The organism is Streptomyces sp. WMMB 322 (assembly GCF_900090145.1).
In the GTDB taxonomy this organism is placed as follows: Bacteria; Actinomycetota; Actinomycetes; order Streptomycetales; family Streptomycetaceae; genus Streptomyces.
The window spans coordinates 424349-482019 of the sequence record NZ_FMHI01000003.1; the positions used below are offsets into that span (position 1 = coordinate 424349).

The window sequence follows — 57671 nt, forward strand, 5'->3', positions numbered from 1 at the left end:
GCGGCGGCGATGTCCCCGCTGCGCTGACGCCCCACAGGCTTGTGTCTGCCGCAACCCTAGAGGGGGCGTCGTGACCCTGCACCTCGCGACGCGCCGTGCCGCCACGGGGTGAGCACCGTCACCCCGGACCGCTTACGGTCCGAGCTCACCAGCCGCGCGTACCCTCCGGGGGCCCGTCGAACCGCCGGGGCACGTGTGAGGTGGACCGGTGTCCGCAGCCGCGTGCCGGGTGTGCTCAGACCACGGGGCCCTCCGCCGCGGTGGCGGCGGTCGCCGTCGTCGTCGCCGGCGCGTGTGTGACAGTCGCCTCACCTGCGGCGCGGGCGGCGTCCCGCACCGCACCCGCCACGGCTCCGGAGACCTTCTCGTTGAAGACGCTGGGGATGATGTAGTTCGGGTTCAGCTCGTCCTCGAGCACCACGTCGGCGAGCGCGCGCGCCGCCGCGATCATCATCTCGTCGTTGACGGTCCGCGACTGCGCGTCCAGCAGGCCGCGGAAGACGCCGGGGAAGACCAGCACGTTGTTGATCTGGTTCGGGAAGTCGGAGCGCCCCGTGGCGACGACGGCGGCCGTCTCGCGCGCCACCGCCGGGTCGACCTCGGGGTCGGGGTTGGCGAGAGCGAACACGATCGCGCCGTCCGCCATGCGCGCCACGTCCTCGCCGCCCAGCACGTTGGGGGCGGAGACGCCGATGAAGACGTCCGTGCCGACCACGGCGTCCTTCAACGTGCCCGTGAAGCCTTCGGAGTTGGTGTTCTCCCCGATCCAGCGCAGAGGCGAGCCCTCGGCCGCGTTCACCAGGTCCTCGCGGCCGTCGTGCACCACACCGTGGATGTCGGCGACGATCGCGTGCTTGACGCCCGCCTCCAGCAGCAGCTTCAGGATGGCCGTCCCGGCCGCTCCGGCACCCGACATCACCACGCGGATGTCCTCGATGCGCTTGTCCACGACGCGCAAAGCGTTGTAGAGGGCGGCGAGGACGACGATGGCCGTGCCGTGCTGGTCGTCGTGGAAGACGGGGATGTCGACGAGCTCGCGCAGCCGCGCCTCGATCTCGAAGCAGCGGGGCGCGGAGATGTCCTCCAGGTTGATTCCGGCGAAGCCCGGGGCCAGCGCCCGCACGATCTCGACGATCGAGTCGGTGTCCTGCGTGTCGAGGCAGATCGGCCAGGCGTCGATCCCAGCGAAGCGCTTGAAGAGTGCGGCCTTGCCCTCCATCACCGGCAGGGCGGCCTGCGGGCCGATGTTGCCCAGGCCCAGGACCGCCGAGCCGTCCGTGACGACGGCGACGCTGTTCCGCTTGATCGTCAACCGCCGTGCGTCCTCGGGATGTTCCGCGATCTGTGTGCACACACGGGCCACGCCCGGGGTGTAGACCATGGAGAGATCGTCGCGATTGCGAATGGGGTGCTTCGACGACATCTCGATCTTGCCGCCGAGGTGCATCAGGAACGTACGGTCGGAGACCTTGCCGAGGGCGACACCCTCGATGCCCCGCAGCTCGGCGACGATCTCGTCGGCGTGAGCCGTGGACGAGGCGGCGATCGTGACGTCGATACGCAGCCGCTCGTGGCCCGAGGCGGTGACGTCGAGGCCGGTGACCGAACCGCCCGACGACTCCACGACCGTGGTGATCTGGCTGACCGCGGTCCCCCCGGCGGGGACCTCCAACCGGACAGTCATCGAGTAGGAGACGCTGGGCGCGCTCATTGCCGACTTCCCTCTGCTTTCCCTTGACGCGTTGGTGCCGCACCGAACCGCAGCGCCGAAGTATCGGCTCCCAGGTGTGGGGCACGTCAACAGATCGTCCCACCTACCACCCGGTACGGGGTAACCCGTGGACCACCCCGGCTTTGGGCGCGGAAAGAGCCTTCCACAGTACGAGATGCCCGTGATCGTCTTCCTTCGGGCCCCTTCTTTCGGCACCGGCGCGAAACTCTGTGTCTACGCCCCAAATCACTTCAAAGCGCCCCATCTCAGCCTAGGATCGGCCCGCAAACCCCATATGCATACAGGGAGACCAGGAATGGCTCAGGGCACCGTCAAGTGGTTCAACGCCGAGAAGGGCTACGGCTTCATCGCCCAGGAGGACGGCGGACCGGACGTATTCGTCCACTACAGCTCGATCCACGGAGAGGGCTACCGCAGTCTGCAGGACACCCAGCGGGTCGAATTCGAGATCGCGGAGGGCCGCAAGGGCCCGCAGGCGGAAGGGGTCCGCATCATCGGCTGAAGGCCGAGGACACGAACCCCAACGGAGAGCTTCACCGAAGCGGAAGCTCGAGAAGTCTTTGGTGACACCGACCCGCCAGCTCGCCTCGCGGCAAGTGGTCGCTCGAAGCGACAATGGTTGGGCCCGGGGGCATGGATCGGGCCGGTGCCACATCCAGGCTAACAAACAGCCCCCACCGGGCGATTCCCTTCCCGGGGGCGATTTCCTTCAGTCTCTGAGCAGTTCCGGTACACCGGCCGCATCGGGCCGGTCCGCCTCCGCCGACAGCACCGTCAGCCGCTGCGTCGCCCTCGTGAGCGCCACGTAGAGCACCCGCAGCCCGGCCGTGCCGGCACCGCCCTCCCCGTCCCGGGTGGTGCCGGCGATCCCGGCGGGCGAGACCACGAGCGTCGCGTCGTACTCAAGTCCCTTGGCCTCGAGGCTTCCCAGCGCCACCACCCGGTCACCGAGCCCCGCCAGCCACTCGCGGGCCTCGCCCCTGCGGCCCATCGGGACGACGACCCCCACCGTGCCGTCGACCTCCGCCAGCGCACGCTCCGCCTCCTCACGCACCGCCGCACCCAACTCGCCCCGCACGGCGGCGAACCGGGGGCGCAGACCCGTGGAACGGACCGCCTTCGGGGGCGCCGTGCCGGGCATCGCGAGCGCCAGCACGCGGTCCGCGAGCTCCGCGACCTCGGAGGGGTTGCGGTAGTTGACGGTCAGTTCGAAGCGGCTGCGGGGCCGCGAGCCGAGGGCTTCCGCGCGTGCCGCGTCCGCCTCCTCGGTGTCGGGCCAGGAGCTCTGCGCCGGGTCGCCGACGACCGTCCAGGTGGCGTGCCGGCCGCGGCGGCCGACCATCCGCCACTGCATGGGCGTCAGGTCCTGGGCCTCGTCGACGATGATGTGCGCGTAGTCGGTCCGCTCCTCCGCCTGCCGCTCCGCGCGCTCACGCCGGGCCGTGGGGTCGCGGTCGGCAAACGTCGTCAACTCGTCCAGCCCGGTGAGCTGTTCCAGGGGGTGCGCCCAGGCGGAGCCGTCCCCGTACGGGGAATCCGTCTCACGCCTGCGGGGCTTCGCAGGTGTGCCGAGCACGACGCGCAGCTCGTCCAGGAGCGCCACGTCGTGCACCGAGAGCGGGCCCTGGCCGTCGGCGTCGAGGCGGCGCAACGAGGCGGCGACGGCCCTGGCCTCGTCCGCGTTCAGCAGGCGGCGGCCGCGGCCCCGGCCCGCCGGTCCGCCGCTGCTGCGCCCCCGGGCCGACCGGGTGGAGGTGCCCGCGGCGCGCGCGAGCGTCTCCTCGTCCGCGAGCGAGGCCAGCACCCGGCGGGGCGTCAGCTCCGGCCACCAGGCGTCGAGGAAGGCGATGAAGCCGTCCTCGGAGGAGATGTCCTCGTCGAACCCCTCGCGCGCCTCGGCCGCCAGCTCCGGATCGGTGTACCGGCGTCCGGCACCCGACTTCTCCCACAGCGCGTCCAGGAGGAACTTGCGGGCACGGGGACGCATGAGGTTGACGGGCGCGGTGCCGCTGAGGACCTGCTGCCGAACGTGGCGCAGTTCGGCGGCGTCCAGTTCGACGCGGTCACGGAAGGCCACCACCCGCAGCACCTCAGGTGCGTCGCCGGTCTCCAGCGCACCGCGCGCCGCCCTGTGGAGGACCTTCGCCATGCGCGCCGAGCCCTTGACGCGGGCCACGTGCTGCTCGTCGTACGTCCCTGCCTCGGCGCCCTCGACGAGACTCCCCAGCGCGCGGACGGCGACCTGGCCCTCCTCGCCGAGCGAGGGCAGCACGCCCTCCGTGTAGGAGACGAGGAGCGGCGTCGGGCTGACGACGAGGATGCCGCCCGCGTACCGCCGCCGGTCCTGGTAGAGGAGGTAGGCGGCGCGGTGCAGCGCCACGGCGGTCTTGCCGGTGCCAGGGCCGCCCTCGACCTCCGTGACGGAGGCGGCGGGCGCACGGATGACGAGATCCTGCTCGGCCTGGATGGAGGAGACGATGTCCCGCATCGCGTGGCCGCGGGCCCGCCCGAGCGCGGCCATCAGCGCGCCGTCGCCGGTGACGGACAGCTCCCGGCCGCCGAGGCGGGCAGTGATCCCGGGGCGCAGCAGGTCGTCCTCGACGCCGAGGACCTGCCGGCCCTTGCTGCGGATGACCCGGCGCCGTACCACGCGGCCGGGCGCGACCGGCGTCGCACGGTAGAACGGCGCGGCGGCGGGTGCCCGCCAGTCGATGACGAGGGGGGTGTAGTCGGCGTCGAGCACGCCCATCCGTCCGACGTGCAGCGTCTCCGCGATGTCGGCGGTTCCGTCGGGGCGCACGGCGCCCTCGGCGGGTTCGACGGAGGTGTACGCGCCGTCCGGGCCCCTCTGGGCGTCCGCTCCGGGGAGCAGGTCGATGCGTCCGAAGAGGAAGTCCTCGAACTCGCGGTTCAGCCGGTTGAGGTGCACGCCGGCACGGAAGACCTGCGCGTCACGCTCCGCCAGCGCTCCCGGGGTGCCGACCTGCGCCCTCTTCGAGGCGTCGTCCATCAGGAACTCGGCCTCGTGGATCTTCTCCTCGAGCCGGCGGTACACCCCGTCCAGGTGCTCCTGCTCCTCGCGGATCTCCCGCTCCCGGACGGAGTCGTGCTGCGCTGCCAACGACGCGGCCCCCTTCTGCTGATTCAGGCCCGTGCGGGGCCCGGGGCGAGGACGGATGCCGCGCCTGGCCGCGGCTTGCTTCGTCTTCTCGGGCTCGCCCAAGGGCAGCCGTCAACCGTACGCGAACGGCCACCGGGACGCACCTGCGGCGGCGCCCGGCGGGGAGTAACGGGGCCTGAGCCGGGCAGAACCGTGGCTACCCGGGATCCCGAACGCACCGTAAGGACTCACACCATGACTTCACCGCAAAGCTGGGGACAGGCCCATCAGGGGCACGGTGGCGCAGGCCCCGGTTACGGGGAGGAGATGTGGGAGCCCGCCCGGCCGCCGCGCAACGGCATGGGCACGGCGGCTCTCACGCTCGGGCTGATCGGGGCGCTGTTGTTCTGGACGATCCTGGGCGGGATCGCCCTGGGACTGCTCGCGCTGATCTTCGGCATAGTCGGCTTCCGGCGCGGCAAGCGGGGCGAGGCCACGAACGGCACCCTCGCCATGGTGGGCGCGGTCATCGGTGGCCTCGCACTCGTCGGCTCGTCGGTCATCCTGGTCTTCGCGGTGTCTTGGTGGGCTCCGGGGACTACCAGGAATTCCAGGACTGCACGGAGAAGGCGGCCACGACGGCCGAACAGCAGCAGTGCCAGGAGAACTTCATCGACAGCTTCAGCCAGTAGCGACCCCTTGGGCTTCCGGGGCTCAGGCCTCCGTGGCGGGAGGCTGTCCGTCGTACTTGCCGCTGTCCGAGGCGGCGTCGAGGGCGAGCCGGTAGCCCCGCTTGACGACGGTCTGGATCAGCTTCGGGGCGCCCAGCGCGACGCGCAGCCGCGCCATGGCTGTCTCCACCGCGTGCTCGTCCGTTCCGGAGCCGGGCAGGGCCCGCAGCAGCTCGGCCCGCGGGACGACCCATCCCGGGCGGCGGGCCAGCGACCGCAGCAGCGCCATCCCCGCGGGCTGCACCGTCCGCAGCTCGCCGTCGACGACGACACCCCGCCCGCGGATCTCGACCCGGTGCCCGGCCACGGGCAACGCCCGCTGCCGGCCCGGCAGTTCGGTGCACAGCAACTGGACGAGGGGGCCCAGCCGGAAGCGTTCCGGCTGCACCGTCGGCACGTCGTGGGCCTCCAGCGGCGCCGCCGTCACAGGCCCCACGCACGCGGCGAGCACATCCGTACGCATCGCCTCCAGCAGCGCCTCCCGTACGCCGCGGCGCCCGGCACGCTCCAGCAGTGACGCCGCGGCGGGCGCGCTGGTGAAGGCCAGGGCGTCGACGCCGCGGGCCAGGATCGCGTCGATGAGACGGTCGACGGGGGCGATGTCCTCCGGCGGCATCCAGCGGTAGACGGGCACGCCGACGACCTCAGCGCCCGCCGCCCGCAGCGATTCGACGAAGCCGGGAAGCGGCTCGCCGTGCAGCTGGAGCGCGATGAGCCGTCCGTCCACGCCCTGTGCGAGCAGCCGGTCGAGCACTTCGGCCATCGACTCCGACTCCGGCGACCACGTCTCCTTCAGACCCGCCGCGCGGATGGCGCCGCGCACCTTCGGGCCGCGGGCGAGCACCTCCACCTCTCCCAGGGACTTGAGCAGGTCCGTGCCGAAGCCCCAGCCCTCGGCCGCCTCGATCCAGCCGCGGAAGCCGATCGCCGTCGTCGCGATCACAATGTCCGGGGTGCGCTCGACGAGGGCCCTGGTGGCGTCGAGGAGTTCGGTGTCGTCCGCGAGGGGCACGATGCGCAGCGCCGGTGCGTGCAGCACGTCCGCGCCGCGGCGCTCCAGCAGTGCGCCCAGTTCCTCGGCGCGGCGGGCCGCGGTGACGCCGACGGTGAACCCGGCGAGCGGCTGCGGCTTCGCGTGCGGCCCGGGCCGTGCGCCGGATGTTCCGGGTGGCCGGGGCGCCCGTGGGTCACGGGTGTCCGGCCCGGGCGGTGTTCGCGGCCCGGGTGCGTCCCCTGCCGCGCCCCGCTCTGTCTGCTCGCGCATGTCCTTCTCGCTCCGCCCCTGCTCGTACGGAGCACCGAGCCTGTCAACAGCGGATGACCGGCCCGGTACTCCGGGGTTTCCCGGGTGTTACGCCGGGAGCTCACGCCCCTCACACCTCGGCGTGGGCGACGGGCCGGCTCTCCCGCCCGCCCTGCGGTGCGGCCGGGCCGTCGCCGTCCTGTCCGTCGTCCGGCACGGTCCGGCCCCGCAGATAGACGGCCCAGGTGACAGCGCAGCACACACCGTAGAACCCGAGGAAGGTGAGGTATGCCGCCGTTCCCGTCCCCACCGTCTCAAACGACTGCCGGAAGGCCAGGTTGATGCCCAGCCCGCCAAGGGCGCCGACCGCGCCGATCAGGCCCATCGCCGCGCCCGACAGCCGACGGGCGGCGGTGGCGGCGGCCGCACCGCTCCTGCCGTCCGCCAGCGCCTTCGCGTGGAAGATCGCCGGGATCATCTTGTACGTCGAGCCGTTGCCGATGCCGCTCAGCACGAACAGCGCGGTGAAGCCGGCGAGGAAGGCGGGCAGCGACTCGCGCAGTGAGGCCGCCACGACCACGAGCGTCGCCGCGCCCATCGCGGCGAAGTTCCACAGCGTGATCCGGGCCCCGCCGAAGCGGTCGGCGAGCTGCCCGCCCAGCGGACGCACGAGCGAGCCCAGCAGCGGTCCGAGGAAGGTGAGCGAGGCGGCCTGGAGCGGCGTGCGCTCGAACTGCGTCTGCAGCACGAGCCCGAAGGCGAAGCTGTAGCCGATGAAGGAGCCGAAGGTCCCGATGTACAGGAAGGACATGATCCAGGTGTGGGCGTCCCGCACCGCTTCCCTGGCGGCCCCGGCGTCGTTGCGCACGGGCGCCAGGTTGTCCATCCAGCGTGCGGAGCAGACGGCGGCGACCACGATCAGCGGGATGTAGATGCCCAGCAGGACCCGCGGATGGCCGGCTCCGGCCGCGGCGATCACCCCGAGGCCCGCAAGCTGCACGACGGGCACGCCGATGTTGCCGCCGCCGGCGTTGACGCCGAGGGCCCAGCCCTTGCGGCGCAGCGGGAAGAAGGAGTTGATGTTCGTCATGGAGGAGGCGAAGTTGCCTCCGCCCACGCCGGTGAGCAGGGCGACCACCAGGAACGTCGTGTAGGACGTGCCGGGCTCCATCACGATCAGCGCCGCCACCGACGGCACCAGCAGCATCGTCGCGCTGACCACCGTCCAGTTGCGGCCGCCGAAGCGGGCGACGGCGAAGGTGTAGGGCACGCGGACCACCGCGCCGACGAGCGTCGCCATGGAGATGAGCAGGAACTTCCCCGCCGGGTCGACTCCGTACTCGGGGCCCATGAACAGCACGAGCACCGACCACAGCGTCCACACGGAGAAGCCGATGTGCTCGGAGAAGACGGACAGCAGCAGGTTGCGGTGCGCGACGCGCTCGCCGCTCTCCCTCCAGAACGTCTCGTCCTCCGGGTCCCAGCGCTCGATCCAGCGGCCGCTCCTGCGCGGGGTGTCTGGTGTGCTGCCGGGCGGTGCGGTCGCAGCGGTCATGGCGCCTCCACAGGTTCCGGGTCGCGGACCGGCGGTGTCGGGGCCGGCGTCGCTGCCGGGCGTCACTGCCGGATGCTGCAACCGAAGCTAGGAGGGGCACGTTTCGGGGCCGTGCCGCGAGGTGTCGTCCAGGAAACCTTGCGCTCACCTGCGGGAGCCGCTGCCGGTGAGAGGGGCCATGCGTCGCCCCGGGGGCGGACCCGTAAGCGGACCGGGTGCGGGTCCCGCAGCAGCGCCGGGGCCCGGGCCGGGGCCCCGTCGCCGGCCGGGTACGCCGGGCGTCCTCGTGCGCGGCCACAGCCGTGGCCGGCGCCGCGCGGCCACGTCCTCCGCCCATCCGAACGCCGCGATCAGCAGCGCCGCCAGCGGCCACACGGTCAGGAACATCAGCGCCCCGGACCAGCTCTCCAGCGCGGCCGACAGCGCTTCCGAATCGCCGACCGCCGGAATGCGCCACAGCAGGTCCAGCAGCGGCACCGTCGCGACCAGCGCCGGCTGATGCCACAGATAGAGCGTGACGGCACGGGAGTTGGCCAGGGTCACCGGCCGCTCCAGGCGGCCCAGCGGCCCCGGCAGGCGGTGCCAGGAGGGGCTGACGCGAAGCAGCAGCAGGCAGAAGCCGAACGACCACAGGGCTTGGCCGAGCGGGATGCCGTTCAGGTCCCAGCCGTCCTCGCCCGGGTGGGCGCCCGCCCACCACGCGCCTGCCGCCATCGCCGCGGGAGCCACGAGTGCCACGCCGTACAGGGGAACGCGCCGGAGCAGCCCGTCGTGGTGGGCGAAGCCCAGCATCCAGCAGGAGCCGTAGACGGCGAAGTCCGTGACGGCCTCGCCGGTCTCGCCGGGAACCGCCACCACGCCGGTGCCGACGAAGGCGGTGAGCGCGAGCGGCGTCAGCAGCGTCGGCCACGGCAGTCGCCGGAAGGCGCGCAGCAGCAGCGGCGAGGCCAGCACGAACCACAGATAGGCCCGCAGATACCACAGCGGGCCCGCCGTCTCCACTGCCCAAGTGGCCTCCAGCAGGCCGCCGTCGCCGCCGATCTCCTCGGGGTGGGGCGGGCTGCCCAGCGGCACGAGCCAGCACAGCATGCGCAGCCAGGTCCCCGCGCTGTGGCCGGGCCGCCACCCCTGCGCGAAGAGCACCGTGAGCAGCACGGCTCCGTACAGCCAGAGCGGCAGCAGCAGCCGGCGCGCCCTGCTGCGTACGACGGCTGCCGCGGGCCGACCCAGCGACCGCGCCGTCAGCGAACCCGCGAGGGCGAACATCACGCCCATGGACGGGAAGAGGAACGTCAGCCAGGCCCAGTTGAAGGTGTGGTAGACGACGACGCGCACCAGCGCGACCGCCCGCAGCAGATCCAGGTAGCGGTCCCGTACGGGCGGTCCGGCCGCGGAGGCGCCCGGCTCGGCGGCGGTGGCGGAGACGGAGGTGGAGGAGAAGGAGGAGGAAGCGGCAGCCGGGGACAACCCCGTGGCGGTGGCAGACCCCATGACGGTGGCAGGCCCCGTGGCAGTGGCGGGCCGCGTGGCAGCGGCAGGCGAGCCGTCAGCGGAGAGGGCCCCCGTGTCCGGGGGCGGCTCCGTGTCCGGGCGGCCGGTCATCCGACGGTGCTCTTCTCTCTGGTCCCCGTGGCGCCGCCGCCGGCCCGCGGGCCGCCCCCGTAAGCGGCCTTCGCTCCGGGAGCGGCGTTCAGCAGGCCAGTACGGCGCAGCTTCTGCCAGCCCAGCCGCCCGCCCGTCAGCGCGGTGATCCACGACTGCATCAGCACCACGTACATCAACTGCCGGTAGAGCAGCTGCTGAAGGGGCAGCGTCAGCAGCGGCGCGAGCCGTTCGCGGTCCAGCCGGAAGGCGTACGCAGCGCACGCGCCCTGCACCAGCAGCACGGCCAGCCACGCGGCCACCGTCCGCAGCGCCGGCCCGAACAACAGGCCGTGGACGAGGAAGACGTCGATGAGCGGCGCGAGCATGGGTGCGAGCACCGTGAACATCGCAACGAGCGGCAGCCCGACCCGTCCGAAGCGTCCCGACGGCCCGCGGTCCAGTACGGCCCGGCGGTGCTTCCAGATCGCCTGCATCGTGCCGTAGCTCCAGCGGTAGCGCTGCGACCACAGCTGCTTGACGGTTCCGGGCGCCTCGGTCCACGCCCGGGCGCGCTCCGCGTACACCACCTGCCAGCCGGCGCGGTGCAGAGCCATCGTCACGTCGGTGTCCTCGGCCAGAGTGTCGTCGCTCAAGCCGCCGGCGCTTCGCAGCGCGGTCCGCCGGAACGCGCCGACGGCGCCGGGGATCGTGGGCATGCAGCGCAGCACGTCGTACATGCGGCGGTCGAGGTTGAAGCCCACCACGTACTCGATGTGCTGCCACGCCCCGATGAGCCCGCGGCGGTTGCCGACCTTCGCGTTGCCGGCGACGGCGCCGACACGAGGATCGGCGAAGGGCTGGACGAGTTCCCGCACCGTCGAGGGTTCGAAGACGGTGTCGCCGTCAATCATCGCGATCAGTTCGAACGTGGCATGCCGCAGGCCGTTGTTGAGGGCCGCGGCCTTGCCGGAGTTGGCCTGGCGCAGCACGCGCACACCGGGCAGACCGAGCGATTCGACGATCTCCGCGGTACCGTCCGTCGATCCGTCGTCGATGACGATCACCTCGACCGTGTGGTCGCTCGCCGCCAAGGAACGCACGGTGCCGGCGATGCATTCGCGCTCGTTGTAGGCGGGAACGAGCACGGTGACGGGCTCCTTGACAGGCGCCCCCGCGACCGGCAACGGTCCCGCCGCCGCCCCCGGTCCGGCGACGGGCGCGGCCCCCGGCTTCCGTCTCCGCCTGCGGGGCCTGACCCGCCGCACGTGCACGGTCGACAGGACGAGCATCAGCACGAACCGCGCCAGCACGAGTGCCCCGGCCACGATCAACGACACCGTGAGCACACCCATGACGCTTTCGGAGACGCCGACCGCGGCGACGAAGGCCCTTCCCTTCCACAGGTCGGGGCCGTGCACGGCGGTGTGCGGGCCGCGCGAACCCAACGCCTCGGTCAGCCCCGGGAATTGGTAACCCTGCGCCTGGAGCCGCGGCAGCATCCGGTCCAGTGCGGCCACCGTCTGCGAACGGTCGCCACCCGAGTCGTGCATCAGCACGATCGCGCCTTGCCCGGCTGCGGCGTGGCGCGGCGCACGATCTCGTCCACGCCGGGACGCGCCCAGTCCTCGCTGTCGGTGTCGATGAACGCGGTGATGTAGCCGAGTTCGGCGATCTGTCGCGTGACCGGCCACGACTTGTTGTCGAGCGCGTCCACCGTGGAGGAGTACGGCGGCCGGAACAGCGACGTGTGCACGCCCGCCGCACCCGCCAACGCAAGCTGGCTCTGCGCCAGTTCACGGTGGATGCGCGAGGGCGACTGGAAGGAGAGGTCCGGGTGGTTGAAGGTGTGCAGCCCCACCTCGTGCCCCTCGTCGACCATGCGCCGCACCAGCTCCGGATGGCGGGAGGTCATGGTGCCGGTGACGAAGAAGACGGCGTGCGCGTCGTGTTCGGCGAGCTTGTCCAGGATCTTCGGCGTCCACTCCGGGTCGGGGCCGTCGTCGAAGGTCAGCACGACCTTGCGGTCGGGCACGCGGTGGCTGACGGGCTCGGCACCGCGTGCGTCCAGGACCGGGCCTCCCGAGAGGACCTTCCCGGGCACGGCGTCGGTGGCGGCCGGCGGCCGTACCCGGTGGTCGGCGAGGAACTCGCTGTGCACGTAGCCGCGCAGCAGCAGCATCACGACAACGACGGCGAGCAGGACCGACGGGAGCAGGTAACGCAGCGGCAGCCGCCGCCTGCTCCGGGCGGTGGCTGCATACTTGTGCCTCACGCGGAACCCGTTCTGGTCGTGCCTCCGCCGAGCGCGCCGAGGAGTTCCTCCAGCAGTGAGGTCCCGGACGCCCCGGAGGACTCCGTCGGGTCGGGATCCGGGTCTGCCGGCGTGCCGGGCGAGCCTGTGGCGCCGCCGGCGGGATCGGTGGACGGGTCCGCGGGCACCGAGCCGCCAGTGCTGCCCGAACTGCCCGTCTCTGCGCCCTTGTTGACCGTTCCGGCGCCGCCGTCACCGGTGCTTTCCGGCTTCTTCGCGCTTGTGGCTCCCGTCTCCGCGGAGGCGCTTGCGGCGGGTGCGGGCCCGGACGAGGCCTCCGGCGTGCGCGCGCTGCCTGCGCCCGGCGCGTCCCGTGTGGCGGAGGCTTCGGGGCTCGGCTCGCCCAGGCGGGCTCCGTCGGCCCAGGGGGACTTCGTCCGCGACCGGTCTTCTTCCGGTACGACTCGCCCCGCCCCGTCGTCCGCTCTCGGTATCAACACCCCCCAGGGCGCCTCGGAGTTGCCGCCGATCACACTCACCGCTACGACCAGCGCATATCCGCCGCCGGCGACCCCCACCGCCAGGCCGAGGCGGCGCCATCCGCGGCGCCGGACTCCGCTGCTGTCCACAAAGACCGGAGCGCCGCTGTCCGGCTGCCCCTCCGAGTTTTCGCCCATATCAATTCGCGCGCCCCGTCGTTGGCGAGCGCACCCCCTCCTCATCGAAGGAGAAAATGTAGCGCGAAGGTGAAGATGTAAATGTGACTAGTCGTTGTTTTTACTGACTCATTGGACGGTGCTGTGACAACACGGTGACAACCCGGAGTGGGCCCCCGCCCGCAGCCACGCGCCACCGCCCGGTCCCGGAAGTAGGCTTACCGGTCACTGTCCGGGGCGGTCGAGGGGCGGTCGAGGGGCCCTGGCGGCTCGTTGTCCCCCCGGACCGGGCCGACCTCGCGGCCCGCCACGAGGGAAGTCGTGACGATTGCACCCGCTCGACGAAGGAGAACGTCCGCATGGCGATCATCCACCGGACCACCGTCAAACCGACCAAGCTCGAACTCCTCACCTCCTGGCTCCCCTCCCGTCCGTGGTACCAAGGCGGCGCAGACGGACCGCAGTTGGCCAAGGCCGGCGGCTTCCGGCTGGACGATCCGCAGGGCGAAGTGGGGATCGAATTCATGGTCGTCACCGACACCTCCGGCTACGACCCGATCGCCTACCAGGTGCCGCTGACGTATCGCGGTGCGCCGCTCGACGGGGCGGAGCACGCCCTCATCGGCACGATGGAACACGGAGTGCTCGGGCAGCGCTGGGCCTACGACGGATGCCATGACCCGGTGATGGCACAGCAGTTGCTCGCCCTGATCGAGGGCCGTGCGAAGCCACAGGCCCAGAGCGTCAGCGACACCGTCGACCGGGACGTCACCCGCTCCTTCACCGGCGACCTCCCGCCCCGCAGGCACACCACGGCGGCCGGCCCCACCGACGACCGGACCAGCACCGAGCTGCCCGGCCCGGCCGGAGGAACCCTCCGCGTGCACCGGGTGCTGCGTCCCGACGCGGACGGCGCGCCCCGGCGGCCACAGGGAGCAGCGGGCCACGTCGCCGGGGTCTGGCAGCTGCCCGACGGCACGCGCGCCCGGGGCGTGTTCGCCGTCCTCCACGACGGAGTTCACCTCTAGGGACTGTCCGGCGGGGAACCCCGCCGGCCGCCGCCCGCGCCCGGGGTCGGGCCACGCCGGTGTCACACGGGGCGACGGTCAGCGCGCGTCGTGCACGGCGGGCGGCACATAGTGCTTCGGCGAACCGCGCTCCTCAGGCGGCGGCGAGTTCCGTACGGGCGACTCCACGTGCGGAGCGCCGGCGGCCCGCAGCCCGGCCTCGCGCGCCCAACCGGCGCGCGCCCTCGGGTGATAGCGGTATCTGAACGGGACGAGGCGCCACACGTGATGGACGAACCGCCCGATGCGCCGCAGCCTCCGCTCGTCCCGCACGGTCCAGCGGTGACCGAGCCGCTCACGCACCGGGGCGGGAAACAGCCCGACAGTGAACCACACGGTGAACCGGGCCTGCGGCCCGCGCAGCGCACGCCACACGAAATGAGGCATCCACGAGAACGCGGGCGGCCTGGCGATGAAACGGATGTCGAGCACGTCGCGGGCCGGCCGGTTGTCCTCCAGCACATCACGGGCCATCCGGTCCCAGTAGGCCTGGAACTCGGACCAGCTCTCGGGCACCGGTCGCATGCTCATCCCGTACAGCCGCCACCAGCACACGTGTTCGTCGAAGAGCTGCCGCTTCTCGTCCTCGCTCAGGCCCGGCCCGAAGCGGTCCGCCACGAGAACCGTGAGCATGAAGAACGTCGAGTGCGCCCAGTAGAAGGTGTCCGGGTCCAGAGCGTGGTACGGGCGGCCCCGCTCGTCGACGCCCCTGATCGTGTCGTGGTACCCGCGCACCTGGCGTGCGGTCTCCACCGCCCGCGGGCCGTCGTAGACGACGCCGCCGATCGGATACAGCGACCGGAAGAGCCGCTGCCACCGCTCCTCGAAGAACCGGGAGTGCTCGGCGACTCCGGCGCCCAGCCCGGGATGCATGTTCTGCATCACGCCCGCCCAGGGCGCGAGCAGCACCCCGCGCCAGTCGCCGAAGTACTTCCACGTGAGCGAATCAGGGCCCAGCGGCGTCCGGTCGGCGGGAACGGGTCGCGCGTGAGGCTGCTGTTCCATCCGCCGGTCCCCTCCCCGCCGCGGTCACTGGCTGCTGATGGCGGCCGCGGTGCCGATGGCCGTCGCCGTCGCGATCTGCATTTCCTTCAGCGCCTTGTCCAGGGCGGGACCGGCCTCGCCGGCACGCTCGGTCAGCGCCTTGATGCGGTCCTTGTGCTCGCGCCTGTCCTTGCCGGAGGTGACGGTGGGAAACCCGCCCACCGCCGCCAGAGCGGTCAGCGCGGCCTGCCGGGTCGAGAACTGCTCGACGGGACGGCCTCCGGTCAGCGTCTCGACCGCCTCCCCGTTCAGCCTCCTGGCCAGGGCGGTGTCCTTGACCACCACGGTGTCCGGGAACCACGTACGCCGCTCGATCCGGATCATCCGGGTCTTCTCCAGTTGCCGTTCCACAGCCTGGAAGGTCTGCTTGCGGTCCCGCTGCACCAGCACCTTCCACTTACGCGGACGCCTCTCGGCGGCTATCCCCCGCAGCGCCTCGTCGAGCAGCGGATCGCCGGTGCGCTTGTCGCCGACGGTGCGCACCTTGCCGTCCTCGTCGGTGAGGCAGCCACGGTCGGTCAACTCGACCAGCACCGCGGCACGCAGCACGCTGCCGAGCACGTCCGTCTTCGTGAGCCTCTGCTTCTCCGTGTCGCACGCCAGCAGGTACAACTCGGCGGGGAGGCTGAGCCGCCCGTCCCCCGGATTCTTGTCCATACGGTCCATGTCCCCATCACAGCACGGAAGCAAGGCGCGACCGAAGCCCCGGTAACCGCCTTTGTCAGGGCGACGAGGGGCCTGCACCCGGTGCCTCACTGCCACCACCGAGGCGGCCACCGGACGGGTGCGGCCGGATACGCCGGATTGCGCCCGGCGGATTGCGTCCGCCGAGGATGCCCACCCCGGCCGGGCCGGATGCGCCGCGCGGAGAGCCGGTGGCACGCCTCGGCCGGAACCGCCGGACCACACACCCGAGCCAGGGCAGGGGTGGGAGGTGTGCGGGGCGCGGGGGGTGCGCGGGTGGGGCGCCTGGGGGTCGTGGGTGGTGGCGGGGGCGTGCCGCTCCGGGGGGCAAGTCCGGGCGGCATGATTTCCCTCCCTGGACCGTCAAGGGCTTTCGTGCTGCCCTTCATATGCCGGTCCGCAAATCACGTTTAAGCCCGCCCATGCCCCCCTGCGCGTCCCGCCCCCTCCCGCCGGTCCGCGGCTCTCCCCAGGGGGCCATCAAGACCCTCTCTTCCACGACGGGCAGTGGGTCCGTGGCCGTCGTCCTCGACGGGCGCGGCCGATAGGCCCCCGCAAAGTGGATGGACACCGAGCCCGTGCAAGCCCAGCTCCGAGCGTCGGTGAACCCCTCCACGAGGTGGGGGAGTTGAGCCATCGGACGAGCTTGCGCGTGTGACCCGAAGGGCCACCGGCGGAGCAGCCGAAAGCCACCCGGACTCCCGGAAGGGAAAAGGGGACGAGAGCGGCAGACGCCAGACGGGCAGGAGGGGGCGGGACGTGCAGGCGGGGGGCACGGGGCCGTTGGGGTCTCCCCAGCGAAGCGTGGGGAAGTGATTTGCGGACCGGCATATGAAGGCCAGCACGAAGGCCCGTCCGGTACAGGGAGGTAAATCATGCCGCCCCGGGACACCCGCCGGAACGGCACGCCCCCGCACCCACCACGAACCCCACGCGCACCCCGAACCCACCCGAGCCGCACCCCGCACCCCGCGTCAGCCCCCGCGGGGGTGCCGGGGGCGGAGCCCCCACCGGACCCAAGAGGCGAAGCCCCCGCAAGAGAACGACGCACCGCAACCACGACCGGGGGTGCCGGGGGCGCAGCCCCCGCCGGGGGTGCGGGTGGCGGAGCCCCCGCACCGCGAGGCGAAGCCTCGCAAAAACAACGAGGGCGACCCGGTCCGCGCTTTCCGCGGACACAGGTCACCCTCGAACTCGTGGAGATGGCGGGAATCGAACCCGCGTCCAACGGAGCAGAAGAAGGGCTTCTCCGAGCGCAGTCCACTTCGATTTTCTCGGCCCCGGAGATCACGTGGACAAGTCTCCGACGGGCCCAGTCACTGTTAGGTGTCCCGGCAGGCCCCGTGACCGGGCCTACGCGGTGAGTTCCCTAGCTGATGCCAGGATCCGGGGCGGGAACTTACCCGGGCTGACACTTCACACTCGCTGCTTAGGCAGCGAGGGCGAAGGAATCGCGCTTCTGATTGGCGATTATTTTTTTGCGGCACATGGTTAACGAGATCATTGCCGCGTTCCTCGGCTCGCTTCACCTGCTTCGACATCCGCTGTCGAAACCGATCATCCCCATGTTGAGTTGACAACCCACCGCCCTCGCGGACGGCGCTTCGACCATGGTACGTGACCTGGTCACACCAAGGCCAACTCTTTTGCTCCGCCACGTATTCCCGGCCGGACGGCCGGGGCGGGAGCCTCGGCAGCCGCCCCCCGGAGGCCGCCCGCCGTGGTCAGCCGTTCACACAGACCGCTGGGGTTCCCTTGCGGTCCCGGTGCAAACCGCTCGCGCCACCCGCTCCTCGCGGGGCGAGCTCTCGGCGTGGAGTCCAGCGGCCGCGTAGGCCCCGGAACGGGCAGCCCCGGCGCGCCGGCCTCTCCACCCGCAGAACCTCACCGGAGAGTGCCCGCACGCGCACGCTCCGTTTCCATGCGGCCCCCGCAGCCCACCAGACCGGCGGCCCGCCCGCGCACGGCATCCGTGCGTCCTGCCTGTGTCAAGCCGCGCGTCCCGCGTGCGGAGCCCGCTCAGACCGGTGCGGACCTCGGCTCAGACCTTCAGCCGCTGCCGCCGCCGCGCCGCGGAGATCGCCCGGTCCGACTCGCGCCGGTCCTGCTTCTCCCGCAGCGCATGCCGCTTGTCGTACTCCTTCTTGCCCTTGGCCAGCGCGATCTCGACCTTCGCGCGGCCGTTCAGGAAGTACAGCTGGAGCGGAACCAGCGTGTGACCCGTCTCCTGGGTCTTGCCGATCAGCTTGTCGATCTCGTAGCGGTGCAGCAGCAGCTTCCGCTTCCGCCGGGCCGAGTGGTTCGTCCACGTGCCCTGTGCGTATTCGGGAATGTGCACGTTGTGCAGCCAGACCTCGCCGTCGTCCAGCTGGGCGAAGCCGTCGACCAGCGAGGCGCGCCCTTCGCGCAGCGACTTGACCTCGGTGCCTGTGAGTGCGATGCCGCACTCGTAGGTGTCGAGGATGTGGTAGTCGTGCCGCGCCTTCTTGTTCTGCGCGATGAGCTTGCGCCCGTTCGCGTCCTTGGCCTTCTTGGCCTTGCTCTTGTTCTTGTCGTCCTTCTTCGCCATAGCCTGGTCATTCTCCCACTACGACCGGGGCTCCAGGCCACTCAATACTGTGCGTGCACGGGCGGCGGCGTTCCCCGGCTCGTCGATCGGCAGGTCCGGCGTGATGCCCTCGCCGTCCAGGGAGCGGCCCGAGGGGGTGGCGTAGTGGCCGACGGTCAGCTCCGCGACCGAGCCGTCCGGCAGCTTCCGCGGCATCTGCACCGACCCCTTGCCGAAGGTGCGGGAGCCCACGACGACGGCCCGCCCCCGGTCCTGGAGTGCGCCGGTCAGCAGCTCGGCGGCGCTCATCGTGCCGCCGTCCACGAGCACGACCAGCGGCTGTCCCGCTCTGCCGTCCGTCGCCGCACCGGGGTGGGCGTCCGCGTAGAGGGCGCGCTGGGTGCCGTGCTGCTCGTACGTGGCGACGAGGCCGCCCTTGAGGAAGACGGATGCGGCGGTGACCGCTTCGTTGACCAGTCCGCCCGAGTTGCCGCGCAGGTCGAGCAGGAGGCCGGTGCCGGGCGGGACGCGGTCGACCGCCTCCCGTATCTGCCGCGCGGCACCCTTGGTGAAGGAGGAGACCTTGATGCGGGTGACGGTGGGCCCCATGCGCTCCACGGTCACGGCGTCGGTGCTGAGCCGCGCCCTGCGCAGGGTCTGCTCCCACCGCCGCCCGTCGCGCTCGAGTTCGAGGTCGACGGTGCTGCCCAGCGGTGAAGGCTCCGCGGAGCGGCCACCGGCCTCGGACCCGCGCAGCCGTGCCACCACGTCCGTGACGGGATGGCCGGTGACGTCCTCGCCGTCGACGGCGCGCAGCCGGTCGCCGCGCTGAACGCCCGCACGGGCGGCGGGACTTCCGGGTGCGACCCGCGCCACGGACACCGACGGCGGGCCCTGCGCGTCGCGTTCGCGGCGTACGGAGATGCCGACGCCGACGTATTCGCCGTCCAGGGTCCGCCGGAGACCCTCGTACTCGCGAGCCGTGTAGGCGGAGGACCACCGGTCGCCACTTCGGCTGACCAGTTCCTCAGCCGCTTCCCCGCCCGCCGTGGAGCCCTCTTCGCGGGTGCGCTCCACGTCCTCGTGCAAGCCGGCTGCTCTGCTGCTCGCAGTGTCTCCGTATGTGCCGCCGCCGAAGTTCGCGTCCATCGGTGACTGCCCGGCCGCCTGGTCACGTGAGCCCGCGAAGGCCCGAACGCCGTCGCCCCAGGCACCGGTTGCCGCTCCCGTCGCCAGTACGCTCGCGAAAACCAGTGCCAGACCCGCTCCTCGGCGCAGTTGCCGGGAGCTCCCCCTGTGTTTGCCGGGGGATGGGGCGGAATACCACGAGTCCGACATGAGTCGGAGTCTAAGCCAGACGAGGGGCGCCGCACGGCCCGTTGACCGTACGGCGGCCGCGTCGTGCGTCACACCTTCAAGTACTTGCGGAGCGTGAAGAACGCTGCCACCGCAGGCATCAGGACTCCCACCGCGACGAGCAGGGGCAGGACCTTGAACACCGCGTCCCAGCCGATGAAGTTGATGAGTGCGATCTTCTCCGCGAGCCAGCTGTCGATGAGGAAGAACTTGCCGCCGACGAGGAGCACGCACGCGAAGCCCGCCCCGATGAGGCCGGCGATGGCCGCCTCGAGGATGAACGGCATCTGGATGTAGAAGCTGGACGCGCCGACCAGCCGCATGATGCCCGTCTCACGGCGGCGGCTGAACGCGGAGACCCTGACCGTGTTGACAATCAGGAGCAGCGCAACGATCAGCATCAGCCCCATCACGAACAGCGCTGCGATGTTCATGCCGTTGAGCAGGTTGAAGAGGTTCTCCAGCAGGTTCCGCTGGTCCTGGACCTCCTGCACCCCCGGCCTGCCGGAGAACGCCGTCTGCAGCACCCGGTACTTGGTCGGGTCCTTGAGCTTGACCCGGTAGGACTCCTGCATCTGGTCGGGAGTGAGGCTGTCGGCGAGCGGGGAGTCCTTGAACTGCTCCTGGTAGTGCTTGAACGCCTCGTCTGCGGACTCGTGGTAGACCTTGTCGACGACGCGCAGCTTGTCCAGCTCGGTGCGGATCTGCTCCTTCTGCTGCGAAGTCACAGCACCCTTGGCGCAGTTCGGGTCGGAGTCCGCGTCGTTCTCGTTGCACAGGTAGACCGACACCTGAACCTTGTCGTACCAGTAGCCCTTCATGGTGCTGACCTGTTCGCGTGCGAGCAGGGAACCGCCCGCGAGGGCCAGAGACAGGGCTACCGACACGATCACCGCGAAGGTCATCGTGAGATTGCGGCGGAGACCGACGCTGATCTCCGACATTACGAACTGGGCGCGCATGGCGTCCTTTCAGTGTGTTGCCGTCTCAACTGCTCAGACTGTTCGCCTGCGGGTTCGCCGGCCGTCGCGGCACCGGCGTTCGCCCGCCCGGCCGTTCAGTGCTGGTAGCCGTAGACACCGCGCGTCTGGTCACGCACGAGCCGGCCGCGCTCCAGCTCGATGACGCGCTTGCGCATCTGGTCGACGATCTGCTGATCGTGCGTTGCCATCACGACTGTTGTGCCGGTCCGGTTGATCCGGTCCAGCAGCTTCATGATTCCGACGGAGGTCTGGGGGTCCAGGTTGCCGGTCGGCTCGTCCGCGATCAGCAGCATGGGACGGTTGGCGAAGGCCCGGGCGATGGCCACCCGCTGCTGCTCACCGCCGGAGAGCTCGCCCGGCATCCGGTCGTCCTTGCCGCCCAGGCCCACCAGGTCGAGCACTTCCGGGACGGTCTTGCGGATCTGCACGCGGGACTTGCCGATGACCTCGAGCGCGAACGCGACGTTCTCGCCGACGGTCTTGTTCGCCAGCAGCCGGAAGTCCTGGAAGACGGTGCCCAGCTGGCGGCGCATCTGCGGCACCTTCCAGTTGGACAGCCGCGCGAGGTCCTTGCCCAGTACGTGCACCTGACCGTGGCTGGCGCGCTCCTCGCGGAGGATCAGCCGCAGGAAGGTGGACTTGCCGGAGCCGGACGATCCCACCAGGAAGACGAACTCGCCGCGCTCGATGTCCAGCGAGACATCGTGCAGCGCCGGGCGGTTCTGCTTGGGGTAGGACTTGGAGACGCTGTCGAATCGGATCACGGGTACACCACGTCGGCCTGGGGTAGGGGCAGCGGAAGCCGCGGTACGGCTCCCTGAGGTCCTCCCGGCATCAGCCGGGGACCGGTGTGGTGACCCTACGCGAACCGGCGCACGGTGCGCAGTCGGCGTCCGTTGTTGGTGGGCTTGGTCACGCACCCTTTCGGACAAAGCCGACTTCTGCGGTCCATTCCTCCCCGCCTCCGGGCCGGACGGGCCCGCCGGGCGACGGACAGGGACGAGCCTCTGCACGCGCGCGCGGATGCTGGCACAGTGGAGGGGAGAACGCATCCTTCGGGGAACCGATCACTCCCCGGCGTCGTTGGCAGACTGAGAGGAGCTCGCATGACATGCGACCGACTGGTGTGTGCCAACTGCGCCGGCCCCGTCAGTGAGGGCCGCTGCTCCGTCTGCCGCGCCCACCGTGAGCGCCTCCACCGTGAGTCGCCCCTCGCGAGCCTCTCCCCGACCGCGCTGTTCGCGCTGCTGCTGGCGCTGCTGACCGTGGCACTCGTCGCGCAGCGGATGGCGACGGCGTAACCGGGCGGGCACGCCTGGTGCACCTTGCCCGGCGGCCGCCGGGAGCCGATCACCTTCACACGTACGACCCGCCTTCGGGCATGCGGCCTTCAGACATACGAGGGGCCCGGGAAGCGCTGTGCGCTGCCTCCCGGGCCCCTCGTCCGCCTGCGTACGACCCGTGCCTCAGGCGGCCGTACGGCGGTTGATCATGCGCGGCATCATGCGGAACGCCACACCGCCGGCGATCATCGTCGCGGCACCGACCAGCAGGAAGGTCGTCTCGGCGGAACCGGTGTCGGCCAGCTCCTCCTTCGGACCCTGCGGCTGCTGCTCGACGGGCTGGCTGCCGGCACTGTCGGGCTGGGTGCCACCCTCACAGTCGACGCTGTCGTCGTTCAGGTCGCAGGTGTCGTCGCCGCCGCCGGAGCCACCGATGGTTGCAGGCTCCTCGCCGCCGTCGTCGCCACCGGTACCGCCGGTGTCGCCGCCGCCGGTGGTGGTGCTGCCGCCGTCGGTGCCCTCGGTGGTGTCACCGGTGTCGCCGCCGGTGGTGCCCTCGCTGGTGTCACCGGTGTCGCCGCCGGTGGTGCCCTCTACGCCGCCACCGATCGTGGTGGTGCCGCCGTCGGTCTCGCCGCCGGTGTCACCGCCGGTCGTACCCTCGGTGCCACCCTCAGAGTCGCCACCGCCGTCGCCGCCGCCGATGAGGCCACCGATGACGCCGCCGAGGAGGCCGCCCTCCTGCGTGGTGGCGGCAGTGTCGGCCTCGGCGGCCTGCGCAGCACCCGTAGCGGTGAGCGAGGCGCCGACGGCGAACACGGTGCCGGCAGCGACGCGCGCCACGCGCAGCCGCGTCTTGGATTTGATCATTGGCCAACTACCCCCAGTAGTTTCATTTTTCGATGGAGCAGCTGTGTGACGGGCTGCGGAGCCTCTTGCCGGGACACGGAACTGTCCGTTCACTCAACCCCCGCACGCGCCCCTGACACAGGCATGCGATCGCACAGCTTTCCTAGTTTTCACACCTCAGTCAAGCGAGGATGGCGTGAATTGGCCGTGCAGCCCCGTGAGTTCGGGACAGTCAGCCGAATCGTTATGCGGGAACGGCCGGTTCAGCGGCTTGTCCGGCGACTTCTTCAGCCTTCGTCCTGCTGCTCCTGCTGCTTGCGCCAGCGGATGCCCGCTTCGAGAAAGCCGTCGATATCTCCGTCGAGAACGCTCTGGGGATTGCCGACTTCATGTTCCGTCCGCAAATCCTTCACCATTTGATACGGGTGCAGGACGTACGAACGCATCTGGCTGCCCCAGGAGTTGCCTCCGTCCCCCTTGAGCGCGTCCATCTTCGCCTGCTCCTCCTGACGGCGGTGGGCGAGCAGACGTGACTGCATCACGCGCATGGCGGCGGCGCGGTTCTGGATCTGCGACTTCTCGTTCTGGCAGGAGACGACGATGCCCGTCGGGATGTGCGTCATACGGACCGCGGAATCGGTGGTGTTGACCGACTGGCCGCCCGGGCCGGACGAACGGAACACGTCGACCCGCAGTTCGTTCTCGGGGATGTCGATGTGGTCGACCTGTTCGACGACGGGCAGCACCTCGACGCCCGCGAAGGACGTCTGGCGGCGGCCCTGGTTGTCGTATGGCGAGATGCGCACCATCCGGTGCGTGCCCTGCTCGACGGAGAGCGTGCCGTACGCGTACGGCGCCTTGACCGCGAAGGTCGCGGACTTGATGCCCGCCTCCTCCGCGTAGCTCGTGTCGTAGACCTCCGTCGGATAGCCACGGCGCTCGCTCCAGCGCAGATACATGCGCATCAGCTGCTCGGCGAAGTCCGCGGCGTCGACGCCTCCGGCCTCCGCGCGCACGCTGACGACCGCCTCGCGCGGGTCGTACTCGCCGGAGAGCAGCGTGCGGACCTCCAGTTCGTCCACCGACTTGCGCAGCGCCTGCAGTTCGCGCTCCGCCTCGCCGCGCGCGTCGTCGTCGCTCTCGCTGAGGGCGAGCTCGAAGAGCACCTCGACGTCGTCGATCCGCGAGCGCAGTTCCTCGACCTTCCGCAGCTGGCCCTGGAGATAGGACAGCTTGCTGGTGATCTTCTGCGCGTTCTCCACGTCGTCCCACAGATCGGGGGCCGCCGCCTGCTCCTCGAGGGAGGCGATATCGGCCCTCATCCTGCCGAGGTCCATCACGGCCTCGATCGACTCCATGGTGGAGCGGAGGGACTTGAGCTCTTCGGGAAATTCGGGGATCGCCACACCTCCACCCTAACGGCTGGGCGATGAGGCCGTTCCGCGCCGGGGGAGGGCGGGCCGGCACATGCGCGCGGTGCCTGCCGGCCGGGCTCCGCGCGGCGGCCGGGCCCGCCGGCCGGGTCTCCGGACGGGCCGGGGCGGGCATCGGGGCGAGCTCCCCCGGACAAGGCCCCGGGCCGGGTCTACCGGCCCGGAACCCGGGGTCAGGGCTCCGGGGCAGGGCCCCGAGTAAAGGCTCCGGATCAGGACTCCGGATCAGGACTCCGGATCAGGACTCCGGATCAGGACTCCGGATCAAGGCTCCGCGGGATGCTCGACCGCGGGCGCCGGCTGCGTGGTGTCACCGTCGTCGCCGGATGCCGCGAGCCAGCCCCCCACACCCGCCACCGCCGCGATCACCGCGGCCCCGGCACCCAGCTTGATGCGACGCCGCCGCGCCGCGGCCGCGGACAGCCGGTTGCGCGCGGAGCCGGCGCGCGGCTCGCCCGCCGCGCGGGGAGCACGGGCCGTGCCGTGCGCCCCTCCCGCCAGCTCGTCGGCTCCGGGAACGCGCATGCTGGTGTGGGTGTCGCGGTTGGAGTCGGGGCCCGCGCCGCTGTGCACCAGGGGCACCGCCGCGCGCCCGGAGCGCGTGGAGTGCCCGCCGCCGTCTCCGCCGTGGGCGGCGGCCGCCGGGCGGCCGTCCTGCCCGGCAGGAGCGGGGGCGCCCGCGTGCCTGCCCCCGGCGGCGTGCCCGCCGCTGCCGGGCTCCCCCGGCCCGTGGCTGCCGTACGAGCCTTCCTGTTCCCCGTACTCGTACGACTCGTAGACCTCCTCGGGCTGTTCGTCGATGTCCAGCGTCGGCAGCCCCTCCAGGTCCGGCAGCAGCTCGCGCAGCCGCGCCGCCACCTCGACGGCGCGCAGGCGGGAGGCGGGGGCCTTGGCCAGGCACTGGTGGATCAGCAGCCACAACTCGTCCGGGATGCCGGGCAGCGGAGCCACCGACTCCGTGACGTGGCGGCGCAGCACCGCCCCGGGATGTCCGCCGCCGAACGGCGTGAATCCGGCGAGGAGCTCGTAGAGGACGGTGGCCAGCGCGTATATGTCGACGGAGGCACGGGGCGGCAGGCCCTCCACGATCTCCGGCGCCAGATAGTCGGGGGTGCCGATGATCGACGTGGCCCTCGTGGTGCGGGGGGAGTCGATCAGCTTGGCCACTCCGAAGTCGGTGAGCAGCGCGGGCGGCGCACCACCGGGGCCGGCCGGGGCCAGCGCGTCCAGCAGTACGTTCTCCGGCTTGACGTCCCTGTGCACGATGCCGGCCGCGTGGGCCGCCGCCAGTCCGTCCGCGACGTCCGCCGCGATCGCCACCGCCGGCTGCGGCGCGATGCGGCGGTCGTGCTCCAGGCGTGTACGCAGATCCGTGCCGCGGACCAACTGCATCACGAGCGCGAGGTCGTTGCCGTCCACGACGAGATCGCGGACGCCGACCACACTCGGGTGATCCAGGCAGAGCAGGGCGCTGCGTTCCTGCACGAAGCGCTCCACCAGATCGCCGTCCGAGGCGAGGTCCTCGCGCAGCAGCTTGACCGCGACGGGACCGTCGGGGCCTTCGCCGAGCCACACCGTGCCGGCGCTGCCGCGGCCGAGGATCTGGTGAATGCTGTACCGGCTGCCGATCTTCCGTGCCATAGCGACAAAACTACGCGGAAGAAGGGGTGTTGAGGCACCGGAGCGCGCCAACCGTCACTTTCGAGGGGGAATTCCCGCCGAGGAAGTCGACAAATCTCTGAACTCGCGTACAGGAATGAGCTATTGGGGAGCGCTGTCGATCAGATTCCCGATCTTGCCGATCAGGTTCTCGACCGACTCCCAGAAACTCTTGCCCTGCTCCCACCACTCGGGAAGCGGAGTGAGATTCCACACCAGCACGGCCGCCACGACCATGAGCACGATCATGAAGAGACAACCCTTGAGGCAGCCCAGTCCCGGAATCCGCATCGGGCTCGCGCTGCGCTGCCGCGGCTCCCTGCGGGGCCGGGGCTCGCGTCGCGGCGGCGGTTCCGGTTCGTAACGCTGCGGAGGCGGCTGGGCGGGACGCCGCTGCTGCCGGCCGTAGTGCTCCGGCGGCGGAGCCTGACGGCGGCCGGGGGGCTGCTGCGGCTGGCGCTGCGGGCGGCGGCGCAGCGGGTCCATGCTCGGGTCGAGCGGCTGGACCTGCGTCTGCTCGTTCCGGTCGCGGGCCGCACGCATCTGGTTCTCCCAGGGGTGCGGACCGTCGGGCCCTCCGGCGTCGGGAGACTGCGAGGGGGCCCCTGGGGGGACGGGCGGCATGACCTGCGTCGGGTCCGCGTTCGGGCCCTGACCCGCGCCCTGGCCGCCCTGGCCCCCGGACTGCGGCATGTAGCTGGTGGCGGCGTTCGGGTCGTACTGGCTACCTCCCGGGCCCTGCGCCTGGGCGGACGGGGAGTTCGGCAGCACCTGCGTGGGGTCCGCGCTTCCCGCGGCGGCACCGGCCGCCGCTCCGGCGACCGCGCCGCCGGCGGCCGCGGCGGCGGCACCGCCCGGGCCGCCGCCGGTCTCCGGCACGGACGCCGGAGCCGGGTCGGGCGCGAGCAGACCGGCGACACCCATCGCGGCGGCCGCCTGCTCCGGCGTGGCACCGGCACCGATGCCGGACGCGACCGTACGGAGCGCGTTCGCGAGACTCTCGGCACTGGGCCGCTCCTCGGCGCGCTTGCGCAGGCACCGCTCGACGACGGTCCACAGCGGGTCGGGCATGCTCGGCGGCCGCGCCGGCTCCTCGCCCAGGTGGCGGTGGATCACCTCGAGCGCCGAGCCGCCGGCGAAGGGCGGGTGCCCGGTGGCCAGCTCGTACAGCAGGATGCCCGCGCCGTAGATGTCGACGGCGGAGGTCTGTGGGTGGCCCTGGGCCGCCTCGGGCGCCACGTACGAAGGCGTGCCGACGAACTCCTGGGTGCGTGTGAGCCCCGGCGAATCGGCGAGCCGCGCGATGCCGAAGTCGGTGAGCATCGGGCGCATGCCCTCGGGGCCGTTGGCCAGCAGCACGTTGGCCGGCTTGAGGTCCCGGTGCACGACACCGTCGGCGTGGCTCGCGGCGAGCGCGTCGGCGACCTGGGCCGTCACCAGTGCGGCGGCCACCGGCGCGAACGGTCCGTTCTCCCGCAGGTAGCGGTGGAGGTCCGGGCCGTCGATCAGGTCCATGACCAGGGCGAGCAGATCGCCCTCGACGACGAGGTCGCGGGTGCGGACGATGTTGTGATGCGTGAGGCGGAGCAGGACGGAGCGCTCCCGCAGAAAGCGCATGACCACATCAGGGTCGTTGGCCAGCTCCTCCTTGAGGACCTTGATCGCCACCGTCTCACCGGGCTGACCGGCGACGGCCGCTTCCGCGCCCGCTGTCTCCCGCTGCCTCGCCCGCCACACGGTTCCGGTGGCGCCGCGGCCCAGCGGTTCCTCGAGCAGGTACTTGCTGCCTACCGGCCGCACGTCATGCGCTCCCTGGTGTCGTACTGCAATCCCGCCCACAATAGTGCCGCCTCGCCACCGTTCGACGTCGAGTGCGAACTGACGGGCGACTTCCGGCAAGGACGCGCCGTGCGGCGAGGACGGTTGCGCATCGCCGGCACACAGCGGCCACGGGCGGAGACCCGTCGTCCGGCGAGCCCCGTGCGAGGCCCCGGAACGGCACCGCGCCCCGGGGCGCGGATCGTATCCGGCGGAGTGTCCGGACGGGCCCTCTTGCGCACCACGGCGAAAACTCAAGATCATTGAGCGCCGCGAGCGGGACGCGATGTCGGTGACGGGTGCGAAGATGCTCACGGCATCGACAGCACTGTGCGCGGACGCGTGGATCCGCGGGGCCGCAGGGCCCCCTCCCGGGCGGCGCGTTCGCGGGGGCTGTGCCGTGTGACATGTGCGCCGGGCGCGGACGCCGGCGAGGGTGACCGCCTCGCCGCGCGTGGTCGGCACACCGTGGTTGGGACCGGGAGGGCCGATGCAGATCCGGCTGACTGTCACCCTCGGGCCGCGCGCGAGCGGTCCGGGCGGGGCCGGCGCGGCGGGTGCGCCGAGCGGGGGAGCAGCGTGCGACGTGCTCGTGACCGCCCCCTCGGGGACGCCGCTGTCCGCCGTGACGGGCGGTCTCGTCTCCGCCGCCGCGGCAGCGGCGGGCGGCGGCTCGGCCCCCGGCAGCGCGGGGGCGGGCCAGGGCAGCGGTACGGAGCCCGCGCAGGATTCGGCGGCGACCGTGTACGCGGGCACGGAACGGCTCGATCCGCACCGTCAGTTGCTGGGCGAGCCCCCGCTCCTGGACGGAGCCGTCATCTCCCTGCACGGCCCGGCGGCGATGCCCGCCCTCTCGGCCTACGGCTCGGCGAGGGCCCGGCTGCACGTGATCTCGGGTCCGGACGCCGGTGGCATACACCTCCTCCAGGGCGGCAAGGTCACGCTCGGCCGCTCCGCCGAGGCCGACGTGCCGCTGGACGACCCGGACGTCTCCCGGCTGCACTGCGCGGTGACGGTCTCCGACGGCGGCGCCGTGACGGTCGCCGATCTGGACTCCACGAACGGCACGATGCTCGACGGCGCTCCCGTCGGCGGCCGTCCGGTGCTCTTCCGCCCGGGTGCGACGCTGCGCGCCGGGGAGTCGGCGCTGCGCGTGGAGACCTCGGCGCTCGGTGTCTCCCCGGACTTCGAGCCCGCCGGCGGGCCCAAGGCCACCACGCCCCTGCCCGCCTCACTCTCCACGGAGCCGGACGGGAAGGGGCAGCTGCGCCTGACGGCCCCGGACGGCGGCCAGGAGGGCCCGCGCGAGGACCGGGACAGCGCCACCGCCCACCGCGGCGGCGCCGCCACGGAGGCTTCGGGAACACTCCGGGACGGCGCCGCCGCTCAGGCCCCGGGAACACTCGCAGGGCACCCCGCGGACGGTTCGGCGGGGATCCCCCACGGATACGCACCGGGCGGACCGCTGCCCGACGGCAGCACCACACACGGTTCGGGCATCGCCCAGCACGCCCGCTACGCCCGGCAGTCCACCGCCGGCCCGTCCGGTACGGACGGCGGGCCCCGCACGCCGGGCGTCCCTGCCGAGGCGGAGTCCGGGCGTGCGCGCGCCCGCGGGCTGGGCGCGTGGGCGCGGCGCTTCGCGGGCGGCCAGAACGAGGAACGCGCACGGCCGCCCGCGGGCACGCCCGGCGCCGCCCCGGCTTCCGGGCCCGGCGGCACCGGCGCCGATCGGGCCCCGGCCGAGGACGAACGCCGCCCCGACCCGGCCACGATCCTGCTCACGGCGCTCGGCCCCGGTCCGCGCCTGTGGGAGCGCGAGCCGGGTCATCCGGAGGCGCTGACCGTACGGATCGGCACGGCCCACCGCGGCGACGGCCGTCCCGGGGCACCGGTCACCGTCGGCCTGCGCGAAGCGGGCGCGCTGGGCCTGGCGGGGCCTCGCCCGCGCCTGATGGGCCTGGCCCGTTCGGTGCTGGCGCAGCTCGCCGCCCTGCACGGCCCGAGCAGCCTGGAGATCGTGCTGATCTCGGCGGACCGCTCCCGTGACGTCGAGGCCCGCATCCGGGAGTGGTCCTGGCTGGGCTGGCTGCCTCATCTGCGTCCGGCGCACGGGCAGGACTGCCGTCTGCTCACCGCCTACGACCGGGACCAGGCGGCTGCGCGCGCCGCCGAGCTGACCCACCGCCTCGACGAGTCGCGTCAGTACGCGGGGCGCGGCGAAGTCCCGTCCGGTCCCGGCCCGTTCACCTTGCTCGTCGTCGACGGCGATCCCGGGTCGGCCTCCCTGCGTGACGCGGTGGCGCGGCTTGCGGCCGAGGGGCCGCGGGCCGGCGTCCATCTGCTCTGCCTTGCGGAGACACCCGCGGCGACGCCCTCCTCTCCCGTCTCCGAGACGGTGCGGGCCGCGTACGCCACGTCCGCCGCGTTCCGCGAGTGCGGTGCGCTCGCCCTGCTCAGCGGTGCGGTCGCGACGGCGGTCCGGGTGGTGCGCCGGGACAGCGCGGCGACGGGCGGCCCGGAGGCGCCGGGCACGGCGACGGCAGGCACCGGGACGCCGGGCACCGCGACGGCAGGCACCCCGGGCACCGTCTGCACGCTGGACGCCGTCTCTGCCGCCTGGGCGGAACGCTTCGCACGGGCCATGGCTCCGCTGCGAGAGTCCGAGGGCACGCCGGTGCGCACCGGCTCGGCGGCACGCTCCGCCGTGACGCTCCCCCGCAGTTCCCGGCTCCTGGACGAACTGGGCCTTGCCCGCGCCACGCCCGCCGCGCTGCTCGCGCGCTGGGCCGGACCCCCCGCGGACGGCGCGGCAGGCGACAAGGCCGGCCCGGCGGCAGCCCGTGCGGCCCTGGTCTTCGGCGCGGGGCCGCGCGGCCCCCTGGAGGCGGAGCTGGGTCCCGGCCGGGGGCACGCCCTCGTGACGGGGCCGTCCGGGTCCGGCAAGACCGAGTTGCTGTGCTCGCTCGCCGCGTCCCTGTCCGTCGGCAGTCCGCCCGACCGCCTCCGGCTCGTCCTCCTCGACGGCGACGGCGGGTCGGGAGAGGGCCTGCACACATGCCTGGAGCTGCCGCACGCCAGGCATCACCTGGCGGCGAACGACGTTGGCCTGATGCGCGAGTTCGCCCAGTCGATCAGCGGGGAGCTCAAGCGCCGCGCGGAGTTGATCGGCCCGGAGAACACGTACGAAGGCTTCGTGCGCCAAGTCGCCCGTGCGGGGCACCGGTTGGCCGCGCAGCAGCGTCGCCGCGCGCAGCCGGCGGGAGCCGTCGACCCGGCTCCCGCCGGCGAGCAGCGGGACGAACCGGGCACGCTGCGCCTCCGCACGCAGACGGGTCCGGCGCCGGACGGCGGAACGGACGCGACGGCCGACGCCAAGACCAGCAACGGCGAGGCGATCGTTCAACACTTGGACGCACAGCCTGTTTCTCTCCCCAGAATCGTCATCCTTGTCGACGACTTCGACACACTTGTCGATCCCTCGCTGGGCAACCCCGGGCGCCCCGCGGCGGGTTCGGTCGTGCGCGCCCTGGAGGGCGTGGCCAAGGACGGGGCCCGTCTCGGGATGCACGTCGTCGCGGCGAGCGGCCGGCCCGACCGCACGGCGGCGACGGCGGTCGCCCGGGCGGCCGCGCTGCACGCCGAGCTGACCTTCCGGAGCGGCGGTGAAAGACCGGGCGGCGAGGACCCGGTCCCCGGCCGTGGCACGCTCACCGAGGCGGACGGCACGGCCACGGCCTTCCAGGCGGGCCGCATCACGGGCCGCATCCCGCGCACGGCGACGCAGCGTCCGACGGTCGTCCCGCTGGACTGGACGCGCGCGGGCGACCCGCCGGCGAGGCGCCCCGTACGGGAGCTGGGCAACGGCCCGACAGACCTCGCTCTGCTCGCGAGCGCGGTCGGCCGGGCGGCGCAGTCTCTCGGGGTGGACCGACAGGAATCGGGCACCTCCGCTTCGAACACATCACGGAGTGGTCAAGATGAGGTTCTTGAAAGCTGACAACGTATTGCGGGCTCTCCGCGTTCAGGCGTAGGACTTTGCCCACGGGACTGAGGGCGTGGACCAGAAGCCTTCAGCCTTGTGACCACCACGGCGCGGTGACCGGGATCCGGAACGCGCCTCCGATGGGACGGCGGGAGCTATGCGTAATACGGTCCGTGCGACTGGTGCAGCAGGCACTGGGAACAACGGCATCTTCAGCAAGACCGGAACCAGGTCGGCCGCACGTGGCGCGGTAGCGCTGTGCGCCGTCGCCGCGCTGTCGCTCACGGCCGCCTGCGGTGGCGGCGGCAGCGAGGACAAGGGGGAAGGCGGTGACTCTTCCCAGGCAGAGAAGAGCACCGTGAAGCTCCCCGATCTCAAGGGTGAGAAGCTTCAGGTCGCCGCGGTCTGGACGGGCGACGAGGGCAAGAACTTCACGAAGGTCATCGAGGCGTTCGAGAAGCGCACCGGTGCCGACGTCAAGGTCACGCCCACGGGTGACAACGTCGCGACGTACCTCGGCTCGAAGATCGAGGGTGGATCGCCGCCCGACGTCGCGATGCTGCCGCAGGTCGGTGTGCTGAACCAGTTCGCCGAGAAGGGCTGGCTCAAGCCCCTCGACGACGCCACCAAGAAGGAGCTCGGCAAGAACTTCTCCAAGGGCTGGCAGGACCTCGGCGCCAACAAGGGCAAGCAGTACGGCGTCTACTTCAAGGCCGCCAGCAAGTCCCTGATCTGGTACAACGCTGGCGCGTACGAGAACGCGGGCGTGGGCGAGGCGAAGACCTGGTCGGAATTCGTCAAGAACGCGCAGACGATCGCCGATTCCGGTGTCGAGCCGGTCTCCGTCGGCGGCGCCGACGGCTGGGTCCTCACCGACTGGTTCGAGAACGTCTACCTCTCGCAGGCGGGCCCGGAGAAGTACGACAAGCTCGCCAAGCACGAGATCAAGTGGACCGACCCCTCGGTGAAGAAGGCGCTGACCACTCTCGCCGAGCTGTTCGGGAAGAAGGAGCTGCTCGCCGGCGGCAACAAGGGCGCGCTCCAGACCGACTTCCCCACGTCCGTGACCAAGGCCTTCGACTCCACGGACGCCCCGAGCGCCGCGAGCGTCTTCGAGGGTGACTTCGTCGGCATCAACGTCGCGAACGACACCAAGGCGAAGATCGGCAAGGACGCGAAGGTCTACCCGTTCCCGGCGGTGGACGGCGACGCCCCGGTGGTCACCGGTGGCGACGCGGCCGTCGCGCTGAAGGACAACAAGGCCGCTCACGCCCTGCTGACCTTCCTCGCCTCCCCCGAGGCCGCGGCTGTCTGGGCCCAGGAGGGCGGCTTCGTCTCGCCGAACAAGAACCTGGACGGCGAGGCGTACCCGAACGATGTCCAGCGCAAGATCGCCAAGGCCCTGGTCGGGGCGGGCGACGACTTCCGCTTCGACATGTCCGACCAGGCCCCGGCCGCGTTCGGCGGCACCAAGGGCAAGGGTGAGTGGAAGGCTCTCCAGGACTTCCTGAAGAACCCCAAGGACGTGGCCGGCGCCCAGAGCGCGCTCGAGGCGGCTGCCACCAAGGCGTACGAGAACTGACGTCCGCGCCGACTCCCGGTCCGCTGGGAGCCGGCGACTCGTCGAACGGTGCCGGGTACGTCGAAGACGACGGGCCCGGCACCGGCGGCTCCGCGCCACGCGGCCCACACCGACCACGACTTCCGGCCCCGGACAAGGGACACCACTGTCATGCCCACCCCTACTGCGCCACCGCCGACGCCCCCTGAAGGGGCTGCCGCTTCCGCGGCCCCGGCCGCCCCGGCGCCCAAGCCCAAGAACGCCTCCGTCTCCGTGATGCGTTCACGGCCCTGGATCGCCTTCACGTTCCTGATGCCGGCGTTGGTGCTGCTGAGCGCCCTCGTCATCTACCCGATCGTGTACTCGGTCTTCAGAAGCACCCTCGACGCCTCCGGATCGGGCTTCGTCGGACTCGGCAACTACGTCGAGGTCTTCACGGACGACGACATCCTGACCGCGTTCAAGAACAACATCATCTGGGTCATCGTCGTCCCGTCGGTGTGCACGGCGCTGGGTCTGATCTTCGCCGTCCTCACCGAACGGGTCCGCTGGGGAACGGCGTTCAAGCTCATCATCTTCATGCCGATGGCCATCTCGATGCTCGCCGCGGGCATCATCTTCCGGCTCGTCTACGAGCAGGACCCGCAGCAGGGTGTCGCGAACGCCGTCTGGGTGGGCGTGCACGACACGTTCGCCGAGTCCTCGGCCTGGCCGGGCGCACGTCCCCGGCCCAACGCCGAGCTGGCCGAGTCCGGCAAGGGAGCCTTCACGACCAAGTCGGCCGTCTCCTCGTCCGACCCGGCCAATCTCCCGCTCGTCGGCGTCCCGCCGAAGGATGTGGCCGGCGCGGCACCCGCGGAGTCGGCGCCTCCCGCCGAGGCCGGCGGCATCAGCGGCACCGTCTGGCTGGACTTCTCGCCGGGGGGCGGCGGCAAGCCGGACGTCGTCGACCCGAAGGAGAAGGCCCTCGAGGGCATCAAGGTCGAGGCCGTCAAGGGCGGAAAGGTGGTCGGCACGGCGGAGACCGCGAAGGACGGCACGTTCACGCTGCCGTCCAAGGCCGACGGCGCCAAACTCCGCCTTCCGGCCTCGAACTTCGCAGAGCCCTACAACGGCATCGACTGGCTCGGCTCGACCCTGGTGACGCCCTCGATCATCGGCTCCTACGTGTGGATGTGGGCCGGCTTCGCCATGGTGCTGATCGCGGCCGGACTGGCGGGCGTGCCACGCGAGTTGCTGGAGGCCGCGAGGGTCGACGGCGCCAACGAGTGGCAGGTCTTCCGCAAGATCACCGTGCCGGTGCTCGCCCCGGTCCTCGGAGTCGTCGTCGTCACGTTGATGATCAACGTGCTGAAGATCTTCGACCTCGTCTACATCATCGCCCCCAGCGCCAGCCAGAGCGAGGCCAACGTACTCGCGCTCCAGCTGTATCTGTCGTCCTTCGGCGCCGGATCGAACCAGGGCATCGGCAGCGCGATCGCTGTCATTCTGCTCCTGCTCGTCCTCCCGGTGATGGTCGTCAACATCCGTCGCCTGCGAAGGGAGACCCGCCGATGACTGCCGTCAGCGCGGCCCAGCCCGAACCGACTTCCGCCGTCGCCCCGCCGGGGGCGAACACGCCGCCGTCCGAGGGGAAGAAGACCTCGGTCGCCGGCCGGCTGGTGGGCCTCACCGGCCACTGGGCGGTACGTCTCGGCCTCGTCGTCATCGCCCTGGTGTGGCTGATGCCGACCGTCGGACTGCTGAGCTCGTCCCTCCGCAGCCCGGAGGACATCGGCGTCTCCGGCTGGTGGACGGTCTTCGAGCTCAACTCCAGCTTCCCGTGGGTGATCGACGCGGGGCAGCTCACCGGCGAGAACTACGACGCCCTGCTCTCCAACGACCTGGTGACGGGGTCGCTCTTCACGACCCTGCTCATCACGATCCCCTCCACGCTCACCGTCGTGATCATCGGCGCGCTCGCGGGTTACGCCTTCGCCTGGCTGGACTTCCCCGGCCGCGACTGGTTCTTCCTGGTGGTCGTGGGGCTGCTCGTCGTTCCGGTGCAGGTGGCCCTCATCCCGGTCGCCAAGCTCTTCGGTGCGATCGGGCTGTTCAACACCACACCCGGCGTCGTCCTCTTCCACACGGCGTTCGGTCTGCCGTTCGCGGTCTTCCTGCTGCGCAACTTCTTCGCGGAGATCCCGCGCGAACTGCTGGAGGCCGCGCGACTCGACGGTGCGGGCGAAGTACGCCTCTTCACCCGCGTGGTGATGCCGCTGGGCGGGCCGGCCATCGCCTCGCTCGGCATCTTCCAGTTCCTGTGGGTGTGGAACGACATGCTCGTCGCGCTGATCTTCGCGGACAACAGCAATCCGCCGATCACGGTGGCTCTGCAGCAGCAGGTCCGTCAGTTCGGCAACAACATCGACGTGCTGGCGCCGGGCGCCTTCGTATCGATGATCATCCCGCTGATCGTCTTCTTCGCGTTCCAGCGTCAGTTCGTCACGGGAATGATGGCCGGCGCCGTGAAGTAGCGGCAGCGGGAGGGCCGGTGCGGGAGCCGTGCAGCGGCGACGGCACCGCACCGGCCCACCGGCACGGGAGCCGTGCAGCACGACGAGCACGGCAGAGCACGACAGCACAGCGGACGACGCGGGGAGTGTCCCTCCCCGTCACCGGTCCCGGGCGCCGCGCAGCACCCGGGCCAGGTGCCGGGACACCACGGGGGGCAGCACCTCGCGGGCGGTGCGGCGGGACAGCGCGGAGAGCGCCGCGCCCCTGCCGCCCCGCGCACCGTCACCTCCGGAATCCCGGGCTCCGGCCCGGGATTCCGCATGCCGGGAGCGCGGCAGCCGCGGCGGCGCCGCCTTGTCCGCCCCCACCAGCAACAGCCGGTCCCCGGCCACTTCCTGCCACTGCAGCCAGCAGTCGCCGCGCTCCCGCAGGGCCGCGTGCAGCTCGTCCTGTACGGGGCCGGGGTCACCCCAAGTGCCGTAGAACTTCTGGGCGCTGACACAGACGGGCCGCAGTCCGTCCTCCAGTACGGCCTGCCACGTCGCACACGCCACCCCGGGCGTGTGGGAGGAGCGGTAGTCGTCCAGGACGACCAGGCCGTCGGGCCCGAGCGCGGTGCGGGCGGCCGCTATGTCGGGACGCACGTGCTCGTAGAGGTGGGACGCGTCGACGTGGACGAACCGGCAGCTGGCCGCCTCGACTTCGCCGGGGACGACGGATGTCGGTGCGTGCAGCACGCGCGGCAGTTCGTCGTGGAAGGAGAGGAAGTTGCTCTCGAACCCCCGCCGCGTCAGCGTCGAGTACGAGCCGCGCATCTCGCGTTCGTTGCCCTCGCTCGGAGCCTGAGAGCCGAACAGGTCGCAGACCGTGAACGTCTCGCCGGGCCGCAGGTACGACTGGAGCATGATGGCGCTCTTGCCGAGGTAGGCGCCCATCTCCAGCAGATCGCCGCCCTGTTCGAGCCTGTCCTGCCGTGACAGCAGCCAGTCGAAGAGAACGATGTCGGTGTTGTAGAACCAGCCGCGCACGTCGCGGAAGGAGCGGGGCCGCGGCAGCTTTTCCTGCCCGCCCTCCGCTTCGGTGTCGTGCGGGTCCGTGGCGCGGGGCGTGGAGGCGGAGGTCATAGGAGCGCTTCTCCTCGTGCTGCGGAAGGGCGGAACAAGGCGCCCCGGACCGACGAATCGGTGGTTCCGCGGCACCCACCGCCCTGTATACGAGCCCGCCACCCCCGTGTGCACGCCCTGAAGGCGCGTGTGAACAGGGCTTCCGCCGACCGACGTCCCTCGTCCACCGATGGTTCAGCCGGTGTTGGGAGCAGGCCCCGGCCGGTGCCGCCGGCAGGCATCGTCCGCCTGAACACGTCGACTTCGCCCCTGCTGGCTATTTTCACATCACATATGGACAATACTGCCGATATGGTGCATTTCGGATGTCAATTTTCGAGCGGCGGCTGTGAGGAACGGGCCAGATGAAAATCGCTTTTCTGCTGGACAACGCCTACGGAATCGGGGGGACGATCCGCTCGACGGTGAATCTCTCCCGAGCTCTCGCCGATCGCCACTCGGTGGAGGTCGTCAGCCTCCGCCGCACGGTCCGTGACACCTCCCTCAGCTTCGACCCCCGGGTCACCATGACCCACCTCCTGGAACTGCGCCGCAGCGAGCGCGGCTACGACGGCGACGACCCCCGCTTCCGCGAACCCAGCCACCGCTTCACCGAAGGCGCCGACCACCTGGAGCGCGGAGTCGCCACGCACCTCGGGGACCTGCGCGTCGAGGAGTTCCTGCGAAACACCGACGCCGACGTCGTCATCGCCACCCGCCCCAAGATCAACGACTACCTGGCGGCCTACGGAAGCGACCGGTACCTGCGCATCGGCCAGGAACACCTCACCCACGCCATGCACAGCGACCATGTGCGCACGCACCAGGACGCCGCGATTCCGCTCCTCGACGCCTTCGTCACCGTCTCCTACGCCGACGCCGAGAACTACCGCGCCGCCATCACCGGTTCCGGCACCGAGACCGCCGACGGTGACGCCCTCATCACCTGCATCCCGAACGCCGTACCGGCCGTGGACGTCGAGCCGTCCGACGGGGAGAGCAAACTGATCGTCGCCGCCGGGCGGCTGATCAAGGTGAAGCGATACGACCGCCTCCTCAAGGCGTTCGCCCTCGTCAGCGCGAAGCACCCGGACTGGCGGCTGCGGCTGTACGGGCGGGGGCGGCAACAAGCCGCGCTGCGGGCGAGGATCGACAGCCTCGGCCTCTACGACAGGGCCTTCCTCATGGGCCCGCACGCCCCCATCGAGGCCGAGTGGGCGAAGGGCGCCATCGCCGCCGTCTCCTCCGACGCCGAGTCCTTCGGGATGACTCTCGTCGAGGCCATGCACTGCGGAGTCCCGGTCGTCAGCACGGACTGCCCCTACGGTCCCGGGGAGATCATCGACAACGGACGGGACGGCCTGCTCGCGCCGCTCGGCCCGACGGAGAAGGACAGCGTCCGCGCCTTCGCGGACGCGCTGATCCAGCTGATCGAGAACCCCGAACTGCGGTACCGGATGAGCCAGGCCGCGCTGGAGAAGGCCGCCCGCTACTCACCGGAGCGCATCGCAGGCGAGTACGAGCAGCTGATCGAGAAACTGCTGGAACAGCGACGGAACAGAGGCGCACACCCGGACCGGATCCTGGCGGGGAGCCAGGCCGCCTCCCGGTCCGGCGCCGAGGCCGCCACCGAGGCCCACATCGAAGCCGGCACCGAAGCAGGCACCGAGGCAGGCGCCGCAGCGGGCGCGGGAGCAGTGGAACCGGCTCCGGCCTCCGCATCCGGAGCCGAGCTCTCCCCCGGTGCGGCGGAGGCTCCCGCGCAGGGCCCGCCGCCGGACAGAGCACCCTCCCCCGCGGCCGCACCCTCGGCCTCCGCTCCGGCAGACCTTCAACCACCGCAGCCCGCAGCGAAGAAGAGCCCGAAGCCGGCCGCTGCCTCCCCGGCTCCGGCGTCCCGTCCCTTCCGCCGCTTGGCGCTGCGCGTCGCGGGGCCCGTGCTGCGTCCCGCCGTACGGGCCTGGCGGAGCCGCCGCGACGCGAACCGTCCGGCCGCCAAACTGCGCCGCCCCATCGCTCGCACCCGCGTCGCCGACGACGGTTCGCTCGTCATCCGCCTGCTCGCCAAGCGACTGCCGAAGACGCGGTCAGTGCTGCTCGTCCGCTCGCGGCGCGACAGCGGAACGCCGCACCGCATCCCGATCCCGCCGCGCGCCGAGGCCGTCGACGGCTGGGTCGAGGTACGGCTCGAACGCACCGGGCACCCACTGACGGAGGACCGCTGGGACACGTACGTCGAACGGGTCGCGGACCGCAAGCGCAAACGGGTCCAGTCGGAACTCGTCGAGACGGCCCGGCTGCTGTCGATGCCGGCACCCGTCGACAAGGACGGCGTGCTCACGCCCCGCGTGCCCTACACGACCCTGGACGGCTACCTGGCCGTACGGGCCTGGCACCGCCATGGGCACGCCGAGGTCACCTCCGTCGAACTCGGCAAGGAGGGCTGCACCGTACGCGCCGAGTTGTACGGGCTCGCCGCTCGCGCGGCGGACGAGGACGGCGGCTCCATCGTCGGCGTCTCCCGCTCTGCGACGGAGCCCGGATTCGAGCTTCCCTTCGAGCTCACGCCCGGACTGGTGCCGTCGATCTCCTTCGAGCTTCCGTACGAACTGCCGGCCGCCCTGGACTCCGGGGACCTGAACGGCGTGTGGGATCTGTGGATGAGGACCGGCGCAGCGAAGGATGCGCGGCGCGTCCGCCTCGGACGGCTGCTCGGCGACCTTGCCGACCGCAAGAAGACCGACCTGGTGCCCCGCGTCCGGCTCGGTGAGACGGAGACAGGGGTGTGGTTCTACTTCTCCCTGGTCAACGACCTGGTGGTCGCCCTCCAGCCGCTGCCGTTGGAGAAGCCGGTGGGGCCCGCGGCCAAGAAGAAGACCGCGCCCTCTGCCGCGGCCGGAACCTAGAGGACCGACGAAGATCTTGTTGAGGCCCTGTCGTCAGAGTGCCTCGTCGTCGGCGGCGTCGCCCAGTCCGTCGAGCGGCCCGTCAGCCAGGAGCCGGCCGGCGGTCCCGCGCCGGGCCGACGGGCCGGCCGGCTCCGTCGGCGCGGCCGTCACATCCGCCGTCGGCAGCCCGCAGCCGCGGGCCTGGTGGGCCCGCGCCTCGGCTCGCAGCGCATCCACTGCCCTGGCGAAGCGGACGGCTGACGGCGGCTCGTCCGGGCCCAGCAGATAGGCCTTGAGTTCCGCGCGCGCCGGCCGCAGCACATCGCGGGCAGGCTCACGCACCGACTCCAGCAGGGCGGGAACCCCGTCCGCCTCCGGGGTCAGGACGGTCGCCGCGCGCACGGTCGGGAAGCCGGCCCGGAACTCCTCCTCCGTCAGCCCTGTGGTGTTCACGACGGCATACGGCTTCTCGCTGCTCAGATAGTCCGACACCACGCTGGAGACATCGGAGACGAGCAGGTCGGCCTGGTTGAAGCACGAGTGGATGCCCGGCCGGCCGTCCGCGAGCACCAGGTGCTCCGCCGGGTCGCACGCACGCCAGTAGCACTCCTCCCACGCCTCCACGGCGTCGAGCACCGTCGCGGCGGACGGCCATGCTCCGGCGTGCTGCCGAAGCATGCGCTCCGCCTCGTCCCAACGGTTCCGGGACCCCTCATTCGCGAGTGCGGCCAGTTCCGCCTCGTGCTCCTCCAGCTCCGCCGCCGCCTGCGCGTCACTCGCATGAGCGATGCGACGGGACGCGTTGGCTGCGGCGATCTGCGCACGGATGCGCTCGTCCGCTTCCTTCATCGCCGGGTCGACCGAACCCGTCATCGGATGCGGCTTGTAGAGCAGCCGGACCCGCTCGTCCGCGAGCAGCGCGGCCACGATCCGCTCGCCCGCCGGCAACAGCGACGTGTTGCCGGGCTCGTCGGTCCACCCCTCCCAGGTCGGGGCGTACAGGACGGTCGTGTACTTCCCCGCCGGCGGACCCGCGTACGGGCGGATGGATTCGAGCTGCGGGCGGCCGACCTCGACCACGTCCTCGTCGCGTACGCCGATGCCGGCCAGGCGGTAGCGCTCGCGGGCGGCGGGCCCGGCGACCCAGACCTGGTCGTAGGCCTTGGCGTAGGGGTTGCAGGAGGAGAGCTTGTCGCTCTCGCCGTGGTTGATGAAGGCGTGCTTGATGGTGGGGATGCGAAGCACGTGGGAGGTCTTGCCGGAGTTCGCCGGATGCAGCAGCACGGGAAGGCCGGACTGTTCCAGGCGCATCAGGTGGGCGACCTTCGGGATGCACACGATGGGGACGTCGGTCGCGTCGATGCGCCGCACCATGAACCGCTCGCGCAGCACGATCAGCGGTCGTCCCCCCAGCCGGGCGAGCATCGGAAGCCACATGTTCGCCTGGTACGCGGAGGACGTGCCCCCGGAGAAGTACATCCCGACCGTGGGCCGGTACGCGGCCAGCCAGCCGTCGAGCCAGGCCAGAACCTCCTCCTCACCGGCAGGACGCCGTCCCGGCAGCAGCCGGCAGGCCAGGTGCACCACGCCGGTCAGCAGTACCGCCCAGCACAGCAGAGCCGTCAGGGCACCCCAGCGTGCGTTGCCCGTCATCGCCGTGGCCGCTGCTCCGACGGTGACGAGCGCGCTGCACAGCAGCAGCCGGAGCGTACCGTTCCGGCCGAAGAGCAGCGGCGGAGTCGGCCCGATACGCAAGGCGGAGACGTCGATGTTGCGAGTGACCACGGGCAGCCTGCGTGAGCGTCGTACGCGTGCGGCCACCGCCTGGCACACGAAGTGCGTCGTCCAGCAGCCGAGCACCGCGATCAGGAGCCAGGCCGCGTAGTGGGCGGGGCGCAGCACATCGAGCCGTGCCAGCCCGCCGAGGAGGAGCGCGTCCCGCAGCAGCTGCCGCACGGGGAGGTGAAGCTGGGCGCCGCCGAGGCTGCGGGCCAGGGCCGGTCTGCGGCTGGTCAGCCACGACTCGGCCGCGATGCCGAGGGCGGCGCCCGAGACGACGAGAGCGGTTCCCGCCAGCAGCAGGCCCAGCAGCTGGAGCACATATCCGGCAGCCAGCGGAGCCAGCCCGGTGACCGCGGCCACCAGAGACCCCGGGAGCCGGCGGCCGGCGGCTGCGGGGGCGGGCCCGGCAGCGGGGGGCGGCGAAGGGGCTGCCGAGGGCCCGGAATCCCGCGGGTGCGGGCCCGGGGCTGATCCGGACACGGAAGCGGAAGCGGCGTTCGGCTCTGTACGCATGGGCCTCCCCTGCGGTCCCCTCCAGTGAAGACCGGCCGGGCTCACGGTGCGCCCTGGGTACGGCCGAACGCGTGCCCCATGCGTGCCCCCGGCCTGGGACACGGGCCCCGACGGGGCGGGGCACGCATGCGGCGGTCCCCGTACGGGTGACCGCACGGGGACCGCCGGGCCCCTCCGGGGCTTCCCCCGGCCGGGACCTTCAGCTCTCCGGGGTGCTCACCGGTTGCTGCGCAGCAGCGTGCGCATCGTCCGCATGGCGACCGAGAGGTTGGCCAGGTCGAAGGTCTCCGACGCCTGGATCTCGTCGAGGGTGGCGCGGGCACGCGAGAGGATCGTCGCGTTCTTCGCCTCCCACTTCTCGTAGCGCTGCTCGGGCGTCGCCGTCCCGTCGCCCTCCGAGAGCACGTCCGCGGCGATCAGCTGATGTGCCGCGTACAGGTCCTCGCGGATCGCCGAGCGGGCCATGGACTGCCACCTGTCTGCACGTGGCAGTTCGCTGACGCGCTCCTGGAGCTGTGTGATGCCGAGCCGGTCCGCCAAGTCGTAGTAGACGGCGGCGACGTCGAGCAGCTGCACGCCCGTACGGTCGGCGACGGCCACCACGTCCAGCCCGGAGAAGGCCGCGGAGAACCCGGCCACCCGCATGGCAAGTTCGGACGGGACGCCGGCCTCGGCGAGCCTGTCCAGGATCGCCTGGTGCCAGACGCGGTCGTCGCCCTTGAGGAGTTTGGGCAGCTCGTCCCACACGGCCGCCACCCGGTCGCTGAACAGCTCGATCGTTTCGGCGAGTTGCAGCGGCTGCGGCCGGTTGTTCAGCAGCCACCGTGTGCCGCGCTCGACGAGGCGGCGCGACTGGAGCCTGATGCTGGTGAGCACATCCGCGGCGACGACATTGTCGAGCGCCTCCGCCTCGTCCCAGATCTCGCCGAGCCGGAAGATGGCGCGGGCGGCGGTGTGCGCGCGCACGACCTCCTCGGTCGACGCTCCCGTCTCCTCCTTCATGCGGTGGGCGAAGCTGGAACCGCCGGTGTTCACCGTGTCGTTGACCAGCAGCGTCGTGACGATCTCGCGTCGCAGCGCGTGCCCGATGATCTCCTCGGGGAACTGCTCGCGCAGCTGCCGCGGGAAGTAGGCGTGAGCCAGCTGCTGGAGGTACGGATCGTCGGGGAGCTGGGTGGCGATCAGGTCGTCCGACAGCGTGATCTTGGTGTACGCGAGCAGCACCGCCAACTCCGGCTGCGTCAGGCCCGCTCCGGCTGCGAGCCGGTCACGGATCTGCTTGTCGCTGGGCAGGAACTCCAGCTCCCTGTCGAGCCGGCCCTCCTTGGCCAGGCGGCGCATGTGCCGGTGGTGCGCCTGAAGCAGGCCCGGTGCGACCTCGATCGAGTTGGCCAGCGCGACGTTCTGCGCGTAGTTGTTGCGCAGGACCAGCTCGCCCACCTCGTCTGTCATGTCCGACAGCAGGCTGTTGCGCTGCTTGACGGTCATGTCCCCGTTCGCCACGACCGCGTTGAGCAGGATCTTGATGTTCACCTCGTGGTCGGAGGTGTCCACGCCCGCGCTGTTGTCGATGGCGTCGGTGTTGACACGGCCGCCGTTCAGGGCGAACTCGATGCGGCCCAGCTGGGTCAGGCCCAGGTTGCCGCCCTCGCCGACGACCTTCACGCGCAGGTCCTGGCCGTCGATGCGGATGGCGTCGTTGGCCTTGTCGCCGACATCCGCGTCGGTCTCCGTCGACGCCTTGACGTACGTGCCGATGCCGCCGTTCCACAGCAGATCGACCGGGGCGGCGAGAATGGCCCGCATCAGCTCGGCCGGAGTGACCTTGCCGGCCTTCGACTCGATGCCGAGCGCCGCCCGCACCTGCGGACTGACCGGCACCGACTTCGCGGTGCGCGGATAGACGCCGCCGCCCGCGGAGATCAGCGAGGTGTCGTAGTCCTCCCAGGAGGAGCGCGGCAGGTCGTACAGCCGTCGGCGCTCCGCGTACGAGGTGGCCGCGTCGGGGTCGGGGTCGAGGAAGATGTGCCGGTGGTCGAAGGCCGCGATCAGCCTGATGTGTTCGGACAGCAGCATGCCGTTGCCGAAGACGTCGCCCGACATGTCGCCGACGCCCACGACCGTGAAATCCTGCGTCTGGGTGTCGTGATCCAGCTCGCGGAAGTGCCGCTTGACGGACTCCCAGGCACCGCGGGCGGTGATGCCCATGCCCTTGTGGTCGTAGCCGGCGCTGCCGCCCGAGGCGAAGGCGTCACCGAGCCAGAAGCCGTACGCCTGCGCGACCTCGTTGGCGATGTCGGAGAACGTGGCGGTGCCCTTGTCGGCGGCGACGACGAGGTAGGTGTCGTCCTCGTCGTGACGGACCACGTCCTCGGGGTGCACCACATCGCCCACGACGAGGTTGTCCGTGATGTCGAGCAGCCCCGAGATGAAGGTCTTGTAGCAGGCGATGCCCTCGGCCAGCCACGCGTCCCTGTCCTCCGCCGGGTCCGGGAGCTGCTTGCAGACGAAGCCGCCCTTGGCCCCGACCGGCACGATGACGGTGTTCTTGACCTCCTGCGCCTTGACCAGGCCGAGGATCTCCGTCCGGAAGTCCTCACGCCTGTCCGACCAGCGCAGACCGCCTCGCGCGACCTTGCCGAAGCGCAGGTGCACACCCTCGACGCGAGGCGAGTACACCCAGATCTCGTACTCGGGGCGCGGCGCCGGGAGATCGGGGATGGCCTGCGGGTCGAGCTTGACCGACAGGTACTCGTGCGGCCCCGCCGACGGGTCCTTCGCGCCTCCCACCCGGCTGCCCGCACCGGCACTCTGGAAGTAGTTCGTACGCAGAGTCGCCCTGATGACGGTGAGGAACGAGCGCAGGATGCGGTCCTCGTCGAGGCTCGCGACCTGGTCGAGCGCGCCGTCCAGCTCCTCCAGCAGGCCGTCCGTCAGCTCGTGCCCGGCTTGTGAGCGGCTGGGGTCGAGCCGGGCCTCGAAGAGGTTCACCAGCAGCCGCGTCGTGTGCACGTTGTGCTGGAGGGTGTCCTCCATGTACGTCGGGCTGAAGGTGGCACCGGCCTGCCGCAGATACTTCGCGTAGGAACGCAGCACCATCGCCTGCCGCCACGTCAGACCGGCGGAGAGCACGAGGGAGTTGAGTCCGTCGTTCTCCGCGCGGCCCGTCCACACGGCGGTGAAGGCGTCCTGGAAGCGTTCGCGTGCGTCCTCACCGAGGCCGTGCGCGTGGGAGACGGGCATGCGCAGGCCGAAGTCGTAGATCCACGCCCTGCTCTTGTCGCTGCAGCGCAACTCGTACGGACGCTCGTCGACGACCTCGACGCCCATGGCCTGCAGCGCCGGCAGGACGGCCGAGAGCGAGACGGGCTCACCGATGCGGAAGATCTTGAATCTGCGCTCGCCCGGCCCGGCGCCGACCGGTTCGTAGAGGCTGAGCGAGAAGTCGGCTGTGCCGTCGCCTCGCGCGAGTCTGTTCAGATGCTGAAGGTCCGCGACCGCGGCACGCGGCGGGAAGTCGGCCTTGTACCCCTCGGGGAAGGAGTTGGCGCTGTAGAGATGACCCAGTTCCGCGGCCTGCTCCTCGCCGAACTCGGCTGTCAGCGCCTCCGCGTAGCCGTCGGCCCAGGACCGCGCGGCCTCCACCAGACGGCTCTCGATCCGGGTCACCTCGGCGTCGGTCAGCTCGGGCAGCCGTGCGCCCGGCTTGAGCCGGACCACGAAGTGCAGCCTGGTCAGCACCGATTCGGTGTTCCAGACGCTGAAGTCGACGTTGGTGCCGCCCAGTTCCTCGGTGAGGATCTCCGTCAGCCGAAGCCGGACTGTCGTCGTGTAGCGGTCACGGGGCAGGTAGACGAGGGCCGAGTAGTACCGCCCGTACTCGTCCTTGCGCAGATACAGCCGCAGCTGACGGCGCTCCTGCAGATAGAGCACCGAGGTGGCGATGGAACGCAGCTGGTCCACGGGGATCTGGAACAGCTCGTCGCGCGGATAGGTCTCCAGGATCTGGAGCAGGTCCCGGCCGGCGTGACTGTCCGGAGCGAACCCCGCGGAGCTGAGCACCTCGGCGACCTTGCGGCGGATGACGGGCACGCGGCGCACCGACTCCGTGTACGCGGCGGAGGAGAAGAGGCCGAGGAAGCGCCGCTCGCCCACGACGTTGCCCTCGGCGTCGAACTTCTTCACACCCACGTAGTCGAGGTAGGACGAACGGTGCACGGTGGCCCGGCTGTTGGCCTTCGTCAGCACCAGAAGGCGGTGCTCACGGGCCTTGGCGCGGGCGTCCACGGAAAGGCGGCTGAAGGACGGGGAGACCGGGTGGCCCTCGTCGCCGGAGGTCTGGTGCGGGTCGGACCGCAGGATGCCCAGACCGGTGCCCGGCACCGGGGTGAGCGTCAACTTCTCTTCCCCGTCGGGGACTTCCTCCGTCAGCTCGTACTCGCGGAAGCCGAGGAAGGTGAAGTGGTCGTCGGCGAGCCAGCGCAGCAGCTCCCGCGCCTCCTCCACCTCCTGGTCGGGCAGGTCGGGGGCGGCGGGCTCGGAGTCCAGCTCGTCGGCGATGCCGAGCGCCGCGCTGCGCATCTTGCGCCAGTCCTCGACGGCTTCGCGCACGTCGGAGAGGACGCGCAGCAGATCGTCCGTGATCTGCTTGAGGTCGTCACGCTCGGTCTCACGGTCGACCTCGACGTGGATCCAGGACTCGGTGAGGGCGTCGTGCGGCAACTCGCGCACCGGCTGCTGACCGAGCTTGCTGCGCCCGGCGTCCATCACCTCGAGCAGCTTCCCCGCGACGTCACGGCGCACGATCATCTGCGGGTGGATCACGACGTGAATGCCACGGTGCTGCCGGGACAGCTCGTTCGTGACGGAGTCCACGAGGAAGGGCATGTCGTCGGTGACGACTTCGATGACCGTGTGCGTGCAGGTCCAGCCGTTCTCGTCCACCGACGGGGTGTGCACACGCACGTTGGCCGTGCCCTGGGGCCGCTCCTGCGCCAGACGGTAGTGCGAGAACGCCGCACCGAGAATGTCGACCGGGTCGCGGTCCTTGAGGTCCTCGGGCGCGGTGTGCAGGTAGTAGCGCTGGAGGAACGCCCTGAGCGCCCCGTTCTCGAGACCCCGCGCCGGGTGGTGTCCCCCGGCCGGGCTCTCCTCAGCTACCCGGGCGGCCTCTTCCAGCCGCTCGGCCTTTGCTTCGTCCAGCTTGGTCTGCATGTCCTGTGGCTCCTGTCGCGCGCCGTTGCGTGACGTGAAATGGCGTGGGCTTGTCCGGACACGGCATCAGAACGCGGGCGGTCGCCCGGGGCTCGACGCGTGCCGTGGAGTACGACCAGCGGCGGCCCTCGGCGCTGTCGCGCAACGGGCACCGGGCGGGGGCCGCGCGGCCCCCGGGAGATATCGCGCTGATCACGCCCCGTAGGCTACAGCCACCGCACCGGGGGCCGTCATAGACCTTATGTGTACAAAATCGGGGGTTGGTCTTGGACGGAGTGGACAGCAACGGGAAACCGCCTGCCCCGTGCGGAACGGCCGTACGGCTGCCCGTTCCTGCGCCGTTTTCCTCACCGCCCGGCTCCCGGTTCTCTTCCCGCCCGTTGCCGCACCGGCCGCACCGGCCGCACCGGCCGCACCGACTGCCGCGCCTGCCGAACCTGTTGGTGCCGGCGGCCCCGACCACGGCTATGCGGTTATCTGTTCGGCCGTCTCGACGGCCTCGGCCAAGGTGTCCACCACGGGCACACCGGCCGTCTCCAGGCTCGCCCGGCTGTGCGAACCGCCCGTGTAGAGCACGGCACGGGCGCCCACGTGCGCCGCAGCCTTCGCATCGTCCACGGCGTCTCCGATGACCACCGTGCGTTCCGCCCGTACGCCGTGCAGGGACAGCAGATGGCGCGCCATCTGCTCGGCCTTGCCGCTTCCGGTGGAGCCCCTCGCGCCGTCGACACGGACGAAGTGCCCGTCGATCCCGTGTGTCCGCAGGAGCGGGACGAGCCGGTCGTGCGGAGCAAGCGAGCACAGCGACTGCGTGTGCCCGGCCGCCGCGAGGTTCGTGAGCAGTTCCGCCGCACCGTCGGCCAGGCCCGCGTGCTCCGCCTGCCGCCAGTAGTGCCGGTGAAAGGTCTCGTCCATCACCTCCCACTCCTCCGCGCTGGGCAGCCGCCCCATCAGCCGCTCGTAGAACCGCGGGACGGGAACGCAGTAGAGCTCGCGGTAGCGCTCCAGCGTGATGGAAGGGTGTCCGAGCTCGGCGAAGGCGGCGTTCGTCGCAGCGATGACCGCGTGAATGTCGTGCAGCAGCGTGCCGTTCCAGTCCCAGACGATGTGAGCGGACCGTCTGTGCTTTTGTCCCAGACCCATGCATACGACGGTACGTCCGGGGTGTGACAACGCGATACCGGATTCGGCCGTCCTGACGCCTCGCCGCGTTCCGCCGGTACACCCCGGCAGCGTCCGCTGCGCCCGGTCCCGCCGATTCGTGTGAGCCGTGGCACTCGGTGATCCGCGCCGCCCTCGTCAGTCGGTCAGATGCGGGATCTCCTGCGTGGCGAACCAGAGAAGCTCGTGGTCCTCGGCCCCGTCCACCGTGAACCGGGCATCGTCGTCGCCCATGTCCGCCGCGCCGAGCGCATCGGCCGCAGCGGCCACGTCCGCCTCGGCCTCGCCGGAGTCCATGTGTACGGCCGCCGCCTTCGACAGCGGTACAGGGCCCTCGATGCGCACCTCCCCGAGGGATTCACGGTCCAGGCCGCGGCCGGGGTCGAAGGAGACCACGGCGTCCTCGACGTCGAGGGCCAGCACCACGCGGCGGCGGGACACCTCCGGCCTCACCGCCAGCAGCCGCAGCGACGCCTGGGCCGCCCGGTTGAGTGCCGCGTACTCCAACTCCTCGCTGTCGTCGGAGAGATACCACTCACGCAGGCCCGGCGTGACCGCGTACGCGACCGTGCCGCCACGCTCCGGCGCCAGCTCACCGGCCCGGTGGGCGTCACGCAGCGCTGGGAAGGTCAGAGGCACGTAGACACGCATGGGCTGCCGCTTTCGTGTATCGCCGGAGGGTTTGCCACGCCAGGATACGGGCCGCACGCCGCCTGCCCGCCCTTCGACTACCACACAAAGCCGCAGGTGAGAGGGGTTGACTGTCAACCCCTCTCCAACGGCCGTCCTGATAGGTGAATCGCACGGGCGGCCCGCCGCACGGTTCGTCACGCATTGCGACCACGCGGTCACGCAGATACAACCGTGAGTGAAGCTACCGCTCGGTAAACACCGGCGTCCGGCGGCCCTCCCGTGGCCGTCCACCGCCGCTTCCCAGACCGCTCACCGCATCTCGCCACTTGTCGGGGGACCCCATGGACACCACACCCACACCACCCGCTGCCGCCTCGCCCCGGAATCACCGGACCGCCGCGCGCAAGGCACCGCCCGGCCGCCGGGACTCGCGCCGCCCGGAGACCCGGCGCCCGGGGCCCGTCACGGCCCGCCCCGTGAGCGGCCGCACCGCCGCTTCCCCGTCGGCCTCCGCGCTGCGGGCCGCGGCCGCCAGGGAGCGGGAGCGGCAGCCGCCCTTCTGGTTCGCCAGCCGACTGGTCCTCGTGCTCAGCGGACAGCGGCCCGTCCACTCGCTCCTGGGGCACATCCGCAGCTCCGCCTACGAAGAGCTCTCAGGCCTCGCCTCGCACGCTCCGCTGCGCCCGCGCGGAACGGACCGCACGAGTCCGGCCGTGCTGGATGCCCGCGGCACCCGCCCCAGCGACGGAGTCATCGAGGCGTTCGCGCGAATCGTCACGGGCAACCGGCAGCGGGCCATGGCCTTCCGCCTGGAACTCTGCCCGGACCGCCGCTGGCGCTGCGCGGCGGTGGAACTGGACGGGCAGTCGCCCTCGAACCGGCCTTGAGGCAGCGGGCACCGCGGGCCGCCGTTTCCGGACCGCAGCGCTGCGCCCCGCCGGAAGCTCCTCTCCGGCGGGGCGCAGCACAGGACCGCCCTCGGTCAGCGGGCGCGGCTCACTTCTTGCGCCGCTTGCCCTTCTGCGCCTTGCGGCGCTCCGCCCGGGTCATGCCGTCGGCCTCGGAGCGGACGGGGCCACCGTTGCCGGTCTCCAACTCGCCCTCCTCGACGCCGCCTTCGGCGGTCGGCGCGGAGTAGTGCAGCCGGTCCGGACGCTGCGGTGCGTCCAGGCCCTTGGCCCGGATGGCAGGAGCGCCGCCCGCCGCTGCACCCGCGGGGACCACCTCTTGCGGTTCCTTCTCCAGCGAGGCCTTCTCGTCGGGACGCTTCTCCTGGACGGGGACCTCCTCGACCTGCTGCTCCACCTGGACCTCCAGGTTGAACAGGTAGCCGACGGACTCCTCCTTGATCCCGTCCATCATGGCCTGGAACATGTCGAAGCCCTCGCGCTGGTACTCGACCAGCGGGTCCTTCTGCGCCATGGCACGCAGGCCGATGCCCTCCTGGAGGTAGTCCATCTCGTAGAGGTGCTCACGCCACTTGCGGTCGAGCACCGAGAGGACCACGCGCCGCTCGAGCTCACGCATGATCTCGCTGCCGAGCTCCGCCTCACGCGCGTCGTACTGCTCGTGGATGTCGTCCTTGACGGAATCGACGATGAACTCCGCTGTGACGCCCTCGCGTTCCCCGGCGGCCTCTTCCAGTTCCTCGATGGTCACCCGCACGGGGTAGAGCTGCTTGAACGCGCTCCACAGCCGGTCCAGGTCCCACTCCTCGGCGAAGCCTTCGACCGTCTCGGCCTGCACGTACGCCTCGATGGTGTCGTCCATGAAGTGCCGCACCTGCTCGTGCAGGTCCTCGCCTTCCAGGACGCGGCGGCGCTCGCCGTAGATGACCTCACGCTGCCGGTTGAGCACCTCGTCGTACTTCAGGACGTTCTTGCGGATCTCGAAGTTCTGCTGCTCGACCTGGGACTGCGCGGAGGCGATCGCCCTGGTCACCATCTTGTTCTCGATGGGGACGTCGTCCGGCACGTTCGCCATGGCCATCACGCGCTCCACCATCTGCGCCTTGAACAGGCGCATCAGGTCGTCGCCCAGCGACAGGTAGAAGCGGGACTCGCCCGGGTCGCCCTGACGGCCCGAGCGGCCACGCAGCTGGTTGTCGATGCGCCGCGACTCGTGCCGCTCGGTGCCCAGCACGTACAGACCGCCGAGTTCCTTGACCTCCTCGACCGCGTCCTTGACGGAGCGCTCCGCCTTCTCAAGCGCGGCCGGCAGCGACGCCGCCCACTCCTCTGCGTTCTCGACCGGGTCCAGCCCGCGGTCGCGCAGCTCCTTCTCCGCCATGCCCTCGGCGTTGCCGCCGAGTTTGATGTCGGTGCCGCGGCCGGCCATGTTCGTGGCGACCGTGACGGAGCCCTTGCGGCCCGCCTCGGCGACGATTGCGGCCTCACGCTCGTGGTTCTTCGCGTTGAGCACCTGGTGGCGTACGCCGCGCTTGTTGAGCTGCTCCGAGAGGTACTCGGACTTCTCCACCGAGGTCGTGCCGACCAGCACCGGCTGGCCCTTCTCGTACTTCTCCGCGATGTCGTCGACGACCGCGTCGAACTTGGAGACCTCGGTGCGGTAGATCAGGTCGGCCTGGTCGGCGCGGGCGAGGGGCCGGTGCGTGGGGATCGGGACGACACCCAGCTTGTAGATCTGGTAGAACTCGGCGGCCTCCGTCATGGCCGTACCGGTCATGCCCGAGAGCTTGTCGTAGAGACGGAAGAAGTTCTGCAGGGTGATCGTGGCGAGAGTCTGGTTCTCGTCCTTGATCTCCACGCCTTCCTTGGCCTCGATCGCCTGGTGCATGCCCTCGTTGTAGCGGCGGCCGGCGAGGATTCGGCCAGTGTGCTCGTCCACGATCATGACCTCGCCGTCCATGACGACGTAGTCCTTGTCCTTGTGGTAGAGCTCCTTGGCCTTGATGGCGTTGTTCAGATAGCCGACGAGGGGCGTGTTGACCGACTCGTAGAGGTTGTCGATCCCCAGCCAGTCCTCGACCTTGACGACGCCCTGCTCATGGATGCCGACCGTGCGCTTCTTCTCCTCGACCTCGTAGTCGCCGGTCTCGGGCTTCTGCGTACGGGGGTCGCCGGCCTCGCCCTTCTCCAGGCGCTTCACGAGCTTGGCGAAGTCGCTGTACCACTTCGTGGCCTGGTCGGCGGGCCCCGAAATGATCAGCGGCGTCCGCGCCTCGTCGATGAGGATGGAGTCGACCTCGTCGACGATCGCGAAGTTGTGGCCGCGCTGGACGAGCTCGTCCTTCGACCAGGCCATGTTGTCGCGCAGGTAGTCGAAGCCGAACTCGTTGTTGGTGCCGTAGGTGATGTCACAGTTGTACTGCTCGCGGCGCTCCGCCGGCGTCATGTGCGCCACGATGCAGCCGACGTTCAGGCCGAGGAATCGGTGGACGCGGCCCATCCACTCCGAGTCCCGCTGGGCGAGGTAGTCGTTCACCGTGATGATGTGGACGCCCTTGCCCGAGACGGCGTTCAGGTACGCGGGCAGCGTGCCGACCAGGGTCTTGCCCTCACCGGTCTTCATCTCCGCGACGTATCCGAGGTGCAGCGCCGCACCGCCCATGATCTGGACGTCGTAGTGACGCTCGCCGAGTACGCGCTTCGCGGCCTCCCGCACGGTCGCGAAGGCCTCCGGCATCAGGTCGTCGAGGCTTTCGCCGTCCGCGTACCGCTCCTTGTACTCATCCGTGAGGGCCCGGAGCTCGGCATCGGACAGGTCCACGAAGTCCTCTTCGATGGAATTCACCTGCCGCGCGATGCGGTCCAGCCTGCGCAGGATCTTCCCTTCACCTGCGCGCATGAGCTTGCCGAAGACGGACACTTAGGGTGGCTCCTTGCCGGTCGAACCTGGCACGGTCAGTGCGCGGACACGGCGATACCGTCGCGGCCGCACCGGCCATCGTATGCGAGGGACGTACGCCCCTGTACCCCTAACGGTCCGGAGTGCTGGAAGGTGCCGCGGCAGGCGGCCGGCCGGGTGCCGACCGGCCCGGCACAGGGCCCGGAGGCACAATCACCCCATGGAGCCCACCACTCTCACCACCGAACGCCTGCTGCTGCGTCCGCTCGACGAGAGAGACGTGGAGCAGGTCCGGGCAGCCTGCCAGGACCCGGAGATCGTGCGCTGGATACCGGTGCCCGATCCCTACAGGCTCAAGGACGCGCAGGACTTCGTGTTCGGCGTCAGCCGGGCGGGTTGGCGGGAGGACACGATGTACAACTTCGGCGTCTTCACGAAATCGGGTGTCCTTGTCGGCTCGATGGGCCTGGTGCGGCTGGCCCAGCTGCGCACCCCGGAACGGCAGGCGGAGCTGGGCTTCTGGGCGGTGAAGGAGCACCGGGGCAAGGGCTACACGGTGGAGGCGGGGCGCGCCGTGATCGGCTGGGCGTTCTCGGAGCTCAAGGCCGAACGCCTGGAGTGGGTGGCGGAGGCCGGGAACGTCGCGTCACGGGCGGTTGCGCTGCGGCTGGGTTTCGTGATGGAGGGGACGCAGCGGGCGCGGATCGTCCAGCGCGGCACGAGACGGGACGCGTGGGTGGCGACGCTGCTGCCCGTCGATCTCGGGCGGCAGATGGAGACGCCTTATCTGCCCGCGTCCGGCCGGTCGGCCGCCGGCGGCTGACCGGCCGGACGCGGGCAGATGAGCGCGGGGCGCGGGCGGGCGCGGGTGCCGCTGACCGGTGGTCCGCACCGGGCGCCGCTTCCGCCGGGGATGCGGGGGCCCTGATCCCGGAGGAGGGTTCCGTTCCGCCGGGCCGGGGTGTCAGTGGGTGCGTCTATGGTTCTGCGGCATGACGACTGTGGATGTGTCGCTCTCCGCCGACGAGGCCCGCCGGGTGGCCCTCGCCGCACAGGGGCTGCTGGGCGCGCCGGACCGGCGTGCGGGGGTACGCGGTGTGCTGCGGAGGCTGGGCGCCGTCCAGTTGGACACGATCTCCGTCCTGGCCCGCTCGCACGAGCTCGTTCCGTACGCACGGCTGGGCGCCGTCGGCCGGTCCGCCGTCGAATCCGCGTACTGGACGGGCGGCCACAGCTTCGAATACTGGTCGCACGCCGCGTGCATCCTGCCCGTGGAGGAGTGGCCGCACTTCGCCTTCAGGCGCCGTGAGCGGCGTGCCCGCGGGCACCGCTGGCACATCCTGGAGGACCGGGAGGCGGCCTGTGCACTGGTGCGGGACAGGCTCAAGACCGACGGGCCGCTGACCACGACCGAGCTGGGCGGCGGGAAGAACGGCGGCGAGTGGTTCGACTGGTCCGAGACGAAGATCGCCGTGGAGTGGCTGCTCGACACGGGCGAGGTGGTCTGCACCGAACGGCGCGGCTGGAAGCGGGTCTACGACCTCGCCGAGCGCGCCATCCCGGACGAGTTGCTGCACGACGACATCGACGACCGCGAGTGCATGCGGCGTCTCGTCGCGCAGGCGGGGGCGGCGATGGGCGTCGCGACACGCGCCGACCTCGCCGACTACCACCGGCTCAAGGGAGAACAGGTGGACGCGGTGCTTCCGGACACGGACCTGGTTCCGGTCGAGGTCGAGGGCTGGGGGAAGCCCGCCTGGGCCGACCCGGTCGCTCTGGAGACCTCGCCACGGGGGCGGCACCGTACGACGCTGCTCTCGCCGTTCGACTCCCTGGTCTGGGACAGGCCGCGTACGCAGCGGATATTCGGCTTCACGCACAGGCTCGAGGCGTACGTTCCCAAACCGAAGCGGATACACGGCTACTTCGCGATGCCGCTGCTCTCGGGCGGCAGGTTGCTGGGCCGGGTCGATCCGGGTCGGGAGGGCAGGACCCTGCTGGCCCGCCAGGTCTCCATGGCCGGCCGCAAGGCAGTCGCGCCGATGGCCAAGGCCCTGTGGGAAGCGGCCTCGTGGGTCGGTTGCGAGGAGGTGCGGGTGGAGCGCTGCGACGACGCGAAGCTCGCGGAAGCACTGGCTCATGCCCTGGCGGAAGGGCCGGGGGGCGTGTGAGGAAGGCCCGGTCTGCGTGGCCGGGCTTCCCGCGCGGTGCGCGGTCCGCTGTGCGCGGTCCGCTGTGCGCGGTCCGCTGTGCGCGGTGCGCGGTCCGCTGTGCTCCCACGCGTGCTCCGGTCAGCGGATCTCCAGGATCTTCTCCCGCATCGCGTAGACCACGGCCTCCATGCGTGAGTGGAGCTGGAGCTTCTCCAGAATGTTGCGCACGTGGTTCTTGACGGTGTTCTCGCTGATGAAGAGCTCTTTCGCGATGTCGCGGTTGTTCATGCCCGTCGCCACGAGCTTGAGCACTTCCAGCTCGCGGTCGGTCAGCTTCGGGGCCGGAACCAGCTTGCTCTCATCCGTACGCTGGATCATCGACTTGAACTCGGTGAGCAGCTTCGCAGCCATCGACGGGCTGATCTGGGACTGGCCGTCGGCCACTGCGCGGATCGCAGCCGACACCTCGTCCGTGGAGATCTCCTTGAGGAGATAGCCGGTGGCTCCGGCCTTGATGGCGTCGTAGAGGTCGGCTTCCTCGTCGCTGATCGTCAGCATGATGATCTTCGCACTGGGCGCCACCTCCTTGATGGAGGTGCAGGCTTCGATGCCGCCGCGCTTGGGCATCCGTACATCCATCAGCACGATGTCGGGCAGCAGGTCGGCGGCCTTCTCGACGGCTTCGGCCCCGTCCCCCGCCTCGCCGACGACCTGGATGTCCTCCTCCTGCGCCAGGACGATCTCCAGTCCGCGCCGGAAGAGTTCGTGGTCGTCCACGACGAGCACTCGGATCGGCTCCGGCTGCTGCCGCTCATGCGGGGCACCGTCCTCCAACGCGCCCCGTACCGGGCGCGCTTCCGCCATGGGCATCACAGGCCCGAAGCTTTCCGCCATCAATCCTCCCCCTGCAGGCTATGCCGCGCCAACCGCGCTGCACAGGGCAGAGGTTGACGAGTGAGGCCATACTTCCACGTTCGCGCCCCCGGCCGGGTTCTCGGCCCGGCCGGGGGCGTGGTCTCAACGGTTCCGGACGGTCAGCCACCAAGTGCGCCGCCGGCTTCGGGAGGCGGATCCACGGCGAACGGGTCCGGGTCCAGATGGATCACGCCGTAGTCGTAGCCGTGCCGACGGTAGACGACGCTCGGCTGCTTGGTCTCGGAGTCGACGAAGAGGTAGAAGTCGTGGCCGACCAACTCCATTTCGTAAAGAGCCTGATCCAAAGCCATCGGCGCGGCAGCGTGGGTCTTCTCGCGGACGACGAGCGGTCCGTCGCCCTGGACTTCCAGCGGGCCCACCCTGGTGGTCATCGGCTTCTCTTCGGTCTGTGCCGGTGCGGAGGCCTCCGCCGCGGCGTCGAGCTGTCCGTTGAGTTCTGCCGCGAGGTGTGCGGTGGCTGCCGCCACACTGATCGGCGTGCGGCTCCCTCCACGGTGTACCCGGCGCTTGTCGTGCTGTTTGCGCAGCCGTGCCTCGAGCTTTGCTGATGCCAGGTCGAGTGCCGCGTAGGGGTCGGAGGCCGCTGCCTCCGCACGAATGACCGGCCCGCGAGTGCGGAGGGTGATCTCCACCCTCTCGGAACGGTCCGCCTGCCGGGGATTGTGTTCCTTGCACACCTCGACATCCAGGTTGATCACCTTTCCGTCGAGCTTCTGGATCTTCGCCAGCTTCTCGGCCACATGCTTCCGGAACCTCTCGGGCACCTCTGTCTTGCGGCCCTTGACGACGATGTCCACGCAGAACTCCGTTCCCGAAGCACTCCGCCTTAGCTAAACGGAGTGTCTCCTTTGTGCACTGACACCGGAGGCGGGACCGGCCTTTGCCGCCAGCCTCCGGAACCTGGGCTTGCGACTTTCACCTCCTTCTCCCCCTTGGGGAAGATCGTCACCCCACATCGAACGTACCTCCACGGGAGGATGCTGGGCACCCCCTACTGGCACGTACCTACGTTCAGGTATCAATTTGCACCAACGCCCCGCGAAAGCGCTTGGTGCCTGCTAATTGTCTGCGGTTTCCCAAGGCGGCTTTTCAGCTTTTCGTCTGAACGCGACAACAGCCGCCGCACTCACGGTCCGTGCTCCCTCCCCAAGGGCGCGAGCCGCCTCGGCGAGAGACGAACCTGTTGTCATCACGTCATCGACCAGCAGCGTCTCCTCTCCGGTCAGCAGCTTTGCGCTGCCCGGCACCAACTCCAGCGCGCCGCTGAGGTTCACCGCCCGCTCCCGTGCCGTCAGCCCTGCCTGGTCGGCCACCGTGCGTCTCTGCCTGAGCACAGTCAGCACGCGCGCGGGCAGCCCTTCTCTGCGCAACTCACGGGCGGCCGCCAGGGCGACGCGCCGCACCGGATCATGTCCGCGGCCCGCAACCGCGAGCCGCGCCGACGGCACCGGCACGAGTGTCAGCGGCCTTTTCTGTTCTTCCCCCACCCCTTTCCCGGGTGCTCTCCGAGCATGTATGCGGGCTTCCCGAACCGCCGTTGCCAGCAGTCCACCGAGCGGACGCGCCAGGCGCAGCGCCCCGCGCTCCTTGTGAGCGAGCAGCACGGCCCGAGCAGCTCCGTCGTACGGCACCGCCGCGTACACGCGCGGAAGCCGGGGCGGAACGGGCCAGGGACGCACCCGACTCGGCCGAGCACCGGCAAGCGCTCCACCGCACCGCGCGCACAATTCCCCGCGCACCCGCGGCAGTCCGCACCCGGCGCACTCGGACGGAAGCACCAGACCTGCGAGTTCCTGGTTGAGTCCTTGCCACAACTCCCGCACGGCGACCACTTTCCCAGCGGCAGCATCGCGCCGCCAGGCC

The 57671-nt window shown here is 71.0% G+C and carries 36 protein-coding genes, 1 other RNA gene and 1 pseudogene; 11 read left to right on the top strand and 27 right to left on the bottom strand.

The features are described from left to right. Positions 1–235 precede the first annotated feature (235 nt). Complete coding sequence (locus H180DRAFT_RS07745) at positions 236–1711, bottom strand: NAD-dependent malic enzyme (protein WP_055485207.1); 1476 nt, start codon at positions 1709–1711, stop codon at positions 236–238. Positions 1712–2027: 316 nt separating this feature from the next. Here H180DRAFT_RS07745 and H180DRAFT_RS07750 point away from each other — a divergent pair, with 316 nt between their 5' ends. Continuing rightward, positions 2028–2234 (top strand): cold-shock protein, encoded by a 207-nt coding sequence (locus H180DRAFT_RS07750; protein WP_028433118.1) that lies wholly within the window; start codon positions 2028–2030, stop codon positions 2232–2234. Between the two features lie 207 nt (positions 2235–2441). On the opposite strand, the gene H180DRAFT_RS07755 is transcribed toward H180DRAFT_RS07750, so the two are convergent. From H180DRAFT_RS07755 to H180DRAFT_RS07785, 6 genes and pseudogenes are all read right to left on the bottom strand, one after another. Then, positions 2442–4853, bottom strand: a complete 2412-nt coding sequence (locus H180DRAFT_RS07755; RefSeq protein ID WP_254665916.1) for a HelD family protein — start codon at positions 4851–4853, stop codon at positions 2442–2444. A 693-nt stretch (positions 4854–5546) separates the two neighbouring features. After that, a complete protein-coding gene (locus H180DRAFT_RS07765) occupies positions 5547–6827 on the bottom strand; it encodes a uroporphyrinogen-III synthase (protein ID WP_079099923.1) in 1281 nt (426 codons plus the stop codon). A 109-nt stretch (positions 6828–6936) separates the two neighbouring features. Next, the gene (locus H180DRAFT_RS07770) at positions 6937–8361 is read right to left on the bottom strand and encodes a nitrate/nitrite transporter (protein ID WP_055485209.1); all 1425 of its coding nucleotides are present in this window, start codon (positions 8359–8361) and stop codon (positions 6937–6939) included. A gap of 144 nt (positions 8362–8505) precedes the next feature. After that, entirely contained in the window at positions 8506–9852 is a 1347-nt protein-coding gene (locus H180DRAFT_RS07775; RefSeq protein WP_107097602.1) for an acyltransferase family protein, read from the bottom strand. A gap of 107 nt (positions 9853–9959) precedes the next feature. After that, a pseudogene (locus H180DRAFT_RS07780) lies at positions 9960–12169 on the bottom strand (bifunctional polysaccharide deacetylase/glycosyltransferase family 2 protein). A gap of 44 nt (positions 12170–12213) precedes the next feature. Continuing rightward, on the bottom strand, positions 12214–12873 hold the full coding sequence (locus H180DRAFT_RS07785; protein WP_055485210.1) for a hypothetical protein: 660 nt from the start codon (positions 12871–12873) through the stop codon (positions 12214–12216). A gap of 338 nt (positions 12874–13211) precedes the next feature. Between H180DRAFT_RS07785 and H180DRAFT_RS07790 the strand changes: the two genes are divergently transcribed. Next, on the top strand, positions 13212–13880 hold the full coding sequence (locus H180DRAFT_RS07790; RefSeq protein WP_055485211.1) for a maltokinase N-terminal cap-like domain-containing protein: 669 nt from the start codon (positions 13212–13214) through the stop codon (positions 13878–13880). 78 nt (positions 13881–13958) lie between these two features. Here H180DRAFT_RS07790 and H180DRAFT_RS07795 read toward each other — a convergent pair whose 3' ends face one another. The 7 genes from H180DRAFT_RS07795 to ftsE all read right to left on the bottom strand — a co-directional run bounded on the left by H180DRAFT_RS07795 (position 13959) and on the right by ftsE (position 21298). Next, on the bottom strand, positions 13959–14924 hold the full coding sequence (locus H180DRAFT_RS07795; RefSeq protein WP_055485212.1) for an oxygenase MpaB family protein: 966 nt from the start codon (positions 14922–14924) through the stop codon (positions 13959–13961). Between the two features lie 24 nt (positions 14925–14948). After that, the gene (locus H180DRAFT_RS07800; RefSeq protein ID WP_079099924.1) at positions 14949–15629 is read right to left on the bottom strand and encodes a GOLPH3/VPS74 family protein; all 681 of its coding nucleotides are present in this window, start codon (positions 15627–15629) and stop codon (positions 14949–14951) included. A gap of 1212 nt (positions 15630–16841) precedes the next feature. Further along, positions 16842–17212, bottom strand: a transfer-messenger RNA (tmRNA) gene (ssrA, locus tag H180DRAFT_RS07810). Positions 17213–17688: 476 nt separating this feature from the next. Further along, on the bottom strand, positions 17689–18216 hold the full coding sequence (gene smpB, locus H180DRAFT_RS07815; RefSeq protein ID WP_055485215.1) for an SsrA-binding protein SmpB: 528 nt from the start codon (positions 18214–18216) through the stop codon (positions 17689–17691). Positions 18217–18234: 18 nt separating this feature from the next. Continuing rightward, positions 18235–19344 carry a S41 family peptidase gene (locus H180DRAFT_RS07820; RefSeq protein ID WP_368073113.1) on the bottom strand — a complete coding sequence of 370 codons (1110 nt, stop codon included), beginning with the start codon at positions 19342–19344 and terminating at the stop codon, positions 18235–18237. Between the two features lie 257 nt (positions 19345–19601). Beyond that, positions 19602–20513, bottom strand: coding sequence for a permease-like cell division protein FtsX (gene ftsX, locus H180DRAFT_RS07825; protein ID WP_055485217.1), 912 nt, complete (start codon positions 20511–20513; stop codon positions 19602–19604). A 95-nt stretch (positions 20514–20608) separates the two neighbouring features. Further along, on the bottom strand, positions 20609–21298 hold the full coding sequence (gene ftsE, locus H180DRAFT_RS07830) for a cell division ATP-binding protein FtsE (RefSeq protein WP_055485218.1): 690 nt from the start codon (positions 21296–21298) through the stop codon (positions 20609–20611). Between the two features lie 342 nt (positions 21299–21640). Here ftsE and H180DRAFT_RS07835 point away from each other — a divergent pair, with 342 nt between their 5' ends. Next, on the top strand, positions 21641–21835 hold the full coding sequence (locus tag H180DRAFT_RS07835) for a hypothetical protein (RefSeq protein ID WP_055485219.1): 195 nt from the start codon (positions 21641–21643) through the stop codon (positions 21833–21835). Positions 21836–22000: 165 nt separating this feature from the next. On the opposite strand, the gene H180DRAFT_RS07840 is transcribed toward H180DRAFT_RS07835, so the two are convergent. The 4 genes from H180DRAFT_RS07840 to H180DRAFT_RS07855 form a co-directional block, all read right to left on the bottom strand. After that, positions 22001–22687: an LPXTG cell wall anchor domain-containing protein gene (locus H180DRAFT_RS07840; protein ID WP_055485220.1), complete on the bottom strand. Its 687-nt coding sequence runs from the start codon at positions 22685–22687 to the stop codon at positions 22001–22003. Between the two features lie 266 nt (positions 22688–22953). Further along, complete coding sequence (prfB, locus tag H180DRAFT_RS07845) at positions 22954–24072, bottom strand: peptide chain release factor 2 (protein ID WP_055485221.1); 1119 nt, start codon at positions 24070–24072, stop codon at positions 22954–22956. A 291-nt stretch (positions 24073–24363) separates the two neighbouring features. Beyond that, the gene (locus tag H180DRAFT_RS07850) at positions 24364–25740 is read right to left on the bottom strand and encodes a serine/threonine-protein kinase (RefSeq protein WP_055485222.1); all 1377 of its coding nucleotides are present in this window, start codon (positions 25738–25740) and stop codon (positions 24364–24366) included. Between the two features lie 120 nt (positions 25741–25860). Next, the gene (locus H180DRAFT_RS07855) at positions 25861–27558 is read right to left on the bottom strand and encodes a serine/threonine-protein kinase (RefSeq protein WP_055485223.1); all 1698 of its coding nucleotides are present in this window, start codon (positions 27556–27558) and stop codon (positions 25861–25863) included. Positions 27559–28066: 508 nt separating this feature from the next. Between H180DRAFT_RS07855 and H180DRAFT_RS07860 the strand changes: the two genes are divergently transcribed. The 4 genes from H180DRAFT_RS07860 to H180DRAFT_RS07875 all read left to right on the top strand — a co-directional run bounded on the left by H180DRAFT_RS07860 (position 28067) and on the right by H180DRAFT_RS07875 (position 35638). Further along, positions 28067–31576, top strand: coding sequence for an FHA domain-containing protein (locus H180DRAFT_RS07860; protein ID WP_074466676.1), 3510 nt, complete (start codon positions 28067–28069; stop codon positions 31574–31576). A gap of 142 nt (positions 31577–31718) precedes the next feature. Further along, complete coding sequence (locus H180DRAFT_RS07865) at positions 31719–33143, top strand: ABC transporter substrate-binding protein (protein ID WP_079099925.1); 1425 nt, start codon at positions 31719–31721, stop codon at positions 33141–33143. A gap of 255 nt (positions 33144–33398) precedes the next feature. Continuing rightward, positions 33399–34679 carry a carbohydrate ABC transporter permease gene (locus tag H180DRAFT_RS07870; RefSeq protein WP_055485224.1) on the top strand — a complete coding sequence of 427 codons (1281 nt, stop codon included), beginning with the start codon at positions 33399–33401 and terminating at the stop codon, positions 34677–34679. Continuing rightward, on the top strand, positions 34676–35638 hold the full coding sequence (locus H180DRAFT_RS07875) for a carbohydrate ABC transporter permease (protein ID WP_055485225.1): 963 nt from the start codon (positions 34676–34678) through the stop codon (positions 35636–35638). Before H180DRAFT_RS07870 ends, H180DRAFT_RS07875 begins: the two co-directional genes overlap by 4 nt. A gap of 138 nt (positions 35639–35776) precedes the next feature. Here H180DRAFT_RS07875 and H180DRAFT_RS07880 read toward each other — a convergent pair whose 3' ends face one another. Next, on the bottom strand, positions 35777–36742 hold the full coding sequence (locus H180DRAFT_RS07880; protein ID WP_079099926.1) for a class I SAM-dependent methyltransferase: 966 nt from the start codon (positions 36740–36742) through the stop codon (positions 35777–35779). 344 nt (positions 36743–37086) lie between these two features. Here H180DRAFT_RS07880 and H180DRAFT_RS07885 point away from each other — a divergent pair, with 344 nt between their 5' ends. Next, entirely contained in the window at positions 37087–39627 is a 2541-nt protein-coding gene (locus tag H180DRAFT_RS07885; protein WP_055485226.1) for a glycosyltransferase family 4 protein, read from the top strand. A 33-nt stretch (positions 39628–39660) separates the two neighbouring features. On the opposite strand, the gene H180DRAFT_RS07890 is transcribed toward H180DRAFT_RS07885, so the two are convergent. The 4 genes from H180DRAFT_RS07890 to H180DRAFT_RS07905 all read right to left on the bottom strand — a co-directional run bounded on the left by H180DRAFT_RS07890 (position 39661) and on the right by H180DRAFT_RS07905 (position 48930). After that, positions 39661–41751: a hypothetical protein gene (locus H180DRAFT_RS07890; RefSeq protein ID WP_055485227.1), complete on the bottom strand. Its 2091-nt coding sequence runs from the start codon at positions 41749–41751 to the stop codon at positions 39661–39663. A gap of 369 nt (positions 41752–42120) precedes the next feature. Next, a complete protein-coding gene (locus H180DRAFT_RS07895) occupies positions 42121–47118 on the bottom strand; it encodes an NAD-glutamate dehydrogenase (protein ID WP_055485228.1) in 4998 nt (1665 codons plus the stop codon). A gap of 465 nt (positions 47119–47583) precedes the next feature. After that, on the bottom strand, positions 47584–48261 hold the full coding sequence (locus H180DRAFT_RS07900) for an HAD family hydrolase (protein ID WP_055485229.1): 678 nt from the start codon (positions 48259–48261) through the stop codon (positions 47584–47586). Between the two features lie 156 nt (positions 48262–48417). After that, positions 48418–48930 carry a DUF6912 family protein gene (locus tag H180DRAFT_RS07905; protein ID WP_055485230.1) on the bottom strand — a complete coding sequence of 171 codons (513 nt, stop codon included), beginning with the start codon at positions 48928–48930 and terminating at the stop codon, positions 48418–48420. Between the two features lie 458 nt (positions 48931–49388). Between H180DRAFT_RS07905 and H180DRAFT_RS07910 the strand changes: the two genes are divergently transcribed. Beyond that, a complete protein-coding gene (locus H180DRAFT_RS07910; protein WP_254665917.1) occupies positions 49389–49799 on the top strand; it encodes an Rv3235 family protein in 411 nt (136 codons plus the stop codon). Positions 49800–49908: 109 nt separating this feature from the next. On the opposite strand, the gene secA is transcribed toward H180DRAFT_RS07910, so the two are convergent. Beyond that, a complete protein-coding gene (secA, locus tag H180DRAFT_RS07915) occupies positions 49909–52740 on the bottom strand; it encodes a preprotein translocase subunit SecA (protein WP_055485231.1) in 2832 nt (943 codons plus the stop codon). Positions 52741–52939: 199 nt separating this feature from the next. On the opposite strand from secA, the gene H180DRAFT_RS07920 reads away from it, so the two are divergent. Together H180DRAFT_RS07920 and H180DRAFT_RS07925 are read left to right on the top strand one after the other, a co-directional pair. Beyond that, positions 52940–53542 carry a GNAT family N-acetyltransferase gene (locus H180DRAFT_RS07920; protein ID WP_055485232.1) on the top strand — a complete coding sequence of 201 codons (603 nt, stop codon included), beginning with the start codon at positions 52940–52942 and terminating at the stop codon, positions 53540–53542. Between the two features lie 169 nt (positions 53543–53711). Next, positions 53712–54890 carry a winged helix-turn-helix domain-containing protein gene (locus H180DRAFT_RS07925; protein WP_055485233.1) on the top strand — a complete coding sequence of 393 codons (1179 nt, stop codon included), beginning with the start codon at positions 53712–53714 and terminating at the stop codon, positions 54888–54890. Between the two features lie 120 nt (positions 54891–55010). Here the strand turns inward: H180DRAFT_RS07925 and H180DRAFT_RS07930 are convergent, their stop codons facing one another. From H180DRAFT_RS07930 to H180DRAFT_RS07940, 3 genes are all read right to left on the bottom strand, one after another. Continuing rightward, positions 55011–55766 carry a response regulator gene (locus tag H180DRAFT_RS07930; protein WP_055485234.1) on the bottom strand — a complete coding sequence of 252 codons (756 nt, stop codon included), beginning with the start codon at positions 55764–55766 and terminating at the stop codon, positions 55011–55013. A gap of 140 nt (positions 55767–55906) precedes the next feature. Beyond that, the gene (raiA, locus tag H180DRAFT_RS07935; protein WP_055485235.1) at positions 55907–56605 is read right to left on the bottom strand and encodes a ribosome hibernation-promoting factor, HPF/YfiA family; all 699 of its coding nucleotides are present in this window, start codon (positions 56603–56605) and stop codon (positions 55907–55909) included. Between the two features lie 261 nt (positions 56606–56866). Then, positions 56867–57412 (bottom strand): ComF family protein, encoded by a 546-nt coding sequence (locus tag H180DRAFT_RS07940; RefSeq protein ID WP_368073114.1) that lies wholly within the window; start codon positions 57410–57412, stop codon positions 56867–56869. Positions 57413–57671: the final 259 nt, after the last annotated feature.

Excerpts from the sequence above, each read along its gene's own strand:
- H180DRAFT_RS07745 (WP_055485207.1), bottom strand. The coding sequence starts at position 1,711 with ATGAGCGCGCCCAGCGTCTCCTACTCGATGACTGTCCGGTTGGAGGTC.
- H180DRAFT_RS07750 (WP_028433118.1), top strand. The coding sequence starts at position 2,028 with ATGGCTCAGGGCACCGTCAAGTGGTTCAACGCCGAGAAGGGCTACGGC.
- H180DRAFT_RS07765 (WP_079099923.1), bottom strand. The coding sequence starts at position 6,827 with ATGCGCGAGCAGACAGAGCGGGGCGCGGCAGGGGACGCACCCGGGCCG.
- H180DRAFT_RS07770 (WP_055485209.1), bottom strand. The coding sequence starts at position 8,361 with ATGACCGCTGCGACCGCACCGCCCGGCAGCACACCAGACACCCCGCGC.
- H180DRAFT_RS07775 (WP_107097602.1), bottom strand. The coding sequence starts at position 9,852 with ATGGGGTCTGCCACCGCCACGGGGTTGTCCCCGGCTGCCGCTTCCTCC.
- H180DRAFT_RS07785 (WP_055485210.1), bottom strand. The coding sequence starts at position 12,873 with ATGGGCGAAAACTCGGAGGGGCAGCCGGACAGCGGCGCTCCGGTCTTT.
- H180DRAFT_RS07790 (WP_055485211.1), top strand. The coding sequence starts at position 13,212 with ATGGCGATCATCCACCGGACCACCGTCAAACCGACCAAGCTCGAACTC.
- H180DRAFT_RS07795 (WP_055485212.1), bottom strand. The coding sequence starts at position 14,924 with ATGGAACAGCAGCCTCACGCGCGACCCGTTCCCGCCGACCGGACGCCG.
- H180DRAFT_RS07800 (WP_079099924.1), bottom strand. The coding sequence starts at position 15,629 with ATGGACCGTATGGACAAGAATCCGGGGGACGGGCGGCTCAGCCTCCCC.
- smpB (WP_055485215.1), bottom strand. The coding sequence starts at position 18,216 with ATGGCGAAGAAGGACGACAAGAACAAGAGCAAGGCCAAGAAGGCCAAG.
- H180DRAFT_RS07820 (WP_368073113.1), bottom strand. The coding sequence starts at position 19,344 with ATGGACGCGAACTTCGGCGGCGGCACATACGGAGACACTGCGAGCAGC.
- ftsX (WP_055485217.1), bottom strand. The coding sequence starts at position 20,513 with ATGCGCGCCCAGTTCGTAATGTCGGAGATCAGCGTCGGTCTCCGCCGC.
- H180DRAFT_RS07835 (WP_055485219.1), top strand. The coding sequence starts at position 21,641 with ATGACATGCGACCGACTGGTGTGTGCCAACTGCGCCGGCCCCGTCAGT.
- H180DRAFT_RS07840 (WP_055485220.1), bottom strand. The coding sequence starts at position 22,687 with ATGATCAAATCCAAGACGCGGCTGCGCGTGGCGCGCGTCGCTGCCGGC.
- H180DRAFT_RS07850 (WP_055485222.1), bottom strand. The coding sequence starts at position 25,740 with ATGGCACGGAAGATCGGCAGCCGGTACAGCATTCACCAGATCCTCGGC.
- H180DRAFT_RS07860 (WP_074466676.1), top strand. The coding sequence starts at position 28,067 with ATGCAGATCCGGCTGACTGTCACCCTCGGGCCGCGCGCGAGCGGTCCG.
- H180DRAFT_RS07865 (WP_079099925.1), top strand. The coding sequence starts at position 31,719 with ATGCGTAATACGGTCCGTGCGACTGGTGCAGCAGGCACTGGGAACAAC.
- H180DRAFT_RS07870 (WP_055485224.1), top strand. The coding sequence starts at position 33,399 with ATGCGTTCACGGCCCTGGATCGCCTTCACGTTCCTGATGCCGGCGTTG.
- H180DRAFT_RS07875 (WP_055485225.1), top strand. The coding sequence starts at position 34,676 with ATGACTGCCGTCAGCGCGGCCCAGCCCGAACCGACTTCCGCCGTCGCC.
- H180DRAFT_RS07880 (WP_079099926.1), bottom strand. The coding sequence starts at position 36,742 with ATGACCTCCGCCTCCACGCCCCGCGCCACGGACCCGCACGACACCGAA.
- H180DRAFT_RS07885 (WP_055485226.1), top strand. The coding sequence starts at position 37,087 with ATGAAAATCGCTTTTCTGCTGGACAACGCCTACGGAATCGGGGGGACG.
- H180DRAFT_RS07895 (WP_055485228.1), bottom strand. The coding sequence starts at position 47,118 with ATGCAGACCAAGCTGGACGAAGCAAAGGCCGAGCGGCTGGAAGAGGCC.
- H180DRAFT_RS07900 (WP_055485229.1), bottom strand. The coding sequence starts at position 48,261 with ATGGGTCTGGGACAAAAGCACAGACGGTCCGCTCACATCGTCTGGGAC.
- H180DRAFT_RS07905 (WP_055485230.1), bottom strand. The coding sequence starts at position 48,930 with ATGCGTGTCTACGTGCCTCTGACCTTCCCAGCGCTGCGTGACGCCCAC.
- H180DRAFT_RS07920 (WP_055485232.1), top strand. The coding sequence starts at position 52,940 with ATGGAGCCCACCACTCTCACCACCGAACGCCTGCTGCTGCGTCCGCTC.
- H180DRAFT_RS07925 (WP_055485233.1), top strand. The coding sequence starts at position 53,712 with ATGACGACTGTGGATGTGTCGCTCTCCGCCGACGAGGCCCGCCGGGTG.
- H180DRAFT_RS07930 (WP_055485234.1), bottom strand. The coding sequence starts at position 55,766 with ATGGCGGAAAGCTTCGGGCCTGTGATGCCCATGGCGGAAGCGCGCCCG.